Below are 45276 nucleotides of genomic sequence, written 5' to 3'. Positions count from 1 at the left end.
GAAATTCTCTTTGAAGTGGTCAATATGCATGGTGTGCTCCCGAAAAAAGGGAGTATAAGATCATAGCGAGATGTTAACGTCAAATAGTGCGTCAAATTGTTCAAAAAACATTCACGATCTCGCCCTGCATTACCGGCTGAGCTTAAAAAGAAAAGAACAAATGCAAATTTACTCATAACCATCCTTAGAATATACGCCCAATTGAGCGGAGAGAGATTGTTGGTTAAAATGCTTAACGCCAAAGTCAAAACCGTGTTTTTTCGACGCTTTGTTAAATTCTGTTTCACTACAACACCTATTTAGATGAATCTTTTACTATTTCAAGCCAATGTTCAAATGAATCAGCAGGCCAATTATTATCAATTTTTAGCCGGTCTATTGGATAGGCCTGCCTCTTAGAGCCAAACCAAGTAAAATAGGAAACTGTTTCACCATTTTCATCAGGCTCTTTAGACAATGGAACATCCCACTCAAAGATATAAAATTCAGTACCTAGCGGAAAATCCGATTCTTTTGGTAAAATTCTACGCTTAAACATTACTGATACTCATTTAGAAATTTAAAGCCGCATTAAGCGAAAAAATAGTGGGTTAAAATAGAGCGAAGCCTACAGCCCACGGTTTTTAGTCCTTGTTTAACTGCTTAGTTAGGGCTTACTTGTGAGGCACTCTTACGGTATATTTTTATATATGAGTAGAAAAAAATAAACCATACCATACTAAATATTCCTGGTGTCATGGCTTCGAGGTATGAACCTAAAGCAAGGTAATATTCCCCATTTTTTGATAAAAAAACAATCGTAAATTCTCCTGGCTGATAATTGGCTGCAAACTTCTTCTTTGAGCTACATATTGCAATATCACCAGGCTTGGCATTTCTGACAATGACGTTTTCGTTGGTCGATAAAATGTTAAGTTCAACTTCTAAAGAGCAAGCTTCACGACCAAAAAGCTCTTCATATCCAAAATAAGACTCTATCACTTCAGCTTCGACAATTTTTGAATCTGACGTTTGAAAAACTTCATAAACAAGCGCAGGGGTGAAAACAACCACACCAAAAAAACTAAAAAATGTCAGGGCAAAAAAACATATACCTTTAATCTTCTCCATAACAGAATTGATCCTTGGAAGCCCTAAAAGCTTATTGAAGAACTTGCTCAGTAAAGCCAGCCCCTTAACGTATTGATTAATATCATCCTACATTTACTATCTTATTGTTGTAAAGCGATTAAACGTTACACCGCCTATACATAAAGACGTTAATAGCCATAGGCGCAGAGCACAAAGATAGAGCTCGATTCTGGCTCTACAACATCACCGAAATAACGGTAGGCTTGGCCTGCTCAAGCAGTCACTGTAAGCAGGTCACTTTTATCTGCAAACATAACAATGATATGGTTAACTTGAACACAACAAAAGTTCATCACACGCTATCACGTATCAACTCAAGGAAACCACATGAATACACCACAAGGTTTTAACCTACTGTCCACCAGCATATTAATGTGTTGTTTGTTTTTCAGCGTGGGAGTGTACAGTGTGGGAGTGAATAGTGCAGAAAGTACGACGAATATCGACACCAGCAAACTGGGTGACATTAAAGCGGTTAAGTTTAATAACCCACAAGTGATGACCTCGGGTTTACCCACAGAGCAGCAATTTGAACAACTTGCTCAAGCGGGTATTAAAACCGTGATAAACCTTATCCCTAACGACAATCCAAATGCATTACCCAATGAGCAGAACATCGTCACTCAACTGGGCATGAGCTATCACAATATCAGTGTTGATTGGCAAAACCCTACACAAGAAAACCTAGCGCAGTTTTATAGCCTGATGCAGCAAAATGGCGATGCACCAGTGCTAGTGCATTGCGCCGCTAATTACCGCGCCTCTGCCTTTTATTATTTATACCAGGCCAGCCAAAACAAAGCGCCGTCAATGGCCGAGGCGCTAACGCCATGGGGCGATTTACAACAAAGTTTTGTAGAATATCCACAGTGGCAGCAACTTATTGAAGAAACAACGCAGCAATATCAAACCCAATAGCCAGACTGAAAAAACCAAAGCAAGAGCTGGCACTCTCCTAGTAACGCTTAAAAACCGGGTTATAAGCACTCGAGGAGGATGGCTTTAAGCGATACCCTTGCCTGTATCTGTATCTGTATCTGGCCATTGCCATTGCCATTGCCATTGCCATTGCAAATAACGTTATCTACTGCGGCGTACCAGCACTGTTCAAATCCATTTTATACACAGGTGCAGGGATCATCTCTGAGGTGATATAAATACTCTGGCCATCTTGACTAAATCCTACCGCTTCAGCTTGCTTTATTGCTGGCAGAGTAATCTCTAGTGGCGTTGTTGAAAACAAGCTTAACCAATCACCGGGTTGAGTGCGGCTAAAATAAAACGCGTGGGTGTAGGTTAAAACGACCGCCGATAACCCATCAGCAGAGATATCCATCGCGGTGGGCTTTCCGGCAAACCCTGCCCAGGTATAAATACTGACATAATCGAGCACTGCGGTAGGTAAAGGTGCAATTTCACCGAGTCTTTTAGCTTGTTTATTCATAACTTGAGCAGGTGAATTATTTGAGCCACTTTGTGCTGACGGAGCCATTAAAGGTAGCTCGTATAATATTGGCAGCGTATCGCGTTTGGTTAATAGCAGTATTTTACCCTTTACACTGTCCACCGCGACTGACTCACAATCGTGAGCCCCATCTGGGTAAGTAAATGTCATGCTCCAAACGGGTTGGGCCGACAGGTTTTTTTGGCCATTGAGCAGGCTTAAATCGGGCTCTTTGATCAAATGTAACTGATACTGCGATCGTTTCGCCTGGTTATCACCCACATCGGCGATCAATAAATACGATTCGCCTTGATAAACAAACGAGGCGATATCTTCCCAATCGGTATTCTTTACACCAGTAATATTGAGTGTGGCTAATTGCTGCCCCTGGGTATCGATAGCAAAAATCCTTGCCGTATCACCACTGTCGTTGTGCACCCACAATATATTGTCATTAATCCGTGATACCGCTAATCCACTTGCTTCGTCAATAGACGGCGCTGTAATGCTGCCCGCCTGGCTCATGCCTGTTGGCATCGCACAAGCACTGGTTGATAACGCTAAGATTAAATAGAAAAAAACTGAAATACGCTTAAACATAATGATGAGTTACTCGAGCAGCCGCTGGCAAAAAGTAGAGGTATGTTGGGTATATTAACAATATTGAGTTGAAAAAGATTGATAAAACATATCGTGCGATAATCGCTCACATGACAGTAAATGGAATAAAAAAGGCCACTTTCTTTGTTCCGAAGAAAGTGGCCATGCACGTTTTTAGTGATTGAAATGATGAGTAAAAACCACTAAAAACCAGTACTCGTTTTAATCTTAACTGACTAGAACATTAATACTCATAGCTAAACTGTAAAGTGTATTCTGTGCCAGGGTCTTTTGCATACACTTGGTAGTCTTGCTGCTCGTACTCGGTTGTTTCACCTAAAATATTTTGGGCTTTCAATTTCACCGTGGTGCTGGTTGTTGGGAAGAAAGTATAGGTAAAGTCCAGGCTATGAAATGGCTTTTCATATACGTCATCTAAGCCGCCACGTCCGCCATAAGCAATGCGTTCACCAAACACGTTATACACCAAGGTAGCACTGTGATAACTGTCTGATGAGTCGTAGCTCAATTGCACGTTAGCCACCCATTGTGAATGCCCTGTCATTCGGCGAGTTTGATTTGTTGGGTCGATTTCGCCGTTAGGGGCGATATCAATCTCAGAGTCCCCTACCGTTAAGTTACCGGCAACAAAAAAGTCTTCCCAAATGCTGCCATCACTGCCGAGGAATTCAAGTTCTTGCAAAAACTCAGTTTCGACACCGAAGATATAACCCGACTCGGCGTTATAAAACTTAAGCTGGCGGCCTGCTTCTGAAATACGCTGAATCGGCTCAATCGGCGCATCGACATCTTTATAAAATGCACCCACGCTGAAGTTGTTGCCCGAGTCTGAGTAGTACTCCCAACGTAAATCGAGGTTTAGAATGTCTGAACTTTCTAACTCTGGGTTACCGAAAAAATCAAAACCGGTAACGGGATCTTGAAAGCGCACCGGCGAGACTTCACGCAAGTCTGGACGCACAATAGTTTTACTCGCACCTAAACGCCATTGTGTGGTGTCGGTTTGTTTCCAGGTTAATGATAACGATGGGAACCAACCGTCTTCGGCAATCACATAATCGGCTAATTCGTAACGGCCGCCTTCGTCTGAAATCTCACCCTCTGGATCGATTGGCAATGTTACACGGCGAAAGTCTTCGTAACGCAAACCAGCATATAGGCGCCATACATCGTCAAAGTCGATATCCATACTGATAAATGCGGCATCGTTTTTCTCGGCAGCAATGTAATCTTCAGTATCGGTTGATGCATCTTTAAGTTCTAAATCTAGCGTGTCGTTGCTGATGTTGCTGTCTGAGAATATATCGTCAAAATCACCGGCTAAAATGTTGCCGTTGATGTCGGTTGGGCTTAAATCAACATCTAAACCTAAACGCGTGGCATAGCTTTCGCGGGTGCGCTCAAAGTACTCATAGCCTGCGGTAAGCTTAACAATTGCATCATCGAGATTGATTGGGTAGCTGAAATCCCAACCGTAGTTCGTGCTGTCGTCGTTGAGGCGACTATAAACGTATTTTGGCGCATCTTGAGTATTAAGATTACGCGACAAAAGCTCGTTGTTGTCGTCTAACACCACGTTGTAAGTGTACGACACTTCATTAGGGGCATAACGCTCAGAACGGGCGTCAGAATACTTCCAGTTAAACTCGGCATCATTTAAATCTTCAATAAAATGATGGCCTTTAATTTGGTTACTGATCAGCGATCGCTCTTCATAATCGATATTATAAACTTGCAACGCATTTGGCTCACCAAGAGTATCGATGGTTTCTTCAATCCCAAGCGACACATCATCTGAGGTGTCTTGCAGGTAAGTGGTGAAGGTTTCGATTTTGTGGTTGTAGCCAATTTCTAATCCTAGGTTAAGCATGCCCGACACTTGCACAATCGAGTCGGTGCCCACGGTGTCTTTTTGGTTTTCAATTTGAACCTGGCTGCTGTCGCCGTCTAACTCAACTTCACGTTTGGTGTAGTTTTCGGCTTGTTTTTTATAAGACACTGCCGACAAAGCACCAAAAATAATGTCGTCGCTAATGTCCCAACGATCGCCAATGGCAATGTCGCCACGCACGGCAGGATCAGTACTTTGATTTTGTATCGTCATATCGCGATATAAGCCTAGGGCCAGGTCGCGGTTAATTTTTTGTGCTGCAGGGTAGTTAATCGCCCCGTTTGAGCCACTTACGATATCAATTGGGCTAATGCCACCATATTGATTAATGGTGTCATTAATGGTGCTCGGCATATTGCGGGTGCCGTCATCCTGGCCGGTCCAATCATTGCCACCGCCATTGTAAGTGTAGCTGTCGTCTGAGTCGTTAGTATTGTAACGGCCGCCCACTGAGGCTTTAAAAAAGAAGTCTGACGGAATAGATTTAGTGCGAATATCGACATGTCCGCCACCAAATGCGGCAGGCGAATTAGCTGACGCTGATTTTTGCACCGACAAAGATTCGATGATAGATGCAGGGAACATATCTAAAGGCACAACATTGCGAGTTGGGTCTGGCGAGGGCACGGTAGCCCCGTTTAATGAGGTGCTTGAATAGCGCTCACCTAAACCACGCACATAAATAAACTTGCCATCTTTAAGGGTTAAACCGGTCACACGACGCAGCGCGGCGGCTGCGTCACCGTCACCGGTTCTTGAAATTTGTTCTGAGCCCATAATATCGGCTACAGCAATTTGTTCACGACGTTCTTCAGTGGCTTCTGATGCTGAGCTGCGTAAACGCCCGGTCACTGAAATAACTTCTATCGGTTCAATTGGAATCACTTCACCAGGGTCACGAACAGGCGCTGGTTCTTGCGAGTATACGGGGGTAGCTGTTAATAACGTTGCCGCAGAAATCACAGAGAGAATGGCAAGGCTTAACTTATTAACGGTAAAACTCGGCTTGGTTTTCATACTTATACTATCCTGTATGCGGTTCAGAGATAGCCGCCCTTGCGAGCGGCTATTAATAGGTCACTGATTTAGATTATCAAGAATTACTGTGGCTCAAATGCCCAACCTTGACGCCAGTCAGTCTGGCCATCGAATGCACCAATAAAGTTGGTTGATTCGAAGAAGCTGTCATCAATGCTTAAGTCCTTACCTGTACCAAGTAGCGTTGTATCGCTTGTTGCTGGCATGCCATCGGTAATGCTCACCACTGAAGTTGAGTTACCTTCTTGGCCCATAAACCAGGTTTCTGTGCTTATTGCGGTAGTACCTGAGGTTTTAAATGGCTCATTACAATCAATGATTGAGTGAGTCATCACTAGCGAACCGTCATTAACGTTATCCACTAGACTCGATACCGAACCGTCAAGCTCTAAACACTCGCCTGATTCAGTCTCTGCAGTGCTGCCTTTACGACCTTGTACCAGTATGTTGTAAAGCTCACCTGCTGTACCGACACGCAGTAAGATACCTTCGCCGTTGTCGCCGCTAGCATTTGGCATATCAACACCCGGTAAAATCGTGAAGTTAGCCAGCTTTGGTGCTGACACCGGTGTTGCCGCTGCGCCTGAGCTATTGCTGTCTGCTTCGATACCACGGTTTGCGTTGCCATCTTCATGGGTGATGTACACAAACTGTGCCTTACCGGTCCAACCGTTAGTCCAATCTAATGAATCGTCAAAGTTTTCAGTTAGGTAAACATATTTTAAGTTAACTGCACCGCCCCAAAACTCTACGCCATCATCGCCATTAGCATGCACTTGAATGTGGTCAACTTGCGTACCACTGCCCACTGCTGCAAACGAGATACCGTTCATTTCTTGTGTATCGTTCACTTTAAAGCCGGCATACTTAACAACAACGTAGCTGATTTGGCCGCTGTTATCGGCATTGTCGTTACCACCATAAGGGAAGTCACCGACCTCAAACGAAGCATCACATGCGTTTTTATCTGGGCATGTGTTAGTTAAGCCTTTACCTAAAATAACCAAACCACCCCATTGACCACGGTCAGCGGTTGCACCGGCAATCACATCTTCTTCAGACGTCATCACAATAGGATAGTCAGCACTACCTTGAGCCATAATTTTAGACCCACGGCTTACGGCAATATAGCTGTTAGAAGTAGCAAATAACTTAGCACCAGCTTGAATAGCAAGGGTTGCTGATGTGCCTTTATCGGTACCGACAAGCACTGCGCCGCCATCAATTTTGTACATTACGTTTTGGCCCGCAAGCAGTGTGGTGTTGCTTAACACGTTGCCTTCAAGCGTACAGATTAAGGTCACAGATGAATCTTTATATAAACCTGCTACCGCGTCAGAGGCCGTTGTACCCACAGGGCAAGACGTCATCACAGGGAGCTCGGCAGGAGTAGTATCAACATCGTCATGAATGGCGGTAGTCCAACCCGCTGTCCAGTCATTTGTGCCATCAAAAGCACCGATATAGTTGGCGTTATCCAAGCGTGCATCAACGTTGCTTAAGTCAGCTTTGCCGCCCGTTAATGCAACCGATGATGAATTAGGCATGTAGTCAGTTAGATCAGAGGCACCCACTAGGTTACCATCCTGGCCGTTAAACCAGGCTTCAACATCTAATGCCAACGTCGTGCCAGCTGCAGCGTCGACTTTGGCATTTTTAAAGGGTTCAACACAGTCAATTAAGCTGTTTTGCATGGTTAACTCAGCGGTATTAGCATTGTTAACGGTGGCATCGTCGTTCACTTCTAAACATTCACCAGAATCTACATCGCCTTTAACTAACACGTTATAAGCGTGAGCGCCTGTGCCTTTACGGAATAAAATACCTTCAGCATCGTCACCGCCGCTATTGGTACCGTTAGCCACTTGAATGGTGATGTTAGCTAATGCAGGTTGCGACATAGGTGATGCTGCGGCATCGCTGTTGCTGTCTGCTTCAATACCACGGTTAGACGCATTATCTGCCAGACGAATATAAACGTGCTGTGCACTACCTTGCCAACCGTTGGTCCAATCTAACGAGTCATCAAAGTTTTCGGTCAGTACCACATTAGAAACCGATACATTACCGCCCCAAAACTCAAGGCCGTCATCGTTATTCATGTGAACTTGTACGTGATCAACTTCAGTACCCGCACCGACACCCGCAAAGCTGATGCCATTCATTTCCTGGGTATCATTGATTTTAAATCCACCAAATTCGATGCGTACAGATTTGATTGAACCAGAGTTATCTTCGGTGTCATCACCGCCGTAACTGTGATTGCCCACTTCAAATGATGCCGCACAATTGGTTAAATCTGGACAGGTATTCACTGGTGCATTACCCAATAATACTAAGCCGCCCCATTGACCAGCCTCGCCCTCTTCACCTAAACCTGCTTCAACCGAGGTAAACACGATAGGTGCAGTGGCGGTGCCTTCGGCCATGATTTTTGAACCACGGCTAATCACTAAATATGAGTCGCTGCCACCTAATAGTTTAGTGCCAGGTAAAATCGATAATTCAACTGAGTTTGCATTGTCGCCACCCGCAACAACTGCGCCGTCTAATTGCCATACCACGTCGTTACCTAACACAATTTTGTCGCCATCTTGGCCGCCAGTGCTAATGGTTGAGGCTGCTGTAGAAGGCGCGAGTGTGCCTTTTAATACCCAAACTTCTTTACCATCAACCGTTGTCGCGCTTTTTGTCGCAAAGCCGCTATAAGATAATTCTTGAGCACTCTGGGTTGGTGTTGTTGGCGCAGTCGGTGTGGTAGGTGTTGTGGTTTCATTTCCAGTGCTGATATTGATATCACCACCACAACCCGCTAGACCTAGCGTGGCAGCAAGCGCTGTAGAAAGAGCAGTCAGTTTAAAAATATTTTTCAGTTCCATTGTCATCTCCGAAGACGGACGTAAGCGTGTGAGTTAGTTGGCTGGATGACAAGCTAACGTGCAAAAATGACAAAAAGACTGCGCAAAAATGACAGTAACATTTCAATAACATTGCAGAAATATGCAAATCCAATGAACATGCGGCTTAGAAGGGATTTATGGCTGAATAAAATCTTAACAAAAAAGACAAAATAATAACGTTACTTGAATATTGGCAACACAAAACGGTTCACATCACAGCTGCGTAAAGAACCCATAAACCAAATACTAAGGCGACGAGCCCTGCTGGCTTAAACCAGCTTACGCAATGTTTTGCGGCCGTTACGGCAAATTTTTTATGGTGTTTTTCTGTCATAAAAACTAACACAATAGCAACTATAAACAACAGGTTACCAATAAACTCAAATACAAGTGGGTACGCAGTGTTGTGTGCGTCTAATAACAAGACTGCACCAATAGCTAAGCGCGAGAGGATTTCAAAATAATGGAAGTAGCGTTTGCGACTAAAGACAATAATCGCATCAGCAAATGCGACTGGTTTAAGGAGCATAAACAATCCGAAACAACAGATGCTAATGCCCCAAATACTGATTAATATGGCCATGTTAAGCCTGTAAAATAATGCTCATACAATATATTAGCACCGAAAAAATGTAATAAAAATGTTAATCTCTATAAGTGAGTTTTTGACTACGAGACTTAATTGACCCGCTTGTTCGATTAGGTTGCTAAATAAGTTGTTTATGAGTCAATATCACTAGCAGAATACGTTAAAAATCCACAGAGAACATCAGCGGTTATATTCACAAAACTCTTAATTAAGTTAAACAGCAACTCACTGACAAGGTATGAATAAATATTAATAAATGCTCATAAAACCAGTTTAGGCTAATTTAATGCTAAAATAGCCATAATATACAGCCTTACTTGCCTATGGAGTGCCAATATGCCACCAGATATTATTATATTAGGAATATCAATCCTTATTGCTATCGGCATTTTACTCCATCACCCATCGAAAACACTGGGCTTACCGTCATTATTGATTTTTATGGGCGTTGGCCTGGCTTTTGGTAATGGTGAATTTGGTTTTGTTTACGACAATCTTCAACTCACATCGGCAATAGGTACCGTTGCACTCAACACCATTGTGTTTGTGGGCGGCCTCAATACGCCAATGAAACACATTCACTTTGCCTGGAAAGAAGGCGGCATGTTGTCGAGCGCTGGCGTTATTCTCACAACCGTTATTTTTGGCTTTATATTGAATGCGTTACTCGATTTTAATCTCATTACTTGCATGCTGTTTGCTGCAGTAGTGTCATCAACCGATGCGGCGGCGGTATTTTCAATTTTAGAATCTAAAAAGCTTAAGTTAAAACAAGGCACTGGCACTATTTTAGAATTCGAATCGGCCACAAACGACCCCATCGCCCTGCTCATGGTTATCATGCTCACCGACTTTATTATCAATAGCGCTAACGGCGCGCCAACGGCGTTATCTATCGCCACAAGCTTAGGGCAACAAATTGGTGTCGGCGCGGTCATCGGCTTATTAATGGGTAAATTGTCGGTTTGGGCACTAAACAATATCAAACTGCCAGAATTTGGACTTATCCCGGTGTTTATCCTGGCGACATTTGCTATTACCGTTTCCAGCACTGAAATTTTAGGCGGTAACGAGTTAATTGCGGTGTACATTGCTGGGGTCATTATTGGTAACTATTTAAAGAAAGGGGCTGAAGTCAGTAAGCATTTCTTTAATGGTATATCCTGGTTAGCACAGTCATTAATGTTTATTATCTTAGGCTTACAGATATTCCCTCAACAATTAATGCCGGTATTTACTATCTCATTATTGCCCGCAGTACTGCTTATTATGGTCGCTAGGCCATTAGCGGTGCAGTTATGTTACTTACCTTTTAGGCAAGCAAGTTGGCGTAAACGCTTGTTTGTATCAATGATTGGATTGAAAGGGGCGACACCGATTGTATTTGCACTTATCCCAGCCGCCGCTGGAGTTGAAGGCTCACGAGAAATGATCCACATGGTGTTTTTCATCGTGCTGATTTCGGTCATTGTTCAAGGAGCAGCCATTGAACCGTTGGCGAATAAATTGAAGTTAAACTTACAACCTAAAAAGCCTGATTTATAAAAATGATTCAATGCCCCATAGCAATGAGGCATTGAATCATTTTCAGTATCTTTGTTATTTGTTATTTTACCGTGATTCTCTCGACTGATTTCTCAGGTTGATGGATCACATAATCTAACTGTACTTGTAGGCCTTTAAACCCAGTTGCAGAAGGTTGATACTTCCATTGCTTAAGGGCTTCAACAGCCGAAGTATCAAACACCCCTTTAGGTGAAGCCTTAATCACATTCACATTAGCTATACTGCCTGCTGGGTTAATATCAAACGACATTTGTACGTAACCATTTACCCCTTCTTTAGCAGCATTAACCGGATAAGTAGGCTCAATTCTAATGACGGGTAACGCCATGTCGCTCGTTGTATTGGCAATATTCACTTGGCCACCGGCATGGGCTTGTTGATTAAACATAAAGGCACCAACACCGATAGCCAATGTCATACCAATCAATACTAAGGTGCTTTTTCCATGTTGTTTTTTCATCTGTAAAATCCTCTCTTTTAAGATAGTTTTGTCCCCATAATGGGTGTGTAACATGCTTAATGGTGCATGTTGTGAATAGGCCAATAACGTGTTGCTATAGGCAATTTTAGAATGGGCTTCCATGTGGGCTGTCACTTGCGCATCACAAGACAATTCTTGATCGTGTCTAAATCGACGGTATGCCAACCACATCAATGGATTAAACCAAAACAGCACCGTCAAACCATAAGCCAAAATATTGCTCCACACATCACCACGTTGATAATGATAAACCTCGTGTTGAAGAATGGCTTGCTGCTGGCTTTCATCGAGTAATGTAAAGCTCGTTGGCACTAAAATACTCGGAGCAATCACTCCTGCTAGCATTGGTGATTCGATATCTGGATGGACTAATACGTTAAGCTTTACTGAAGGAATATCTAGCTGACGTCCACGCTCGATTAACCGTTGCAGGTAGCCGTATTCCATCACGATATTAGCGACTAAAAACGTGATAACGATACCGTAGAGATATGGCAGATATAACAGGTCAAATAAGCCTGCTGACAACGCAACCGTGTCGGTCGCAAACACGTAGTATTGCAGCATGATTATCGACGTGTTATTGCTGGAAAATCCATTAAAAATCGAGGGCAATAGCATTTGTAATACGTCAGCAAACACGAAAACTGGCACTATGATCCACATAAAATAGGTGTAGTGTGCGCCTAGTTTAGACAGTAAAAGGCGGTGCGAAACCAATAACACTATACACACTACACTCAGTGAAATGGTTTGTTCCATAAACCAATTAATCATCACTTTTGCTCCTTTTTCCAGTCATCAAGTAAGGTTTGCAGTTCAGCAACATCGTCAGCAGACAACTTATTTTTTTGCGCAAAACCAGCCACCAATGGGGTTAATTTACCTGCAAACATACGCTCAACAAACGACACCGATTCTTTCAGCGTATATTCTTGCTCGGCAATTAATGGTGAGTAATGGTAAACCCGACCTTGTTTTTCAAAGCTCACAGCTTGTTTTTTAACTAAGCGATTCAGCAAGGTTTTAACCGTTTTTTCATGCATATCGTGACTATGCTCTAAGGCATCCACAATCTCACTAGAGGTCAATGGCGACTGCAGCCAAAGCTGCTGCAACACGACTAATTCACTATTACTGATTTCTTTCATGCTATATCGCTCATTTGTTGTTAGAACTTGTTAGGTGACGAATGGATTACAGATGTAATCCATTTATTTAAATTACAACTGTAATCCTAAATAAGCAAGGTTTATTTTTAAGCAATTTAAGAATAAAAATGAAAAAGCCTAATCAGATGACTAGGCTTTAGATTGAAATGTTATTGAGCTAATTAGCTTTGTTTCGATGATAACTTATCTCGATACAACCACTGATAAACCGTCGGCAACACCAGTAAAGTCAAAGCAGTTGAGCTAAACAAGCCGCCAATGATCACCACCGCTAATGGTTGTTGAATTTCACTGCCCACACCAGATGATAACAAGATAGGTATCAGCCCCAATGCAGAGGTGAGTGCTGTCATTAACACCGGACGTAACCGCCCTACCGTACCTTGATAAACACTGTCGTACAGACTTTCATCTGATGATTGTCTGCGCTGGTTAATCGAGTCCACCAGCACCACACCATTCAACACAGCAACACCAAACAAGGTGATAAAGCCGATTGAACTGGGCACCGACAAATAGGTGCCAGTGGCATATAAGGCCACTACGCCGCCGATTAATGCTAATGGCACGTTAGCCATAATCAATGCCACCTGTTTGAGTGACCCAAACGAGAAATACAACAATAAACCAATAAGTGCGATAGAAATGGGCACCACCAACATTAGCTTTTGTTGCGCCCGTTGCTGGTTTTCATATTGGCCGCCCACCACAACCGTATAGCCAGCAGGTAAGTCAGCTTGTGGCACTATGGCATAAATATCGTTGACCACCGAGCCCATGTCCCGCCCCGATACGTTGGCTTGCACCACCACTCGGCGCTGTACATCGTCACGACGAATATTCGGCGGCGCCATTTCAATCACCACATCAGCAAGATCGCCCAAGCGCACAATCGCGCCATTAGCACCACTGAGTAGCAAATCTTCAATCGCATCTGGCGCATTACGATATTGCGCCGCTAATCGCAGGTTAATGTCATAACGGGCATTGCCATCAATCACTTGGCCAGCACTGGCACCACCAATACCTTGAGTGACTAAACTCATGACTTCATCGACGCTAATACCATAGCGAGCGAGTACTTCACGTTTAGGCCGCACCACTAACTGAGCTTCACCGCTGACTTGTTCTAGCGACACATCAACCGCGCCAGGAATGGCAGCGACTAAATCGGTTAACACCTGACCTTTTTCCGACAAGATGCTTAAATCTGGACCAAATATCTTAATCGCTAACTGCGCTTTAACGCCCGATAACAACTCATCGACTCGAGTCGCTATCGGTTGTGAAAACGTTAACAACAATCCTGGAAATATCGAAAGCCGTTGCTCCATCAAACGCTGTAGATCAAAGCGATCACTTGCCGATGTCCATTGCTCTATCGGCTTAAGACCAATATATATTTCAATATTACTCACAGGTTCAGGGTCGCCGCCAAGTTCTGGTGCCCCTATTCGACTTAACGCATATTCCACCTCGGGAAACTCAAGCAGCATGGCTTCAATTTTAGGCGCAACGTTAACCGAAGTAGCCAAACTGGCTGTAGGCGCCAGTGTCACCCGTAAATTAATCGTGCCCTCTTCTAATTCTGGCACAAATTCGGTACCGAGTTTTGGCAATAACAGCATGCTTGCAGCAAACAAAACAACTGCCGCTAACATCACCGATTTAGGGCTTGATAGTACCAGTGTCAGTACTCGTCGATAGACTGCGTCAATGGGGGCCAACATCTTGCTTTGACGCACCACAATACCGCGTTTAAATAGAAATACCGCCAATGCAGGCACCGCAAATAACGCCACCACTAATGCCGCCATCATGGCAAGAATAATACTCACGGCCATGGGTTGAAATAATTTACCCTCTACACCTTCTAGGGCAAATAACGGCATAAATACTACGATGATAATCGCTGTTGCAAAGAAGATAGGGCTGCACACCTCTTTTGCCGCCAGCATGATCCTAATCGCCATGCTTTGGGTTGCAGATTCTGATTCACTATCTACATCGCTATCTACATCACTATCAACATGAGCTTCAGTAGATTGGTTGGTGCCAGTTTCGCCGCTAACATGTTTAAAGATGTTTTCGACCATCACCACTGAACCATCAACTAGCATACCGATCGCGACAGCAAGACCACCTAAAGACATTAAGTTAGCCGACATGCCGTAGTAAGACATGATCAATAACGCGATCCCGATCGACACTGGGATCGACAGTAATACCAACAATGTCGCCCGTATATTGACCAGAAACAACGCCAAAATAATCACGATAAACCCAAAGGCCATCAATAGCGCTTCAACCACAGTAGTGACCGCTTTATCGACTAAATCCGCCTGGTCGTAAAACACCTCAAATGACACGCCTTTTGGCAAGGATTGCTCAATTAAACTAATACGTGAATTGATGTCATCAATAGTGGCTTTGGTATTGGCGCCCATGCGTTTAAGCACAACGCCAGCAACCACTTCACCCAGCGCTTGTACATCGGACGACGAGCCATTAGCCGCTACTTGCCTACGCGACATGGTCACTGCACCGACTCTTATTTCGCGACCGAAAGCCACATTAGCAATGTCGGCCACTCGTATTGGCGTGCCATTGATTTCGGTTAACGGAATGTCGGCAATGGCTTGTAAACCTGCGTCGCCAGCGGGCAACAAACCATAACCACGAACCACTAATTGCTCTTGGCCTTGGTCCATAAACCAACCACCAGCATTACGATTATTACTTTCCAATGCTTGGCTAACTTGGGTCATAGACAAGCCATAACTGCGCAGTTTATTAGGGTCAACTTGCACTTGGTATTGCAACACCTCGCCGCCAAACGACAGCACTTCAGTTACGCCACTCACTGGCATTAAAATCAGCTTCACTAAATAGTCATTTAAGCTACGCAGCTCAGATGTACTGATATTGGTTTCGGGTTCCGCCCGCAAAATGTATTGATAAATTTGCCCTAAACCTGAGGTGTTTGGGCCAATTTCAGGGGTGCCGACACCCGCAGGAATCGACTCTTTTGCAGCTTGCAGTTGTTCAAACACTTGCTGACGTGCAAAATAAATATCGGTACCTTCGGCAAACACCACGGTCACTAACGATAAACCAGTACGCGATAATGAACGCACCTCGGTCACCGCCGGTAATGCATACATTGCCGATTCGACAGGATAGCTAATCAGCTTCTCGACCTCTTCTGCCGCCAAACCTTCCGCTTCAGTATTAATGGTCACCTGCACATTAGTGACATCCGGAAACGCATCTAAATTTAGTTTTGGTAACATGAATACCGATGCCACCACAGTGGCCAGTAATCCAAGTAACACCAATAACCGCTTTTCAACGGCAATCTCAATTAATTTATATAACATAATGATGCCTTAGCGCTTAGTGGTTATGGATATCAAAGCCAGATTTGGCTTGCTCAGATGCTAAGAAAAACGCACCTGATACAACAACGCGAGTTTGTGGGGATAAACCACGAATAAAACTCAGTCCGCGTTGACGCTCCACCACAGAAACTTCTACTGCACTAAATCCACCATCTTGTTCTATGAACACCTGCCAGTCACCGTCACCACTGCGTGTTAACGCCGCATCTGGCACAATAAACCCAAGCGGCTCTGCCCCTTGATTTGCTGCTAGGTATAATTCAGCAAACTCACCAGCATGTAAGTCATGCCCAGGGTTTGCCATACGCACTAATACTTGCTCAGTGCGGGTTTGCGAGTTAATTTCATGAGAACGTCCAATAATGACACCCTCTCGAGTACGGCTTCCCACTCGCACCAAAACATCGGTGCCCATATTGACTTGATCTGCTTGTAATGGCGTCAGTTCTGCCTCCACCCACAAATACGATTCATCAGTCAGTTGCATCAAAGGTGTGCCCGCGGTTAGCACTTGTCCTAATGTGGCAATATCTTGCTGAACCCGCCCATTTATGGGAGCCAATAACTGAAACTGGCCAATTGAACTAGGCGACGTTGCTAGCTCGGCTATCTGTTGTTTGGACATCATTACCGACTGTAAAATGGCACGTTTAAGCTCTGCGTTGACTTCGGTTTGCATCCGCTGACTTGCACTAATCGTTCCTTGGCTCATGCGCTTTATGCGATCCCACTCCGTTGCAGCATTAACGTAATCGGCTTGCGCCGCGGCAATATCAGCCCCGCCGATAGTCAATAATGGTTGGCCTTTTTGCACCTGTTGCCCTGGCACCACATGACGCTTAAGCACCTGCATATCTAATTGCGGCGCTATGGTGATAGTTTTGTCTTTATCTACAACCAGCTGAGCGGTGGCTACAGCCTGTAAATTAAACGCGGTCGCACTTAACTGTGCCACTTCCACTCCCGCGAGTTGGCGCTGTTCTGCACTTAAGGTTAACAACGACTCTTGATGAGCCGCCTCTGTTGATTCACTGCTGGCTTGCACAGGCGAACTAGACAGTGCAAATAATGATAACAATAGCGCTGCACTGAACAATAATGCCCGCGAAACGCTGGAGTTAGTGCGGTCATATTTTCGAATGCTTGGCGCAACATTTAACTGAGCATGACTCACAAAATGATTCACTAAATGGCTCAACATAGCGTTGGCATTTAATGCTGCCAATAAAGGTAGTGCTGGGACTGATTTGATTTTCATGGTTAATCCTAAAAACAATCGAGACCGTCGACAATAAATATCAACGGAAATAGGCTTAGCCACCGTCATTCAAGCGAGATATCACGCCATAATGGAATGCAAAAAAGCATTCATTAGCACAATAACAGCGAATATAGAGGTGAAGCTAAACAGTAAAAACGTGTTTTAAAGGGATTAAACGATAGGAGGGCGATAAGTAGGGAAAGACTCAGGAGGTAAATAGTTAAGTTTGGTATCGGTAAAAAGGTCATGAAAATGTTCACTAACAACATTATCGTTAAGCTTAGCAAGTGCCACATGACCACCATGACACTGACAATCTAAACAGACATCAACTTGCTCAACATCGGTAACATTGTCAGCATGCTGATGATCATCATTTACCGAATGCAGCAATGAACCGTCAAGTGCACAAATACAATCGACACACTCGACGAGGCTTATCACTTCGGTAGTAAACTGAAGATGTGGATGGTTATTTTGCTCTTCGCTGCTGTTACCCGCGTGTAATTGATGCGCACCTAAATTGGCACCCACAAATTGCAGTAATACTAAAGCAATCAATAATTTGGCTATGTTAGCCATAAAAGGCAAAACGGTATGACTCAACCACCCACTCCTAAACGATATTATTTAAATACGCAGTGTTTTGCGTAATCAGCGGCTTCATTTGCACTCCAATCGCCACTTTCTTTTTCTTTCATTTGCTTACACCAAGCATCGCTGCCGACTTCAGGTGCACAAGCGGTAAGACTAAGGGTTAATAACAATGCGCTTGAAGCAGCAACTAATTTTGATAAAGACATAAATAAGCTATCCTTTTCTAATAAATATTCGGAATTTGTTGACCCTTTTCGGTATCAGCAAACCATAAACTAACACTTTGAACGTTTAGCAATCCACGCAATAGCATCTTGTTTTTGCGATAACGGAAACCATGCTACCTCACCTTGCATAAATGGTCCCATTAAACGTACAGCATTACCCACCCAATCTGGGCCGCCAACAAACACTAGCGCATCAAAAGCAGGTAATTGCACTTCACCACTGCCGGTTAATGAACCAAAGTCCCAGCCTTCGAGCAATACGTCGGCTTCGATATACAAACACACCTGATCCCAATCTTTACGATAGGCACGAATAGCAGGCTGTAAACGGGTACGGTAATCTGGCGCAGATAAGCGACCACTGACAAATAAGCTAATGACACCCTTGGTAATATCGGGGATTTGACACAACATAACGCTAACTCCAGCCTGATCATCAGGCGATAGAACAGGCTTTATACGGTGATGCTATCGTGTAAAGCAATAATGGCGCTCATGATAGCAAAACTCTGCAATTGATTTCATTAAATATGTAATAACTCAGAGCACAGTCAGAGTTTTACTGGTGTCGTGGCGAGTCAACGCTAAGACTCATAAATGGCCACCGCTGAAATACATACCCAATTACGGTATAATGACCTGATATTGAATAAATTTAAGGGGACTTCCTCAACAGAATGATACAAATTACTCAACGAGTCATATTGCAAGACAACGAAGTCGAATGGCAGTTTGTTCGCTCAAGTGGCGCTGGTGGCCAAAATGTCAATAAAGTATCAACAGCGGCCCAGCTTAGCTTTGATATTGCGTCATCGTCATTGCCTGAATTTTACCAACAAAAGCTGTTAGCTAAAGCTGACCACCGCATTACTAAAAGCGGAAAAATTGTCATTAAATGTCAACAATCAAGAAGCCAGGATTTTAATCGCCAAACCGCGTTAGAACAATTTATTGAGCTGGTAAAAAGTGTCGGCATAGTACAAAAGAAGCGCATACCGACCAAAGCGACCAAAGGCAGCCAAACAAGACGAATAGAAACCAAAAAGCAACGTGGCGCCACCAAAGCTATGCGTCAAAATAAAACCGGCTATTAATGCATATTTAGCCGTGAGATGAACATTTTTAGGTTTACCACGCGCGCATCTTCAGTAAGAATGGACTCATTCGCTTATCGCCCACTACACAGGAAGTCCCATGAGCAGCACTGCCAAAGTTTTAGTGATTAACGGCCCTAATCTAAATTTGCTTGGCCGTCGCGAGCCGGGTCACTATGGCCATCAAACCTTAGCTACTATTGTGAGCGATTTAACCGATGCCGCAAACCAGGTTGGTGTTACGTTAGAGCACATTCAATCGAACGCTGAATACCAGCTTATTGATGCGATTCATGCAACCGATGCCCAGTTTATTATCATCAATCCTGCCGCATTTACCCACACCAGTGTAGCCCTGCGTGACGCGATACTCGGCGTTGCCATTCCGTTTATTGAAGTGCATTTATCCAATGTGCATGCGCGTGAGCCTTTTAGACACCATTCGTATTTTTCAGACAAAGCCCTAGGGGTTATTTGTGGGCTAGGTGCACAAGGTTATGATTTTGCTCTGCAAGCAGCGATTAAGTACCTAAAAGAGCACAGCAAAGGTTAATCTGATTTGAGTAAGCTAAAAGCCGACGTCAGCATTGTTTATAGCGGTATATTCAGCCAGTGGGACAACCAGAGCGATGACTTGCCACGTTTTTTAGAGGCAACAGTTCACGTTCCCGCCGTGATCGATACAGAGTTTGGCTTTATTGCTCGGATCAAAAAAGCCAAAAACCAAGTATTAACCTACTGCATATATCATCCTGATATTCCTGATGACGATGGTCATATTCGACCACCGTTTGATGGGACGGTTTATATTAAAGAAAACGATTGGCGCTTTTACTTGGGTGATTGCATTTGGGCGCCCGTGAGTAATAAGCTCGGTAACTGGCGAATGACGCTTATGCTTAATGGCAAAATTATTGCCGACAAAACCTTTAAGGTATATCTCCCCGAATAAAGTGAAGCTTTATCGATAATCTCGCTACCACATTCGAGGTGATTGTTTGCTATACTCCGCGCAAATTGCCCCGCCATTATCGAGTGTCCATGTCTATTCAAGCTGTTTTAACTGATGCGTTAGCGAAACGCGCTGCCTTTTTTGAGCACGCTAAGCAACATAACACCGATTGTTATCGGGTATTTCATGGCACTGTAGAAGGCGAAAATGGCCTTAATATTGACCGTTACGGCGATGCGTGGTTAATCCAAACATTTCACCAGACATTATCAGACGAGCAACTGGCAGAGATTTCAAGTGTGCTGACCGCTCATGCTGACTTTCATATCGTTTACAACGATCGCTCAGGCAGCCACTCACGAGTCGCCAACGCTGGCGTAAACGAAGCCCAGGATTACGCCCAAACCGAACAAGTTATCCGTGAAAACGGCATTCTATTTACCTCTAAGCTACGCCACGAAGGTCAAGACCCGCTGTTGTTTTTAGACATGCGCATTGGTCGTGAATATGTCTGCGACAACAGTAATGGTAAAACCGTGCTTAACCTGTTTTCGTACACTTGCGGCATTGGTATTGCCGCAGCCATGGGCGGCGCGCGTAAAGTGATGAATGTCGATTTTTCATCATTTGCACTTGAAGCTGGGCTAAAAAATGCCGAGTTAAACAAGGTCACAGATGTGTGTGAATTTGTGCAAAGCGATGCGTTTCCGGCGCTGCGTCAATTAGCGGGTTTACCCGTTGGCGGACGTCGTAATCAAAAACTGCCTAAATTCCCAAAACTGCGAGCAATGCAATTTGATTTAGTGTTTTTAGACCCACCACGCTTCGCTAAAAGCGCTTTTGGCATTGTCGATTTAGTGAATGATTACCAGGGTTTATTTAAACCTGCAGTGCTCACCACTAAAGCAGGTGGTAAAATTGTGTGTTGTAATAATGTCGCCAAAGTTGAACGCCAGGCATGGTACGACAGCCTGGTGCGCTGCGTTGAAAAACAGGGGCGTAAAGTCACTGCTACACAGTGGTTAGACTGCCATCAAGACTTCCCTGCATTTGATGATAATCACCCATTAAAAATTGTCGTCCTGACGATAGATTAATCGACAGTCGATCGACCATTTACAGCAAACAATTAAGCCACCATTAAGGTGGCTGAATTGTTTTGGTTAACCCAAAAACTGACTTACCACTATTTGTGGATTACCCACGGCACTCGTTGCGCTGTAATTACGCGCATCTAAACTCGTAAAGCTTTTGTCTAAAATGGTATCTACGTATTGCCAATCACTGCTTACTGCATCTGCTGTGAAAGTCAATAATAAATAACCGCGATCTTTTAAGTTAGCGTATTTAAGGTCGCTAATTAAGCCCACGATAGCCGCTTCGGTTGCAGGCATCTCAGCATCAGACAAACCTAAGTAATACTCAAGCCCAGGTGACGATACTGAGCTGGTAGCAAATTCAACACCCACGACACTTCCGTTGGTGTCTGTTAACTCACTTGCCCAGGCATTATGGGTGTCGCCCGCAATTACCACTAAATTATGATTTAACGATTTGGCGGTCGCGTAAATCACTTCACGCTCGTAGGCGTAACCGTCCCACGCGTCTAAATTGTACGGAATAGATGGCAATTGTAATAATACCATCACCTCTGGGGTCAACTTGTCTTGATTAGCTTGTAAGTACGCCAGTTGTTCTGCCGTTAATGTGCTGTCCCCAGCTTGTGCTCGCCCTGCCAATTGGGCTATTCCGGCAAGTTCAGCAAATTGTGGAATACTCATTTGCTGAGTTGCAATGGCGGCTGGCATTAACATTTTACCCATTAACACCTGTTGTCCTAATACCTGCCATTTAGCAGTAGACTGCAACAAGGTTTGCTGTAGCCACAATAGTTGTGTTTGCCCTAGTAGCGTGCGGTTGGTGTCGGTGACCGCAGTCAAAAATGTGTCGCTGTTAAACGATCCGGTGGCAGGGTCAATGTAATCGCCGTATTCTAATTGTTTGTCGCGACCCAGCACACGAGTATCGAGCATGTGCAAATCAACCAAGTTACCGAAATTAAAACTTCTGTAGATTTCTTCATGATTACCTTCACTCCAGGGGCGGATTGGCAGCCACTCAAAATAAGCTTGCAGTGCAGCAGCTTTGCGTTGGTCAAAATCACCTTCACCGTCGTTATGATTTTCAGCGCCGTCTTTCCAGGTATCATTGGCGACCTCATGGTCATCCCACACCGTAATAAACGGCACTTTAGCATGCAGTTTTTGTAAACTGGCATCACTTCGGTATTGGCTATATCGAGTACGATAATCGGCTAACAAAAACAGTTCACCCTCAGGTAAAACTTCACGCCCTAATGCGGCAGCATTTTCGCTGGCATATTCACCACGAGCATACTCATACAAGTAATCTCCTAAATGCACCACGGCATCTAAATCATCTTGCTGAGCAGCCATTTCGTACACATTAAAATAACCCGCAGGGAAATTGGCGCACGACATCACCGCAAGCTTAACCGAATCAACACTGCCCTGTGGTAAAGTGCGAGTTTGCCCCACCTCCGATACGTTTTCGCCCGCGTTAAAGCGATAAAAATATTGTTGGCCGGCCACTAATCCCACGGCATCAATTTTAACGGTATAGTCGCGGCTATCATTAGTAACGGTTTTGCCATTTGTGACCAAATCAGTAAAGTCACTGTCTGTCGCCACTTCCCATGACACCGTTATATCGCCTGGCGTATCTGGGGTGACTCGCGTCCATAAGATCACGGCATCTGTGGCTGGATCACCACTGGCAACACCTTGTAAAAACTGACCTGAAATAACATCGTCGTCATCACTATTACAACCCATTAAACCGTAAGACACGACAACAGCACCAACGCCCTTGGCCGACATAGCTAGAAAATCACGACGAGTGACAAACCGTTTCATAAACAAATCCTTATTTTTACTATTCACATGCGGCTATGTCAGTCATAGCCAAAGAGGTCTAATAAGCGCCTATTGTGAAAGTAAACGATGACATAACAGTGACAAAATCATGACAACCCCGCCTTGCCTGCACCCGTAAACGATTTTCAAATAATGTCTGTTCATACGCGGCTTTTTAACGTGAAACGAACTGGCTAAAAAATAAATTGCGCACAATGTAGTTGCGTTTTAATTTTCGCTTAGTTATAGTGAACACAATTATATTGCGCGCAACTTAAATCATTCCTAACTTAAAATAGTTTACTTATACACGAGGTTTATTATGTCAACGTTATACACCACTTCAGCAACAGCATTAGCCGGCCGTAATGGTCAAGTTTCTACCGACGACAAAAAAGTCGACTTACAATTAAGCTACCCAAAAGAAATGGGCGGCAGCGGCGAGTTTACTAACCCAGAACAATTATTTGCCGCAGGTTATGCTGCATGCTTCTCAAACGCGATATTGCACGTCGCGACCCAAGGGAAAGTGGCCATCAAAGCGGCACCAACCACAGCAACAGTAGGTATTGGCCCTAACGATAATGGCGGATTTGCACTTACAGTCGCCCTTGCTGTTGAACTTGATTTAGACCAGGAAGCAGCAGAAAAACTGGTTAAAACAGCACACCAAGTTTGCCCCTATTCAAACGCAGTACGTGGCAACATTGATGTGAAATTAACCGTTAATGGCCAAGCGATTTAACGCAAAAAATTACTGCGTAAGGTGTGTTTAGCCAAAAAAAACCAAGACGCGAGTCTTGGTTTTTTGTTGTTGGATACCTAGAGAGTTGTAACTACGCCTTAATACTCATTAAAATATCGAGTGCGCGCAAGCGGTGCTCGTTGCGGTATAAATCGTTAGTAAACATCACTTCATCTACGCCAAGCTGCTCAACAAACACTTCTAAACGATGTTTAATGGTCGCAGGGCCGCCGCAAATAGATAAGCTTAAGAAACTATCGACATAGCTTTTTTCTTGCTCGCTCCACAACCCATCCATGCTGTCGATAGGCGGTTTAAGCCACATTTCCTGGCCGCGAATAAGCGCTAAAATACGTTGTTTTGATGTGGTGCTTAGGAACTGCGCTTCGGCATCGGTAGGCGCTGCCACTAACGGTAAGCCAACCATCACATAAGGTTTAGCAAGCACTGCCGACGGGGTAAATTCACGGCGATATAGCGCAATGGCTTCTGATAAAAAGCGTGGCGCAAAATGGCCCGCAAACACATACGGCAAACCACGTTGCGCCGCGAGTTGCGCACTGAACAAGCTTGAGCCGAGTAACCAAATCGGTACATTGGTATTCTCGCCCGGAATAGCCCTTACCGCTTTAGCTTGCCCAATTTGGCGCGCTTCACGTGGGCCGAGTAATGATTGCAGCTCACTGACCTCATTGGGGAAATGCTCTGCCCGCTGAGTATCACGATTAAGCGCTAAGCTGGTTACCGGGTCACTGCCCGGCGCTCGGCCTAGGCCTAAATCAATCCGGTCTGGATACAAACTGGCTAAAGTACCAAATTGCTCTGCCACCACCAGCGGCGCATGATTAGGCAGCATAATGCCACCCGCGCCCACTCGAATGCGCTTAGTGCCACCCGCAATATAACCAATCAAAATTGATGTTGCCGAGCAAATAATGCCTGGCATATTGTGATGTTCGGCTAACCAAAAACGATTAATTCCCAGACTTTCTGCATGCTGGGCATAACCTAAACTGTCTTTTAAGGTATCGGTGATGGTGGAATCTTCGCGCATTGGCGCAAGTTCGAGTAGCGAAAAAGGAATATCAGCCAATATTGACATCATGGCTCCTTATTTGAAGAGTGAAAAATCGGGCTAAAAGGCTTGTAGCATCTCGGGAGTAAATTCGTCGGTATCGATAGTAAAACCGCCAGCTTCAATCGCTTGCTGTAATTTATCGAGCTCATTATTGACGTTAGACATGGTTAAGGTGTTGTTATCTAGCTCGTAAACTATCGCCAAACTTTGATAATAAAAACTCAATATCACTAAGGCGTCACGGTTATTGTCTTTGGCCGCTTGTTGCACTGCTTTGAGTTTACGGAAAATTTTGTTTTGCAGCTGTTTAAGTTGCCACACGTAATACACTTCATAAAACTTGGGTTTTTCGCGTAGGTTGCGGATCAATAAACTGCAAACCATTAACGCTAAAATGACGCCAGTAAAATTAAGATGAAAATTCCCCGAAGACTCTGCGCCAGGTAACGGCTTAACGCCAAAGAAATAAATCATCAACTGACCAAACACTAACGACAAAATGGCCAGAGTAACCACTAAGCCAATCTGCACCTGATTGTTAACTGAACGGTATTGGCTTTTATCTATTTTAACTAACTTCATTTTGTTACTCGCACATTTCACACTACAGAATTATGCATAGCTTAACGTGCAGCCAAGCCAGAACAAAAGAGTAAATAGATTTAAATCAGATTAAAAAGACACAAGCCCTTAAATCATCAATAATTTAAGGGCTTACAGTCATTACAAAAATGAGCTTACTAGGGCCGGTTGATCTTAATTACGGCCTGCCATTACGCCGCCATCAACATCCCAAATTGCGCCAGTCACCCAGCCCGCTTGTGGAGACAATAAAAACGTTACGCTGTTTGCAACATCAACTGGCGTACCAATGCGGCCAATAGGGTGGAATCCATTAAAGCCTGCCAATGCGCTTTCAACATCTTTTGGCTCAATAAAGGCTTCATAAATTGGGGTAATCACTACCGCTGGCGACACGGCATTTACGCGGATATTATGCTCTGCTAATTCCATCGCCATATGTTGAGTCAGTGCATGTAAACCGGCTTTTGCCATAGAGTAAGCACTCGACGGAGTCGCTTTAATGGCTTGTTTGCCCCACATAGAGCCAATATTAACAATACTGCCACCGCCAAACTTAACCATGTTTCTAGCCACAGCTTGCGAAATCACAAATATCGCTTTGTTAAGCTCCATGTAAATGTCGTAGTCACTCAGTTGATGCTCTAAAAATGGCTTAGGATTGAAATAACCTGCCGCATTAACCAAATAATCTATTTTACTGTCCAGCGCATCAATCATATCAACCACGCGCTGTAAATCTTGTGCGTTGTATAAGTTAGCTTGAACACCACTGACCTTGCCCAGTACTGATAACTGCTCAACGGCAGCGTCGAGCTTTTGAGGGGTGTTGCCGACAATAATTGTGGCGCAGCCTTGGGAGATTAATTGCTTAGCCGTTTCAAAACCAATACCACTGGTTCCGCCAATAATTAATGCTGTTGTTTGAGTGAATGCTGTCATTTGTTGACACCTAAGTTACTAATAAGTGTGATAAGCTTATTGAGAAACTATCCACTTGAATAGTAAGTACAATTTAGTTCCATAGGTACTTTTAGGTACATATTGATGAATACAAAAGAAAAATTATTTCCGCGAAAGTCTGCCCCAGAAAAATCAGCCAGAATGGTCGAAACGATTTACGGCTGCAAATGGTCGTTAACTGTGTATCAGCTACTAGCCAATAACATTAATCGTCCCGGTGAGATGGTTAAATCGGTTGATGGGCTCAGCACTAAAGTGCTTAATCAATGCCTGAAGAAAAACATTGAATTTGGGATTTTGAATAAAATTAACTATCCCGAAATCCCACCTAGAGTCGAATACGAAGTCACTGACTTTGGACAAAAATTTATGCGGATTTTAGACGATATTGAAAAGCTGCAACACGAAATTGATGCCTAGCCAGCAGGCTAAGCATCCATTATCTCTTTTCGTTTTAAACTTGTGATTATTCACTGGCAGCATTGAGCCAGACCAGTTTGGGTAACGCAGTTAAATCCAAACAATCTCCGCGCTTAGCAATCGCACTGCTTTTCGGCTTAGTGGCCTCATCTTGATTAAGCGCTTGTATTAGCACTTTTTGCGCCTCGGGTTCACCATGCACCAATATAATGGCAGGTGAATCCTCAAAATGATGATACCAACGCAGCAACTCAGCCTGATCAGCATGGGCAGACAAACCGCCGACGGTGTGAATACGCGCAGCCACTTTGATACTTTGGCCATGAATGGTCAGCTCTTCTGCGCCATCCACCAATAAGCGCCCTGGCGTGCCTAACGCTTGATAACCACAAATAATAATGTCGGCTTCTTTACGCCATAAATTATGCACAAAGTGGTTACGAATTCGGCCACCATTACACATGCCGCTTCCCGCTATCACTATTAACCCTTCGTGTATGTCGTTAAGCTCTATCGACTCCTCGGTGCTGCTGACAAATTCCGCACAAGACAACAACGGATGCTTGCCAGGAGATAAACGCGTAAAGCGCTTAAAGTCTTCGTCCATTAACGGGTAATTGTTCACGTAAACTTGTGTGGCTTTAATCGCCATTGGGCTGTCTAAGCAAATACGCCAGCGCGATAAATCCCATTCTTTGGCATACAAATGGAATAGATACAGCAACTCTTGTGCTCGGCCGACTGAAAATGCTGGAATTAAAATATTACCGCGACTTTCACTTATGGTCGTTTTAAAAATGGATTTAAGCTCAACCAGAGTGTCCTGCCAGCTGCGGTGTAAACGGTTGCCGTAAGTGCTTTCCATCAACACTAAATCAGCTTTATCGATAAAGGTAGGGTCATCCAAAATAGGCATGCCTGCTCGGCCTAAGTCACCGCTAAACACCAATTTTTTCTGTTCAGGTTGTTGCCCTAGCCACAACTCAACCACAGCAGAACCCAAAATATGCCCCGCATCAGATAAACAGACTTCTATTTCGTCTGCCACCTTTACTCGCTGACCATAATCGAGAACCACAAACTGGGTTAACACCTGCTCGACATCTTCTTCCGTAAACAATGGCTCGAGCTCTTCTAAATCGTGCTTAGCACGCTTTTTATTGGTCCTTTCTGTATCACGCTCTTGTAGCATCGCAGCGTCGCGCAACATAATGTCGCATAATTGTGCCGTCGCCCGTTGAGTGTAAATGGGGCCGCTATAACCTTGCTTGACCAAATAGGCGAGTCGTCCTGAATGATCAATATGGGCATGGCTTAACACCACCGCGTGAATTTGCTCTGGTTGAAATGGAAAGGGATCATGATTACGTAATTCATCCGCTTTACCGCCTTGAATAAGTCCGCAATCAAGCAACACTTGCTGACCACCAACCGTAAGTAAGTGGCATGAACCGGTAACCTCTTCAGTCGCACCGAAAAACTGCAATGTCATTTGCATAATGTCACTCCTCTCTATTTACGTTTTAAACAAAGCCCTTAAGTTAAGCCTATGCCATTTGCAGAATAAAATAGCGATCTAGGTCAAAGAAATACTCAAAAAGTGATCGTAACCACACCAAAATAAAAAATCACATTAAATGCATAATTAACCACAAGTTAACAACTAACCTCATGCGTTAACCACTTGTTAACACGGATTTATACTAAGTCATTGATGATTAATTTTTATGAGCAATATCGCTCTTTTTGAGCATATTTCACTTTGAGAAAACTTAATGTGTTTGCTACTCTGCATCGCCTCAATGGATAGATGAGTTAATGGACTAAACTGTGCTTACTCAAACAACAAGACAAGAGATTAAAATGAAAAAGACTTTAGTTGCTGCATTAATTTCAAGCGTTCTGATTGCGCCTTCAGTTTCGGCAACAGAAATTTTTAAAGACGACGTTAACGCCGTTCAAATTGGTGGTTTTGTTGATGCTCGCGTGATCAACACTCAAGGTGAAACGGAAGTGGTTAACGGTGCATCTCGTATTAATTTTGGTTTTGAACGTCAATTGCATGATGGTTGGAAAGCCTATGCAAAATTAGAATGGGGCGTTAATCCTGTTGGTAGCACAGACATTGTTTACAACAATCGTTTTGAGTCCATTCAAGAAGAGTTTTTTTATAACCGTTTAGGTTACGCTGGCTTGTCGCACGACGAATACGGCAGCCTCACTATTGGCAAGCAATGGGGTGCTTGGTATGACGTGGTATACAACACTAACTATGGTTTTGTATGGGACGGTAATACAGCAGGTGTTTACACCTATAACAAAGACGACGGCGCAGTAAATGGTGTCGGCCGCGGTGACAAAACCGTGCAATACCGCAACAGCTTTGGCGACGTAAGCTTTGCAGTACAAGTACAGTTAAAAAACAGCGAGTTTTATACCTGTGACATTGAAGATATTACCGAAGACGCTTGTATAGATTTATGGACTTCTGGTGCCGTTGAGGCGCAAAAAGTTGAATACAACTATACCTACGGTGGCGCATTAACTTACCAAGCAACAGACAAATTAGTATTCACTGCGGGTGTAAACCGTGGCGAATTTGATGTGACGTTTGGAAACGGCAACACGTCTACAGCAGAAGACATCATTTACGGTATGGGGGTTACCTGGGGTAACTTCGACCAACATGGTTTATACGCTGCTGCGAATATTAACCACAACGAAAACCACGACACCGATAATATTGGCCGTTTAATTGATAAAGCCGTGGGTGTTGAGTCGTTATTCTCATATATGTTTGATAATAACATCCGTACCTTTGTGTCTTACAACATCCTTGATGCGGGTAAAGACTACGTGATTCAGCCTAACTACAATGCCGATCCAGAAGACGAATTTAAGCGTCAATTTGTGGTAATGGGTTTGCACTATGTATTTGACGTTAATACCGTTGTTTACCTTGAAGCTCGTCGCGATTACAGCGATTTCAGCAGCGCCGACAAAGATCAACAAGCAAGAATGGAGCTGTCTGAAGATGACGGTGTCGCCATTGGTATCCGTTACTCACTTTAATGTTTATGAGTAATGCCATCTTAAGTTTTATCGCCTAGGTTTTATCCCTTGGGTTTTACCGCTTAAGTGCAGACAAAAAAAGGTTCGACATCACTGTCGAACCTTTTTTATTGGGCTAGAAAAACCACTTAAATAATCATTTCTAAAATGACAATCTAATCGCCAGTTAAGCAACCGTTGGCTCATCAACAATGGTCACTTTCTCAACCACTATTGGCTCACGCGGTACATCTTCATGCCCTGCTAGCGTGGTGGTTTTTACACGTTCCATTTGCTGAATAACGTCCATACCCGCAGTCACTTTGGCAAATACCGCATAACCCCAACCGGCATTAGTAGTGCCTGTATGGTCTAAAAAGTCATTGTTAGCCACATTAATAAAAAACTGCCCTGTCGCTGAATGCGGTGCATCTGTACGCGCCATCGCTAAAGTACCGATCACATTTTTTAAGCCTTTATTGGCTTCGTTGGCAATCGGGTCACGGGTTGGCTTTTCTTTCATTTTGGCTGTTAAGCCACCGCCCTGCACCATAAAGCCTTTAATTACCCGATGAAATATCGTGCCTTCATAAAAGCCATCCTGACAATACTTTAAAAAGTTTTTCGACGACACTGGCGCGCGTTCCATTTCCAATTCAACGGTAAAATCGCCAAGGTTGGTGCTAAAAATAATCATAAAATGCCCACAAGGTTAAACACAACAATAGCGGCCATTATAGCCGCTATTGTTGTGATTTCGTTTGCGTTTATTGCGCTGTTTGATTAATAACCTGAGCTCGGGATAATAAACGCCTTTCAAACAGTCCTTTTCCCTGCTAACTGCGTTGAGTCGACTTACAATAGGCTAGCTATTGACGCGTCAATTCGCCTTGTTAGCAGAACAAATGACAAGCTTGAAAGTGAGAAGGGGTAACATGTTGATTTTAAATAGTATAAATTCATCCCCTATTCCGAACTCAGGTTAAATAAATCCATCGCAGTCCGCGTCATAGCCCTAACACCCGTGCGAATAGTTAATTTGTAATCGGGTGCAAATTGACTTGAATGCAAAGATGGTAGCGCATTGCCCGAGTCGACACTGGCCTGATATTGCTTAGGATCAACGCCGCCTAGCCAAAACAATGTAATGGGGCGTTTTTCAGGTGTGAGACCATACAAACCAAAGTCTTCACCTGCCATCACGGGTGGTGCAATAAGCACATTGTCACTGCCAAGCTCAGCTTCAATACTGGCTTTAACCTTAGCGGCTAATGTTGGATCATTGTACGTTGATGGAATAGTTTCATCGTCATGCACATACACTACTGGCGCTAACTCGTCAGGCAAGCCAGCACTCATCGCAATACCCGCGGTGATACGTTTAATCGCCGCAATTTGTTGTTCGCGCACCTCAGGGTTATATGAGCGCAAGGTGAGCTGAAGCTTTACTTCATCTGAAATAATATTGTGCTTTGAGCCGCCATGAATTGAGCCCACCGTGATGACATTAGGCTCTAACGGCGACACTTCACGGCTCACTATGGTTTGTAATGCCAACACAGTGCGCGCAGCAAGTACCACGGGGTCAACAGTGGCATGCGGATAAGCGCCATGGCCGCCCTTGCCTTTAATGGTAATATCAACCGAGTCGACATTCGCCAATGCATAACCGCTCACAGTACCAACTTTGCCGGCAGGAATGGACGCACTCACATGCAAACCAATGATGCTGTCTGGCGTGGGGAATTGGCTAAACAGGCCTTGTTTTAACATGGCTTTGGCGCCGCCACCCACCTCTTCTGCGGGTTGGGCCACCATCATTAATGTGCCCTGCCAATCGGCTTTATGTTTTACCAATTGCTCAGCCGTACCAATAAGGCTGGTCATATGAATATCGTGACCACAGCCATGCATAATACCCACAGTATTATTGTTTGCATCGACCGTGGTGACGGTTGAGGCGTAGTCTTTTCCGGTTTGTTCAGTAATCGGTAAGCCGTCAATGTCAGCGCGGATCATCACTACCGGCCCTTCTCCATTTTGCAATATGCCGACCACACCATAACCGCCAAAATTAGACGTTACTTCAAACCCAAGCTGCTTAAGCTCTGTGGCCATACGCTCGCTGGTGGCTTTTTCTTGGTACGACAACTCAGGATGCTGGTGTAAATGCAGGTAAAGCTTTTCCAGCTTAGGTAAGGCTTGAGCTACTGATTGATCTAGCTTGGTATTCGCCACTGCATTCAATGACAGTGACGAAGCAGTAAGTGCAAGCGCCAATATGGGGTAAGCAAAACGTAGGCGGGTCATATTATTATTCTTAAATGTCGGGAATTGAGTATGTTAACCTAGCACAAGCTCACGCTAGGTGGTAAGGCGTTTGATCGACATCATTGCCAATGCATAATAAAAATAAGGGAAACCAATGAAAATGATTACCGAAACACCCAGGCTCATTATCCGAGAGTTCACCCTTGAAGATGCCCCTGCGGTGTTGCACTTTAATACCCCAGAAGAGGTGAATCGATATACCGGCGATGCGGGCGTGTGCACCACGTTAACGGATGCCGAAAACATCATCCGCAATATTTGGCTGGTGGAATATCAACAGTATGGTTTTGGCCGTTGGGCGGTGGTCGTTAAAGACACCAATACTGTGATTGGTTTTTGCGGTTTTAAAAATGAAACTCGTATTAATGCCGTCGATATTGGCTATCGTTTACATCCAGATTACTGGGGTATGGGTTTAGCAACTGAAGCCAATCAGGCATGTATTGATTATGCTAAAGCACACATGGATTTAGACATTGTTTATGCCGATGTGGCGGACGTGAACACAGGCTCAATTAATGTCGTCACTAAGCTTGGGATGGTTTATCACTCGCAGTATCAAGAAGGCGAATTTACCTTCAATCGGTATGCTATAAGTATCAATGAGCGCCCTTGAGCCGCCAAAGATGCTCGAATGAGAAAATGCTGCTTACGGTCATCAAGATCTGACCAATCGATATGAATGATGGGCCGCTTCATTTTTCCGAGGAACAAGCAGGTCATACGAGTATAAATGAACTCAATATCACGATGAAGATAATGATTATTGCAAAGCCTATCAACCCGCTTAATCTTATGCTTTTCCTTGGTTTTACTTTCAATATAACGGCCAAGCCCTGTGATTGATAATGCTCCACCATTCATTGAGCTTTCAATTGCAGAGAACAGACTTTTCGGCAAGTTTTTTGCGTTAACGGAGGGGGTGACAAGTGAGAGGCATTTTGATAAAAGGTGTTTTGCATTCATGGCATTGACTCGTGGTAATTTTTGTTTGGCGATAAATTTGATCACCAAATGCCATGAATGTTTCTCAGTTTTAAACCTATCTCATTATTTTTATTCATTCTTTTGTGGGGATTCGTCAGACTCTGATCCCATTTACCTTAATGTCTGGTAAACATACAATTGATAGTTAAGAATAGCCACTAATCGGCTAGCTCAACTTCTTCAAAATACAGACCTTGCCATCCATTCTCTTTGGCTAATGTATATAAACTATCCTTAGCATCTGTAGTGAAATACCGTATACCGACGTTCTTGGCTCTAAAAAGAATAGTGTTGGTGATTGATTTTTTATTAAATACCATTCTTTTGAAGCGATTTGTTCTACTTGGCTTACCATTTCGCATGTTGATAATGGTTAATTCATTATTTAATACGTCATCGTAGCCAATGATATTAAAAGCAAACCAACTTTCACCTTCAACCTCACACTCTAAAAGTTCTATATGTTTATCAAGCAAAGGCTTCAAAATTGAAGCGATATATGATGGAACCACAAACGTTGATGCACCTAAAGCTGCTATGTCAGGTTTAACCAAACCGTCAAATGCTTCATAAGGCTCAGTGAGCCACTCCAAACCAAGTTTTGACCAGTTGCAGCTCATACTTGTTCGCCCATCAAACAGCATTATTTGACCTTCTGTAAGCTGCATTGTTTGTTCAAAACTTGTTTCATTGAGTGTTAGGTACTCATCAGGGTTAAACAACACACGGTATACTTTAGTAAATGTAGTCACAACTATTAACCTCTTAAGCTCTTATTAATTTCAAACGTGCCATCTTTTAAATCTTCACCAACTTCCTGAAGCACATCAATAATCCCTAAGCGGCCTAAGCCTTCTACAATGGTCTCAACTAATAAATGTTCTACGTTAATATAATAATAATTAGAATGAATAGTTGAGTGAGGATAAGCTTTTGGCATATTCGTATGAGGCGCATTCTTGACAAATCTCGGTAAAAAGACGCCGTTATCAGCAGAGTCTATATCAATACCAAATGCAGCTAAACGCAATCTCGACCTAGCAGCTCTCATATCACTCCAAGATACGATATGGTGAGCTGCTGTATTTTTTGGGCGTTGTTCGCCCGTCGCTTTTACAAGGTTCTTACTCAGTTTAGTTGAGTGAGCTTTTAAGTGCTCCCAGCGAACATGTCTAGAGAAAATTAAATCATCTTTAGGGATAATATTTTGTTTGTATTTGAATGAATCAATTACTTCACCGCGATAATAGATAGCTAAGGCTTCAGCATGAGTTTTAGCTAACTCACTATTACCTGTTACATGGTATAAATCTGATTGAATATCATTAAGGGTTAATTCGATTACATCCTGGTTGTGTTTTTGCATACCTAAAATCCATTTAAGATTGATGGTAGCAGTATTGCTAGTTTTATTAATTCAGTCAACGAGAAGAAGAGTTAAGGATAACGGGTGTCAGAGCCTGAAGGATCCCCGCGAATTTAATCGCATACTTGTGGACCCTTGATTAACGATTGTAGCTACACATGCCCAAAAAATATTAAATAAGTTACACCATCATGGGATCTGGTTGTCATTAGATGATTTTGGTACCGGCTATCCATCACTCAGTTATTTGCAAAACTACCCGTTTAATTCGGTTAAAATTGATCGCAGTTTTATTCGTAACCTTGAAACTTCAGAACAAAGCCGACAGTTAATAAACACCATTATCACCATGGCAAATAATTTACCATTATCGTTGGTAGCAGAAGGGGTTGAAAATCAATTCCAAGCCGATTTTGTGGTTAAGCAAGGTGCCAACACATGGCTGGGTTATCATTTGAGGAAACCTGTAGATGCCAATGATTTTGCCCAGCAATACTTAATTCCCTCAATGACACCACTATTTTAATCTACTACATGTGTCGCACTCAATAAATACCGTAGCAGCCAACCAACACAAAGTCGGCTTGTATTTACTACGGTAAGCCAATCACATTTTTAACTGCACATTCGAGGTCATTTTAGTCGAGCACGCCAATACAAAACCTGCCGCAATTTCTTCAGCGGTTAATGCCATCTTGCTAGACGACACAGTAGTGCCTGACACAACCTGACATTTACATGCACCACATACGCCCGTTCGGCAAGCCGCAATCATCGGTAATTTTGCAGACTCTATGCCGTCAAGTAAGCTTTGATCGCCGCTTAATTCAACCTGCTTGTCACCAATACTCAACATAAACCGTTCAGTTGATGGATTACTGTCTAACGCCGCTTTTAAGCCTAGAGCGCTACTTGCGCCAAAGCTTTCTTGATTAAACTGACTCATATCAAATTCGGCGGTTTCAAGCATTAATTTTACCGCAGCCATGTAGGGCTCAGGTCCGCATACAAATACAGTACGTTGTTGATAATCGGGTACTAACTTGACTAAGGTTTCTAAGCTTAAGCGACCACCTTCGCAACCTGTAGAGGTATGTTTAGCAGTTAAATCTTGCTTATTACTGTCGGACTCAAGTACATAATTAAGATTAAAACTCGGGCTTCGAGATGCCATTGACGCCATCGAATCGGCAAACATAATGTCATGAACCGTTTTTGCACTGTGTACAAAGGCAATATCGCTGTCGGTGGTGGTATCGCACAGCCAGCGCGACATAGAATGCATTGGCGTGACACCGCAACCGGCACTTAACAATAAGTACTTATCGGCTTCAATGTCGATCAAGTTAAATATGCCATCTGGGCCCGTTACCGTCACATCATCGCCAACATTGAGCGACTCTGTTAAGTAATTAGACACCAAACCACCAACGATTTTTTTAACCGTAACCACTAACGAAAATGGCCGTGAAGGTGACGATGAAATAGTGTAACTGCGATAAACTTTGTCGCCATTAATGTCGAGTTTAAAGGTAATAAACTGTCCCGGTTTAAAATTAAACTTAACCGGTGTCAGTCCTTGAAATCGAAAGCTCACCACATCATGGGTTTCATTCCACTTTTCAATACAGCGAAGTTGCACCTCTCCTCGTTGCCAGTTTTCAGCAGCCCAAAGTGCCTTCGAGCCTGTTAATACAGGCGGCTGCACCGTAGGCGTGGTCTTGAAAACAGGGGTATCGATAACAGGAGTCACCTTTTTTGCCGCTTGGGCAGAAAGCGCTTGTGAAAATGAAAAACCAATTGAGGGAGCACTACTCATTTTGACACCTTTAACGCAGTAAAAAATACCGAGCGCGATATGAACTTCTCATATCGCCTGTAATCGTTATCGTGCAAATACGTGTAACATAAATGCACGATTTTTAGGGCGAATTACGCCACTTTCATCATCGCTTTTAAGTCTGACGCAACATCAGTAGTGCCACGTAAACCAAACTGCTGCTCTAAAATATTCATTAGATTTTCAGATAAAAATGCTGGCGCAGTAGGTCCTGTACGGATGTTTTTCACGCCAAGCGATAACAAAGTTAATAGCACCACAATCGCTTTTTGCTCAAACCACGACAACACTAGGCTCAACGGTAAATCGTTAAGGTCACACTCAAAAATATCTTTTAATGCTAAGGCTAACTGGATAGCAGAATAAGCATCGTTACATTGGCCCACATCTAATAAGCGTGGTATGCCATTGATGTCACCAAAGTCTAATTTATTGAATTTGTACTTACCGCAACCTAAGGTCAAAATAATTGAATCGTCAGGCACTGATTTAGCTAAATCGGTAAAGTAATTACGCTCTAACTTGTCGCCATCACAACCGCCAATTAAGAAGAAGTGCTTAATAGAACCATTCTTGACGTTTTCAACTACGGTTGGTGCCGCTGCCATTAAGGCATTACGAGCAAAACCGATGGTGATCATGTGTGGAATTTCATCATAAGCAAAACCTTCAAGTTCAAGGGCTTTGTTAATCACTTCGCTGAAATCATCACCTTCAACGTGAGTTACACCAGGCCAACCTACAATACTGCGGGTATAAATACGGTCAGAATATTCGCCGACTGTAGGGTCGATAATACAGTTTGAAGTCATCACAACTGCACCAGGGAAAGTGGCAAATTCTTTTTGCTGATTTTGCCAAGCGCCGCCGTAGTTACCGACTAAATGCGAGTATTTTTTAAATGCTGGGTAAGCAAGTGCTGGTAACATTTCGCCGTGAGTAAAGACATTAATACCCTTGCCTGCGGTTTGCTCAAGAATAAGCTCTAAGTCTTTCATGTCGTGACCAGACACTAAAATCGCTTTACCTTTAACAGATTTGGTATTCACTTGGGTTGGCTCAGGATGGCCAAAAGAGGTGGTTTCGCCTAAATCTAACATCGCCATAATGCGATAGTTTAGTTGGCCAATTTCCATTGCAGTCGCAAATAACTTGTCTGCATCAACAGAGCCTTCGCCTAAAAATGCCATAATTTTATGGAATTCAGCAGCCACATCAACATCAGTTTGATCTAATACGCGAGCATGCTCCATATAAGCCGCAGCGCCTTTTAAGCCATATAGGCATAATAAACGTAAGCCTAAAATGTCTTCATTTACGTCACCACGATTAAGCAGTGCAATGGGTGCTTGAGCTAAAATTTCAGGTTTTGATGTCGCCAGTAATAGTTCACCTTGGCCACTCACCATTTCTGGTTCAACGCCTTTGCTTTTACAAGCAGCAATGTAAGCCGCTTTTAATTGATCGCGATACGTCTGTGCCTGGTAGGCATAATCAATTAAGCGTTCATCGTCGAAGTTTACGTTAGTTAACGTGGCAAAAAAGGCTTTAGGCACAAAAGTGTCAATGTCGTTATCTACAATGCCAAACTCACGCGCTTTAACAGCATAAGCCGACACGCCTTGTAGCATATAGATTAATAAATCTTGAATATCAGACGTCGACGCTAGCTTGCCGCACATACCTTGCGAGTAACTACAGCCATTGCCTTCTGGTGTTCTAATGGTTTGCTCACATTGCACACAAAACATAACTCTACTCCTCAAATATTATTTATTCATGTATAAATTTTACATGTTAAGGATGAGTTTACTCTTTACTCTGTAAATCGAAACCCGTTTTTAGGGCCAATGTTGCGTTTTATGAGCCAAATCACCTTAAGCATTTACTGATATAAACCAGAAAAACGACTCGCTGTTATACATTTTTTGATGAGCCATAACCCGTCTTTGTTGATATTTACTGCGGCCACGAACCTTAAATTTGGCTTATAACTCACCTTAAAATATTTTCCTGTTACCCCTTAAAAAAACGTAGAATTACCTCATTAACGACTCATAAATCAGGATGAATAGATGAAAACCAAATTTAATGCGATTGCATCAGCCCTCTTTTTATTGCTTGCCCCTGCGGCAATGGCTGCAGATGTTGCTGTGATCACCTTAGAAAACGGCACTAATGTCCGCCTAAAAGACGACTTCACCTGGGAATACATTATTACCGAAACCGTGGCGCAACCTGCTACGGCGATTCAAACATCCACAGTACCAGTTGCCGCCACTGCACTCGCTGCGCAAGCAACCAGTGCGGTGAATACTGCTGATGCCAAAATGGCTGTCGATACCACAAACGCCAAGCCTGCGGTTGTAACGACGGTGACGCCAATGGCTACCACGCGCTTAACCGCCAGTGCGATGGCACAGCCTGAATTAATGGGCCGCACGGCAAGAGATGGCATTACAATCACCCTTGCAAACACTCAATGGAAAGATAACGAATTAGGTTTAGTATTTGATTTTGACAGCACCAGTGGCGAACATGTCATCGTGGTGAATGTCGAGGCCAGTTTCTTTAACGATCAGGGTGGTTTAATCAAAACCGAAACCTTAGAAGCCTGGGAAGCCATTGTCCGTATGCCAGAAACGTATTTGCGTAAAGGCCAGCACCGCCAATCGCCAGTGTTGTGGGTAGAAGGAATTAACCAACAGCAATGGCAGCAAAAGCTCATCAGCTTAAAAATTGTTGAAATTGAATCGCGCTAAGGCGGTTATTCTGATTAATCAAATCAAGCTTTAAGCGTATAAACTAAAAAAGCCCAGGTGAAATAGTATTTCACCTGGGCTTTTTTAAACATCATCAATGTTAATTCAATAATTCATGTTCTTTCGGTAACTGCTTACTAATCCACAATATCAATTTATGTTTACGGTTGGGGCCGTCGTCTTTATCTTCGGCAAGCGGTTGTATTAGCTTGTCTTGCACTAATAATCGATAAATACATTCCACTTTGTCTTTAGGCGAAATACCTTTACCAAAATCGTCAAAGCCACGTTTTTGTGCGTAACCCATCCCAATCTCCATCGCGAGCTTGAGCAATTGTGTATCATGCTTACCAGCTTTCATCTAACGCCCTCATCATGCCTTTTTCTCTCTTTTAAACTACGTGAAAACTCACAAATAGCCACTAGAATTCACCATAAACAGCACTAAAACCCAACAAATATCACCCTTGGTAAGTTTGGTTACAAAAATTAATCTTCGTTAATCGCATTACCCTATGCCTACAGCCGTAGGCTTGGTATTGTATCAAGGTATTTACTTTCGTTTTTATGGTCACTATTTTGCGATATTTACCACATTTGAAATAGGCATAAAAGCACTACAATCGGGCCGTGCCCAAGGATATATTAATGCGTAAAACTCTTATTACCACTGCCGTAAGTGCGGCATTGATGCTTAGTGCGTGTTCAGAACCAACAGCAGACACCGCAATGACTAGCAAAACCACAGCAGAAGCACCAACAACAACGACCAAAGCACCTGCAACCGCCGAAAACGCGCTGTTAGTCGCAAGCCCATTACAATACATGGCGCCGCAGTTTGACAAATTTAATGCAGCTGACTATCTACCTGCCTTTGAACAAGGCATGAAAGAGCACAAAGCTGAAATCGCAGCCATTACTAACAACGCTGACGCACCAACGTTTGAGAACACCGTTGTGGCACTTGAAAAAACCGGCGCGATATTAGACCGCACTCAGCGCGTGTTTTTTAACCTTACTGGGTTAATTTCAGACGACAACTTCATTAGTGTTGAAGAGCAAGTTGTGCCTCAGTTGACCGCGCACATGGACAACATCTACCTAGATGAAAAGCTGTTTGCCCGCATTCAAGCCATTTACAAAAACAAAGCCACATTAACCGGCGAAGACTTACGTTTAGTAGACGTCTATTACGAACGCTTTGTGCGCGCAGGTGCTGAATTGTCAGGAGAAGACAAAGCCCAAATGCGTGAACTAAACGGCGAGCTTGCTAAGCTTGAAACCAGCTTCTCACAAAACGTTTTAAAGTCATTTAAAGATGACGTGATAGTGGTTGAAGACAAAGCCATGCTCGACGGCTTGTCAGACAATGACATCGCATCATTAGCTGCAGCAGCAAAAGCGGCAGGCAAAACCGGTTACATGATTACTCTGGTTAACACCACCACCCAACCGTTACTGTCTAGTCTTAAAAACCGCGATTTACGTAAACAGCTTTGGGAAACTTCAGCTTATCGCGCAATGGACACCAACAGCCCGCTTAACATCAAAATCGCCCAACTGCGTGCACAAAAAGCCAAACTATTAGGTTACCCAACCTGGGCCGCTTATTCGCTTGGCGATCAAATGGCGCAAAACCCAGAAGCGGTTTATGGCATTTTAGATGACTTAGCACCTAAAGCTTTGGTTAAAGCCAAAATTGAAGCCGCTGATATTCAAGCCGAAATCGTTAAAGACGGTAAAGACTTTACCCTTGAAGCATGGGACTGGGCTTACTACGCCGAAAAAGTTCGCGCAGCAAAATATGACCTAGACGACAGTCAAGTTAAGCCATACTTTGAAATGAATACAGTACTAAACGACGGCCTATTCTTCGCGATGGAAAAATTGTACGGCATCACCTTTAAGTCACGTAACGACTTACCTGTATGGCACAAAGACGTCACCGCTTATGAAATCTTTAACAAAGACGGCAGCTCACTAGGCTTGTTCTATCTTGATATGTACGCGCGTCAGGGTAAACGTGGCGGTGCATGGATGGACGAATTTGTTAGCCAGTCATTCTTAAAAAACACTAAACCAGTCGTGTATAACGCGCTTAACGTGCCAAAACCTGCTGAAGGTCAACCAACACTGTTAACCTTTGACGAAGTGAGCACGTTATTCCACGAGTTTGGCCACGCGATTCACGGCTTATATTCACAAGTTAACTACCCAAGCCTAGCTGGGACCTTAACCGCTCGTGACTTTGTTGAATTTCCATCACAAGCAAACGAAGACTGGAGTATCGACCCTGCCGTGCTAGCGAACTACGCTAAGCACTACCAAACAGGCGAGCCTATTCCTGCCGAGTTACTGGCTAAAGTATTAAAAGCGCACACCTTTAACCAAGGATTTGGCACCGTTGAATACTTAGCAGCTGCACTGCTTGATATGGAATGGCACTCAATTCCTGCTGGCACTGAAATTACCGATGTTGCTGCTTTTGAAAAACAAGCACTGGCAAAACACGGTTTAGACTACAGCCCAATCGCACCGCGTTATAAAACCACCTACTTTAGCCACAGCTTCGGCGGCGGTTACTCTGCTGGTTACTACGCCTACCTGTGGACCGAAGTGTTTGCTGCAGACGCGTTTGCACACATGATGGCGAACGGTGGATTAACCCAAGAGAACGGCCAAAAATACCGCGACACCGTATTGTCAAAAGGTAACAGCCAGGACCTAATGCAAAGCTATATCGACTTTGCCGGTAAAAAGCCCTCAACAGACGCGTTATTAAAGCGTCGTGGTTTAGTGCACTAAGCACTATATTGTTGTCGCAACCTCTACTGCTGAACATATTAGGCAGTAGAGATTGCTAACAAGCACAACGGAACGCAGCAAAGCAAAACGGCGATAGAGACAACACGCTAAAACGCATTGAAAGAATAAAAAGAGCAAAAATCACGCAAACGCAGCCCTTTTTGAGCGATATTGCACATTTGTTGCGCCATCGCACACTTCAAGGCTTTACATTTTCGTGAATACCCTTATTATTCACCGCGTTCGGAGGGATGGCAGAGTGGTCGAATGCACCGGTCTTGAAAACCGGCAACGGTTTATCCCGTTCTAGGGTTCAAATCCCTATCCCTCCGCCACATTCTAAAGTGAAAAAGCCATTGATAATCAATGGCTTTTTTGCTTTCTAGCATTTGAAAAATCATATTCTCAGACCCAAAACGGATGACTGAGACATATGTACCTATTCAGAGCCACAAATTGTACCTATTACACCCGCATGGTGTTGCCTGCTTCTCTACGTGATAAAGGCTTCGCTGCCGACATCAAAGTATCCTTACTCACTAAACAGCGCTCAATCGCGATTGGCCGTAACCTTGTGGTGGCGGGTATCTTACGACCATTAATCAGTAGCTTAACCCCACAATCACAGCCTGATGCATTTAAAGCACACGTTAATCAATTGATTAATGATGCCCGTGCAGGCTTTGTTGGGGTAACAGATACGCTTGATGATAACGCCAAGCCAGTGCGAGAAATCATCCAGTTTATTCCTACTCGGCCAACGCAATTAGCCCATAATAGTGCGACATATGACAATTATCCCTCATCAACAAACTTGGCTTTTTCAAATTGTTCGGATAGTAAAAAGCAAACAAATTCAGTAGATAACGTCACATTAACGGATGCACTAATTAAGTTTATTGCGTCTAAACAAAAGCAGTCTGTCTCAGTGTTAACGGTAAAGCAGCTAAATCAACGTATAGGCCACTTTATTGAGCGAACCCACCTAGATGATGTATTCGACATCACCAGCGCTGAGGCGATGGAATACAAGGATTGCTTGCTCGAAGAAGGTCGAAGCCATAAGAGTAATAAAGACTACTTAGCGGCGGTGTCGCAGTTCTTTAAATGGTGCAAACTGATGCGCTACACCAGCGCTAACCCGTTTGATGAAGTAAAACTGTCCAAGCCAAGTAATCAAGCTGGACATGATTTAGCGCGTCAGCGCTGGCAACCAGAACAACTAAAACACGTACTGCAATCACAAGACTTTATCGATAAACAAGCTGACTTTAAATGGATAACACTATTGATGCTGTATCACGGTTTGCGGCCTTCAGAAGCCTGTCAGCTACACAGTAATGATATAAGCGTAATCGATGGCATCAACGTCATTCACGTCACCAATGAGGGCGTGAGCCAACAACTCAAGACTGCACAGTCAAAACGAACCGTTCCGCTGCATCAAAAGCTCATTAAGCTTGGTTTTATGGATTTCGTTCAAACCATTAATGACCGAACATCAAAAACCAGTCAGTTAACAAGCAGTCCGTTATTTCATTATCAACCCAGTAGTGATGGTGTTTGGTCACACAAGTTCTGTCGTGAGTTTGGCAAATTACTCGACCAACTACACTTTATCGCAGGTAAACGACCTACAGCCTATTCATTCCGTCACACCTTTATTGATGAGCTTAAACAACTGCAAACAGAAGAATCGATGGTGGCACAAATCGTCGGACACGTTTATCACAACATCACTTATGGGCGATACGGTAAGCAATATGATGTCAAAACACTCAAGCCAGTGGTGGATAAAGTCGAGTACGCGCTGAATTTGTTGAAACCCATATAAAGCGATTGATTGAAAAGGGGTCAAGGGGAACACTTGCCGATGCGATATTAGGCACGACATACCGCTTAGTCGGTCACTAGCTGTATCGTTTTATACTTTTGGTGCTAATTTTCGCCCGTAGGATTGAGGAAACTGATTTGTATGAGCGTTTTTTTGATTTAATTGGTCACCGTAGGGTGGAACAAATGACAGCAGTCAGTCAATTCTGAGTGACTTTATACGCCAAAATTTGCTTTCACAACGCTAACAATCGCCTGAGAAATGATGAAGCTTACCAGCTGTATCATTTCTCAGACGAACTTATCAAATCCTACGGGCGTAAATCGATAATAAATCTTGCTGAGAAATCGAATTTTCACCTTTTTCGCGTTAATTTCACGTAACTGTTCACTTAAAGAATGCAATTTAAACCGTTTCGCACTCAGTGAGTGCGAAGCCAAAGCAGCCCACTTAAAAAGTGGGACTACAGCGAAACCCGGTACGCTCCTATCCCACTTTTGTTCCAAAAGGTCGGATAGGAGCTACGGGCAAGGGGATACCCCTTAACCCCCAAAGCCGCATGCTACGCATGTGAAAATCAAAAGCGTAAAAGACAAAATCAGCATTGACACTTTTATATGGTGCGTACTGATTTTATGTACAGTTATAATGGTGTTTCATCGATTTACGCTAAAAATCGATTGAAAATCGTTCTTTAGTTGTATCACTTTAAAAATAGAGAAATCATAATTATCTGATTTTGTTGTCTTTAATTTTTAGTACAATAAAGGAAAATCCTACTTTACGTGCAAGCTCGGTTTGTTTTTGTCTGTTAGGCACAATTAATTGCTTTACTTCAATAAGATCGTAAATGTAGGATGATATTAATCAATAACTTAAACGGCTGACTATTAATTTATTGGGCCCTTTAATAAGCTGTTGAACTAAGCCGCTGCGCGGAGCCTACAGATGCTTCAGTTGAGTGTAAAATCCTCATTGAATCCGTCAGGCTTAAAGATGTATGATAAAAAAATACGATGAAAAGGAATTTTAATGAATAACTTACCAACTATTCGATATCAATTTTCTCAAAATAGCTCTGTATCCCAGGGCGAGATCGTGAATGTTTTTTGAACAATTTGACGCACTATTTGACGTTAACATCTCGCTATGATCTTATACTCCCTTTTTTCGGGAGCACACCATGCATATTGACCACTTCAAAGAGAATT

Annotated in this window: 40 protein-coding genes, 1 tRNA gene and 1 pseudogene; 16 read left to right on the top strand and 26 right to left on the bottom strand. The window is 43.5% G+C overall.

Features of this window, described 5'->3' with window-relative positions:
• Window positions 1-295: 295 nt before the first annotated feature.
• A complete protein-coding gene (locus tag AC19MX_RS19750; RefSeq protein WP_498299616.1) occupies window positions 296-538 on the bottom strand; it encodes a hypothetical protein in 243 nt (80 codons plus the stop codon).
• A 104-nt stretch (window positions 539-642) separates the two neighbouring features.
• Window positions 643-1110: a hypothetical protein gene (locus tag AC19MX_RS19745; RefSeq protein ID WP_498299615.1), complete on the bottom strand. Its 468-nt coding sequence runs from the start codon at window positions 1108-1110 to the stop codon at window positions 643-645.
• Between the two features lie 348 nt (window positions 1111-1458).
• Here AC19MX_RS19745 and AC19MX_RS19740 point away from each other — a divergent pair, with 348 nt between their 5' ends.
• On the top strand, window positions 1459-2049 hold the full coding sequence (locus AC19MX_RS19740) for a protein tyrosine phosphatase family protein (RefSeq protein WP_498299614.1): 591 nt from the start codon (window positions 1459-1461) through the stop codon (window positions 2047-2049).
• Between the two features lie 166 nt (window positions 2050-2215).
• Here the strand turns inward: AC19MX_RS19740 and AC19MX_RS19735 are convergent, their stop codons facing one another.
• The 4 genes from AC19MX_RS19735 to AC19MX_RS19720 form a co-directional block, all read right to left on the bottom strand.
• Window positions 2216-3175: a hypothetical protein gene (locus tag AC19MX_RS19735; protein ID WP_498299613.1), complete on the bottom strand. Its 960-nt coding sequence runs from the start codon at window positions 3173-3175 to the stop codon at window positions 2216-2218.
• A gap of 244 nt (window positions 3176-3419) precedes the next feature.
• On the bottom strand, window positions 3420-6104 hold the full coding sequence (locus AC19MX_RS19730; protein ID WP_498299612.1) for a TonB-dependent receptor domain-containing protein: 2685 nt from the start codon (window positions 6102-6104) through the stop codon (window positions 3420-3422).
• 83 nt (window positions 6105-6187) lie between these two features.
• Window positions 6188-9004, bottom strand: coding sequence for a beta-helix domain-containing protein (locus AC19MX_RS19725; protein WP_498299611.1), 2817 nt, complete (start codon window positions 9002-9004; stop codon window positions 6188-6190).
• 229 nt (window positions 9005-9233) lie between these two features.
• A complete protein-coding gene (locus tag AC19MX_RS19720) occupies window positions 9234-9554 on the bottom strand; it encodes a hypothetical protein (protein WP_498299610.1) in 321 nt (106 codons plus the stop codon).
• A 396-nt stretch (window positions 9555-9950) separates the two neighbouring features.
• Here AC19MX_RS19720 and AC19MX_RS19715 point away from each other — a divergent pair, with 396 nt between their 5' ends.
• Window positions 9951-11159, top strand: coding sequence for a potassium/proton antiporter (locus tag AC19MX_RS19715; RefSeq protein WP_498299609.1), 1209 nt, complete (start codon window positions 9951-9953; stop codon window positions 11157-11159).
• Window positions 11160-11220: 61 nt separating this feature from the next.
• Here the strand turns inward: AC19MX_RS19715 and AC19MX_RS19710 are convergent, their stop codons facing one another.
• The 7 genes from AC19MX_RS19710 to AC19MX_RS19680 form a co-directional block, all read right to left on the bottom strand.
• On the bottom strand, window positions 11221-12438 hold the full coding sequence (locus AC19MX_RS19710; protein WP_498299608.1) for a TonB family protein: 1218 nt from the start codon (window positions 12436-12438) through the stop codon (window positions 11221-11223).
• The gene (locus tag AC19MX_RS19705) at window positions 12438-12812 is read right to left on the bottom strand and encodes a BlaI/MecI/CopY family transcriptional regulator (protein WP_498299607.1); all 375 of its coding nucleotides are present in this window, start codon (window positions 12810-12812) and stop codon (window positions 12438-12440) included. The genes AC19MX_RS19710 and AC19MX_RS19705 overlap by 1 nt, the downstream gene beginning before the upstream one ends.
• A 182-nt stretch (window positions 12813-12994) precedes the next feature.
• On the bottom strand, window positions 12995-16213 hold the full coding sequence (locus AC19MX_RS19700; protein ID WP_498299606.1) for an efflux RND transporter permease subunit: 3219 nt from the start codon (window positions 16211-16213) through the stop codon (window positions 12995-12997).
• 16 nt (window positions 16214-16229) lie between these two features.
• Entirely contained in the window at window positions 16230-17492 is a 1263-nt protein-coding gene (locus AC19MX_RS19695; RefSeq protein WP_498299605.1) for an efflux RND transporter periplasmic adaptor subunit, read from the bottom strand.
• A gap of 174 nt (window positions 17493-17666) precedes the next feature.
• Window positions 17667-18077 (bottom strand): hypothetical protein, encoded by a 411-nt coding sequence (locus tag AC19MX_RS19690; RefSeq protein WP_432309032.1) that lies wholly within the window; start codon window positions 18075-18077, stop codon window positions 17667-17669.
• A gap of 44 nt (window positions 18078-18121) precedes the next feature.
• Entirely contained in the window at window positions 18122-18298 is a 177-nt protein-coding gene (locus tag AC19MX_RS19685; protein WP_498299604.1) for a DUF3012 domain-containing protein, read from the bottom strand.
• Window positions 18299-18367: 69 nt separating this feature from the next.
• Window positions 18368-18733, bottom strand: a complete 366-nt coding sequence (locus AC19MX_RS19680; RefSeq protein WP_160056017.1) for a SpoIIAA family protein — start codon at window positions 18731-18733, stop codon at window positions 18368-18370.
• Between the two features lie 263 nt (window positions 18734-18996).
• On the opposite strand from AC19MX_RS19680, the gene arfB reads away from it, so the two are divergent.
• The 4 genes from arfB (at window position 18997) to AC19MX_RS19660 (ending at window position 21462) form a co-directional block, all read left to right on the top strand.
• Window positions 18997-19413: an alternative ribosome rescue aminoacyl-tRNA hydrolase ArfB gene (gene arfB, locus AC19MX_RS19675; protein WP_188956206.1), complete on the top strand. Its 417-nt coding sequence runs from the start codon at window positions 18997-18999 to the stop codon at window positions 19411-19413.
• Window positions 19414-19513: 100 nt separating this feature from the next.
• Entirely contained in the window at window positions 19514-19966 is a 453-nt protein-coding gene (gene aroQ, locus AC19MX_RS19670; RefSeq protein WP_498299603.1) for a type II 3-dehydroquinate dehydratase, read from the top strand.
• A 6-nt stretch (window positions 19967-19972) separates the two neighbouring features.
• Window positions 19973-20365 carry a DUF3859 domain-containing protein gene (locus AC19MX_RS19665; protein WP_498299602.1) on the top strand — a complete coding sequence of 131 codons (393 nt, stop codon included), beginning with the start codon at window positions 19973-19975 and terminating at the stop codon, window positions 20363-20365.
• Between the two features lie 89 nt (window positions 20366-20454).
• Window positions 20455-21462 (top strand): class I SAM-dependent rRNA methyltransferase, encoded by a 1008-nt coding sequence (locus AC19MX_RS19660; RefSeq protein ID WP_432401130.1) that lies wholly within the window; start codon window positions 20455-20457, stop codon window positions 21460-21462.
• 66 nt (window positions 21463-21528) lie between these two features.
• Here the strand turns inward: AC19MX_RS19660 and AC19MX_RS19655 are convergent, their stop codons facing one another.
• Entirely contained in the window at window positions 21529-23301 is a 1773-nt protein-coding gene (locus AC19MX_RS19655; RefSeq protein ID WP_498299601.1) for an alkaline phosphatase D family protein, read from the bottom strand.
• A gap of 322 nt (window positions 23302-23623) precedes the next feature.
• Between AC19MX_RS19655 and ohr the strand changes: the two genes are divergently transcribed.
• Window positions 23624-24046 (top strand): organic hydroperoxide reductase Ohr, encoded by a 423-nt coding sequence (gene ohr, locus AC19MX_RS19650; protein ID WP_498299600.1) that lies wholly within the window; start codon window positions 23624-23626, stop codon window positions 24044-24046.
• 91 nt (window positions 24047-24137) lie between these two features.
• Here ohr and AC19MX_RS19645 read toward each other — a convergent pair whose 3' ends face one another.
• The 3 genes from AC19MX_RS19645 to AC19MX_RS19635 all read right to left on the bottom strand — a co-directional run bounded on the left by AC19MX_RS19645 (window position 24138) and on the right by AC19MX_RS19635 (window position 26648).
• The gene (locus AC19MX_RS19645) at window positions 24138-25148 is read right to left on the bottom strand and encodes an LLM class flavin-dependent oxidoreductase (RefSeq protein WP_432401125.1); all 1011 of its coding nucleotides are present in this window, start codon (window positions 25146-25148) and stop codon (window positions 24138-24140) included.
• A 33-nt stretch (window positions 25149-25181) separates the two neighbouring features.
• Entirely contained in the window at window positions 25182-25706 is a 525-nt protein-coding gene (locus AC19MX_RS19640) for a DUF3087 domain-containing protein (protein WP_498299599.1), read from the bottom strand.
• 174 nt (window positions 25707-25880) lie between these two features.
• Window positions 25881-26648 (bottom strand): SDR family NAD(P)-dependent oxidoreductase, encoded by a 768-nt coding sequence (locus tag AC19MX_RS19635; RefSeq protein WP_498299598.1) that lies wholly within the window; start codon window positions 26646-26648, stop codon window positions 25881-25883.
• Between the two features lie 105 nt (window positions 26649-26753).
• Here AC19MX_RS19635 and AC19MX_RS19630 point away from each other — a divergent pair, with 105 nt between their 5' ends.
• The gene (locus AC19MX_RS19630) at window positions 26754-27089 is read left to right on the top strand and encodes a winged helix-turn-helix transcriptional regulator (RefSeq protein ID WP_432401119.1); all 336 of its coding nucleotides are present in this window, start codon (window positions 26754-26756) and stop codon (window positions 27087-27089) included.
• Window positions 27090-27135: 46 nt separating this feature from the next.
• Here AC19MX_RS19630 and AC19MX_RS19625 read toward each other — a convergent pair whose 3' ends face one another.
• Window positions 27136-28587: an MBL fold metallo-hydrolase RNA specificity domain-containing protein gene (locus AC19MX_RS19625; RefSeq protein WP_498299597.1), complete on the bottom strand. Its 1452-nt coding sequence runs from the start codon at window positions 28585-28587 to the stop codon at window positions 27136-27138.
• A 365-nt stretch (window positions 28588-28952) separates the two neighbouring features.
• Here AC19MX_RS19625 and AC19MX_RS19620 point away from each other — a divergent pair, with 365 nt between their 5' ends.
• The gene (locus AC19MX_RS19620) at window positions 28953-30161 is read left to right on the top strand and encodes a porin (RefSeq protein ID WP_498299596.1); all 1209 of its coding nucleotides are present in this window, start codon (window positions 28953-28955) and stop codon (window positions 30159-30161) included.
• 166 nt (window positions 30162-30327) lie between these two features.
• Here AC19MX_RS19620 and AC19MX_RS19615 read toward each other — a convergent pair whose 3' ends face one another.
• Window positions 30328-30837, bottom strand: a complete 510-nt coding sequence (locus AC19MX_RS19615; protein ID WP_498299595.1) for a peptidylprolyl isomerase — start codon at window positions 30835-30837, stop codon at window positions 30328-30330.
• Window positions 30838-31106: 269 nt separating this feature from the next.
• Window positions 31107-32450, bottom strand: coding sequence for a M20 metallopeptidase family protein (locus AC19MX_RS19610; protein ID WP_498299594.1), 1344 nt, complete (start codon window positions 32448-32450; stop codon window positions 31107-31109).
• A gap of 115 nt (window positions 32451-32565) precedes the next feature.
• Here AC19MX_RS19610 and AC19MX_RS19605 point away from each other — a divergent pair, with 115 nt between their 5' ends.
• Window positions 32566-33087: a GNAT family N-acetyltransferase gene (locus AC19MX_RS19605; RefSeq protein WP_498299593.1), complete on the top strand. Its 522-nt coding sequence runs from the start codon at window positions 32566-32568 to the stop codon at window positions 33085-33087.
• On the opposite strand, the pseudogene AC19MX_RS19600 reads toward AC19MX_RS19605, so the two are convergent.
• The 3 genes and pseudogenes from AC19MX_RS19600 to AC19MX_RS19590 all read right to left on the bottom strand — a co-directional run.
• Window positions 33066-33437, bottom strand: a pseudogene (locus tag AC19MX_RS19600) (IS4 family transposase); the annotation flags it as partial. The gene AC19MX_RS19605 and the pseudogene AC19MX_RS19600 overlap by 22 nt on opposite strands.
• A gap of 179 nt (window positions 33438-33616) precedes the next feature.
• The gene (locus AC19MX_RS19595) at window positions 33617-34210 is read right to left on the bottom strand and encodes a hypothetical protein (protein WP_498299592.1); all 594 of its coding nucleotides are present in this window, start codon (window positions 34208-34210) and stop codon (window positions 33617-33619) included.
• A gap of 5 nt (window positions 34211-34215) precedes the next feature.
• Window positions 34216-34824 carry an AHH domain-containing protein gene (locus AC19MX_RS19590; protein ID WP_498299591.1) on the bottom strand — a complete coding sequence of 203 codons (609 nt, stop codon included), beginning with the start codon at window positions 34822-34824 and terminating at the stop codon, window positions 34216-34218.
• 145 nt (window positions 34825-34969) lie between these two features.
• Between AC19MX_RS19590 and AC19MX_RS19585 the strand changes: the two genes are divergently transcribed.
• Window positions 34970-35350: an EAL domain-containing protein gene (locus AC19MX_RS19585; RefSeq protein ID WP_498299617.1), complete on the top strand. Its 381-nt coding sequence runs from the start codon at window positions 34970-34972 to the stop codon at window positions 35348-35350.
• Window positions 35351-35431: 81 nt separating this feature from the next.
• Here the strand turns inward: AC19MX_RS19585 and AC19MX_RS19580 are convergent, their stop codons facing one another.
• Together AC19MX_RS19580 and hcp are read right to left on the bottom strand one after the other, a co-directional pair.
• A complete protein-coding gene (locus AC19MX_RS19580) occupies window positions 35432-36643 on the bottom strand; it encodes an FAD-binding oxidoreductase (RefSeq protein WP_498299590.1) in 1212 nt (403 codons plus the stop codon).
• Window positions 36644-36756: 113 nt separating this feature from the next.
• Entirely contained in the window at window positions 36757-38415 is a 1659-nt protein-coding gene (hcp, locus tag AC19MX_RS19575; protein ID WP_498299589.1) for a hydroxylamine reductase, read from the bottom strand.
• 324 nt (window positions 38416-38739) lie between these two features.
• Between hcp and AC19MX_RS19570 the strand changes: the two genes are divergently transcribed.
• A complete protein-coding gene (locus AC19MX_RS19570; RefSeq protein WP_498299588.1) occupies window positions 38740-39426 on the top strand; it encodes a DUF3157 family protein in 687 nt (228 codons plus the stop codon).
• A gap of 100 nt (window positions 39427-39526) precedes the next feature.
• Here the strand turns inward: AC19MX_RS19570 and AC19MX_RS19565 are convergent, their stop codons facing one another.
• Window positions 39527-39787, bottom strand: a complete 261-nt coding sequence (locus AC19MX_RS19565; protein WP_432401101.1) for a DUF5062 family protein — start codon at window positions 39785-39787, stop codon at window positions 39527-39529.
• Window positions 39788-39941: 154 nt separating this feature from the next.
• Here AC19MX_RS19565 and AC19MX_RS19560 point away from each other — a divergent pair, with 154 nt between their 5' ends.
• The 4 genes from AC19MX_RS19560 (at window position 39942) to AC19MX_RS19545 (ending at window position 44065) form a co-directional block, all read left to right on the top strand.
• Window positions 39942-40082, top strand: coding sequence for a hypothetical protein (locus tag AC19MX_RS19560; RefSeq protein WP_498299587.1), 141 nt, complete (start codon window positions 39942-39944; stop codon window positions 40080-40082).
• Window positions 40075-42231, top strand: coding sequence for a M3 family metallopeptidase (locus tag AC19MX_RS19555; RefSeq protein WP_498299586.1), 2157 nt, complete (start codon window positions 40075-40077; stop codon window positions 42229-42231). The genes AC19MX_RS19560 and AC19MX_RS19555 overlap by 8 nt, the downstream gene beginning before the upstream one ends.
• A 245-nt stretch (window positions 42232-42476) precedes the next feature.
• Window positions 42477-42566: transfer RNA gene (locus AC19MX_RS19550), tRNA-Ser, on the top strand.
• 98 nt (window positions 42567-42664) lie between these two features.
• Complete coding sequence (locus AC19MX_RS19545) at window positions 42665-44065, top strand: site-specific integrase (protein ID WP_498299585.1); 1401 nt, start codon at window positions 42665-42667, stop codon at window positions 44063-44065.
• The last annotated feature ends 1211 nt before the right edge of the window (window positions 44066-45276 follow it).

The organism is Shewanella sp. MF05956 (assembly GCF_059758055.1).
This window is presented reverse-complemented; position numbering and strand designations above follow the sequence as displayed.

What these genes read in the sequence shown, in the direction of transcription:
- ohr (WP_498299600.1), top strand. Translation starts at nt 23,624, where the DNA reads ATGTCAACGTTATACACCACTTCAGCAACAGCATTAGCCGGCCGTAAT.
- AC19MX_RS19570 (WP_498299588.1), top strand. Translation starts at nt 38,740, where the DNA reads ATGAAAACCAAATTTAATGCGATTGCATCAGCCCTCTTTTTATTGCTT.
- AC19MX_RS19695 (WP_498299605.1), bottom strand. Translation starts at nt 17,492, where the DNA reads ATGAAAATCAAATCAGTCCCAGCACTACCTTTATTGGCAGCATTAAAT.
- AC19MX_RS19690 (WP_432309032.1), bottom strand. Translation starts at nt 18,077, where the DNA reads ATGGCTAACATAGCCAAATTATTGATTGCTTTAGTATTACTGCAATTT.
- AC19MX_RS19565 (WP_432401101.1), bottom strand. Translation starts at nt 39,787, where the DNA reads ATGAAAGCTGGTAAGCATGATACACAATTGCTCAAGCTCGCGATGGAG.
- AC19MX_RS19615 (WP_498299595.1), bottom strand. Translation starts at nt 30,837, where the DNA reads ATGATTATTTTTAGCACCAACCTTGGCGATTTTACCGTTGAATTGGAA.
- AC19MX_RS19590 (WP_498299591.1), bottom strand. Translation starts at nt 34,824, where the DNA reads ATGCAAAAACACAACCAGGATGTAATCGAATTAACCCTTAATGATATT.
- AC19MX_RS19625 (WP_498299597.1), bottom strand. Translation starts at nt 28,587, where the DNA reads ATGCAAATGACATTGCAGTTTTTCGGTGCGACTGAAGAGGTTACCGGT.
- AC19MX_RS19635 (WP_498299598.1), bottom strand. Translation starts at nt 26,648, where the DNA reads ATGACAGCATTCACTCAAACAACAGCATTAATTATTGGCGGAACCAGT.
- AC19MX_RS19715 (WP_498299609.1), top strand. Translation starts at nt 9,951, where the DNA reads ATGCCACCAGATATTATTATATTAGGAATATCAATCCTTATTGCTATC.
- AC19MX_RS19555 (WP_498299586.1), top strand. Translation starts at nt 40,075, where the DNA reads ATGCGTAAAACTCTTATTACCACTGCCGTAAGTGCGGCATTGATGCTT.
- AC19MX_RS19750 (WP_498299616.1), bottom strand. Translation starts at nt 538, where the DNA reads ATGTTTAAGCGTAGAATTTTACCAAAAGAATCGGATTTTCCGCTAGGT.
- AC19MX_RS19610 (WP_498299594.1), bottom strand. Translation starts at nt 32,450, where the DNA reads ATGACCCGCCTACGTTTTGCTTACCCCATATTGGCGCTTGCACTTACT.
- AC19MX_RS19545 (WP_498299585.1), top strand. Translation starts at nt 42,665, where the DNA reads ATGTACCTATTCAGAGCCACAAATTGTACCTATTACACCCGCATGGTG.
- AC19MX_RS19735 (WP_498299613.1), bottom strand. Translation starts at nt 3,175, where the DNA reads ATGTTTAAGCGTATTTCAGTTTTTTTCTATTTAATCTTAGCGTTATCA.
- AC19MX_RS19730 (WP_498299612.1), bottom strand. Translation starts at nt 6,104, where the DNA reads ATGAAAACCAAGCCGAGTTTTACCGTTAATAAGTTAAGCCTTGCCATT.
- aroQ (WP_498299603.1), top strand. Translation starts at nt 19,514, where the DNA reads ATGAGCAGCACTGCCAAAGTTTTAGTGATTAACGGCCCTAATCTAAAT.
- AC19MX_RS19710 (WP_498299608.1), bottom strand. Translation starts at nt 12,438, where the DNA reads ATGATTAATTGGTTTATGGAACAAACCATTTCACTGAGTGTAGTGTGT.
- AC19MX_RS19630 (WP_432401119.1), top strand. Translation starts at nt 26,754, where the DNA reads ATGAATACAAAAGAAAAATTATTTCCGCGAAAGTCTGCCCCAGAAAAA.
- AC19MX_RS19725 (WP_498299611.1), bottom strand. Translation starts at nt 9,004, where the DNA reads ATGGAACTGAAAAATATTTTTAAACTGACTGCTCTTTCTACAGCGCTT.
- AC19MX_RS19700 (WP_498299606.1), bottom strand. Translation starts at nt 16,213, where the DNA reads ATGTTATATAAATTAATTGAGATTGCCGTTGAAAAGCGGTTATTGGTG.
- arfB (WP_188956206.1), top strand. Translation starts at nt 18,997, where the DNA reads ATGATACAAATTACTCAACGAGTCATATTGCAAGACAACGAAGTCGAA.
- AC19MX_RS19680 (WP_160056017.1), bottom strand. Translation starts at nt 18,733, where the DNA reads ATGTTGTGTCAAATCCCCGATATTACCAAGGGTGTCATTAGCTTATTT.
- AC19MX_RS19740 (WP_498299614.1), top strand. Translation starts at nt 1,459, where the DNA reads ATGAATACACCACAAGGTTTTAACCTACTGTCCACCAGCATATTAATG.
- AC19MX_RS19620 (WP_498299596.1), top strand. Translation starts at nt 28,953, where the DNA reads ATGAAAAAGACTTTAGTTGCTGCATTAATTTCAAGCGTTCTGATTGCG.
- hcp (WP_498299589.1), bottom strand. Translation starts at nt 38,415, where the DNA reads ATGTTTTGTGTGCAATGTGAGCAAACCATTAGAACACCAGAAGGCAAT.
- AC19MX_RS19745 (WP_498299615.1), bottom strand. Translation starts at nt 1,110, where the DNA reads ATGGAGAAGATTAAAGGTATATGTTTTTTTGCCCTGACATTTTTTAGT.
- AC19MX_RS19560 (WP_498299587.1), top strand. Translation starts at nt 39,942, where the DNA reads ATGCCTACAGCCGTAGGCTTGGTATTGTATCAAGGTATTTACTTTCGT.
- AC19MX_RS19655 (WP_498299601.1), bottom strand. Translation starts at nt 23,301, where the DNA reads ATGAAACGGTTTGTCACTCGTCGTGATTTTCTAGCTATGTCGGCCAAG.
- AC19MX_RS19605 (WP_498299593.1), top strand. Translation starts at nt 32,566, where the DNA reads ATGAAAATGATTACCGAAACACCCAGGCTCATTATCCGAGAGTTCACC.
- AC19MX_RS19705 (WP_498299607.1), bottom strand. Translation starts at nt 12,812, where the DNA reads ATGAAAGAAATCAGTAATAGTGAATTAGTCGTGTTGCAGCAGCTTTGG.
- AC19MX_RS19580 (WP_498299590.1), bottom strand. Translation starts at nt 36,643, where the DNA reads ATGAGTAGTGCTCCCTCAATTGGTTTTTCATTTTCACAAGCGCTTTCT.
- AC19MX_RS19685 (WP_498299604.1), bottom strand. Translation starts at nt 18,298, where the DNA reads ATGTCTTTATCAAAATTAGTTGCTGCTTCAAGCGCATTGTTATTAACC.
- AC19MX_RS19640 (WP_498299599.1), bottom strand. Translation starts at nt 25,706, where the DNA reads ATGAAGTTAGTTAAAATAGATAAAAGCCAATACCGTTCAGTTAACAAT.
- AC19MX_RS19645 (WP_432401125.1), bottom strand. Translation starts at nt 25,148, where the DNA reads ATGTCAATATTGGCTGATATTCCTTTTTCGCTACTCGAACTTGCGCCA.
- AC19MX_RS19660 (WP_432401130.1), top strand. Translation starts at nt 20,455, where the DNA reads ATGTCTATTCAAGCTGTTTTAACTGATGCGTTAGCGAAACGCGCTGCC.
- AC19MX_RS19720 (WP_498299610.1), bottom strand. Translation starts at nt 9,554, where the DNA reads ATGCTCCTTAAACCAGTCGCATTTGCTGATGCGATTATTGTCTTTAGT.